The sequence below is a fragment of the Halobacillus sp. B23F22_1 genome (assembly GCF_043497005.1).
Classification (GTDB): domain Bacteria; phylum Bacillota; class Bacilli; order Bacillales; family Halobacillaceae; genus Halobacillus_A.
This window is the reverse complement of record NZ_JBIEKE010000001.1, coordinates 1,383,418-1,441,088: the sequence shown is the minus strand read 5'-3', so window position 1 is coordinate 1,441,088 and position 57,671 is coordinate 1,383,418. Positions and strand designations below refer to the sequence as shown.

Below are 57,671 nucleotides of genomic sequence, written 5' to 3'. Positions count from 1 at the left end.
CTGGGCTGTGACTCCATCCATTTTGTTTAATACTTTCTCAATTCGTGAGGAGCACGCTGAACATGTCATTCCCTCAATAGGTAGAGAAATTTGCTGTTCCACTTATATCACCCCTTATTTACTAAATTGTTTCATTACTTTAATTAATTCATCCATCGCTTCTTCCCCGTTTCCTGAGCGCACGGCATCACTGACGCAATGCTTAGCGTGTCTTTCCATGAGTGAATATCCTACTTTTTGCAAAGCTGAATCAATAGCTGAAATCTGCACAAGAATATCTACACAATAACGATCTTCCTCAACCATACTTTGTATCCCTCTAACCTGACCTTCTATTCGCTTTAACCGATTGATTACTTGATTCTTTTCATCTTCTGACCTCTTTTTTACTGGTTTCTTCCCACTGTTTTCAGGTAATTTCTCAGCCATTTCATTGCGCTCCTCGTAATCAGTTTTGATTATACTATACCCCAGTATGGTATAATGTGAAAGTCTTTTGCTTATGACAAAAAAGCGTCCCGAAGATCGAGACCCCTGAAAAAGTCCTTTCTAATCTAGAGAAGCTTTTAAAATTTGTTGTTAATTCTCATGAATCACTTATCGGTGAATGCTTGCCTCGGATTCAACAAAGGTAAAACGAAAAAGAGTGATTTTCTTTGATTGATAAAAGAAAGCCTTAGACATGCTGAGATGCGTCTTTTTATATCCAAAGAAAGCAGAGTCAGCTGATTTAAAGAAAGAGCGAAGGAAAGATATAAGATTGAAGCGAAGAATAGCGAATTGAAACATAGACCCAGGTATTAGGTCACCTCATCTTCAGTTCTCAAAGGCATGCGCATCCAAGGTGGGATGAGGATTTTCACGCCAAATGTAAAATGAGTCGCTAAGCTAATGAAGGGATAGATGAAAAGGGGTCTGTATGGAAACTAAATTCCACGCAGACCCCTTTTTTAGAAAACTACTTTTCAAAGACCTTCAGTATTTCAGTGGCCTCGGATAATCGAATAACTTTTATGAACAATATTTTGAAATAGCCTGCTGTAATGAATGAAGAAATTTGACTTCAAGAGGCACATTCAGCTCGTATAGCTGTTTTGCTTGCTTAGGTTTAACTCCAATAACAATAATCTCAATACCCATATAAAAGAGAGAGGTCATCATGTTTGCCAGTACATGGATACCCTCTCTGTTCATCTCGCCAACCGCTGTAAAGTCAAATAACAGTTGATCGATATCTTCTTTCTGCGAAGACTGGAGCAAGTAATCTTCTACAGTTTGCATTTTCTCAGAGGTTAAATCTCCAAATAAAGGAATCAGTGCTGTATCGTTCGTTAGTTCTATAAAAGGCGCAGAAAGCTTATTGTTCTGTTCGATAGCTTCTTCCAGCTTTTCTTTTTCTTCAAGTAATTCAAAGTTGGTTTCATTCAATCTTGATCTAAGTTGGTCTAACGTATTTGTTACTTTTGTTAACTTTTCATCTTTAACGATGAAAAGGACTTCCGCATACAAGTCGTTATTCCAAGTAACATACATATCAGCAGTTAATGGGCCTAGTTCCCCATTTAAAGGCTTCAAATGAACCTCTAACGCAGAGTTATGAAGTTCCGGCGCCACCCACTTTTTCACTTTATCTACACTTTCCTCATCCACAACATCAAGAAGGTTATCCGGGGTGCCACACAGTATATTGGCTTCTTTCGAAAAATATTGGACTGTAAAATTCTTATTAATTTTAAAATAAGGCAACGGGAAGGAACGATCAGCTTGTTTCATTCACGACGCCTACCCTTCTTTCTTTAAACCATTGATTCAAATGATTTAAGTCTTTCATAATTACCACTTGCTCAGACTCTAATTCTTCTAGTTCAAATTTCTTGGCCATTCTTCCACCTATCATAATTAAAGGTTTCCAATCTAACCTCCGAAAGTCGTTTACTAATTGCTTTAAAGCAGGTAACCTATAAGAAAGAGCAGCTGATAAACCTATTACATGGGGCTTATAGCGGTGAATCTGAGTCAGAGAATGTTCCATTCCTAAATTGGGACCTAAATACCGAACTCGCCACCCCTGCTCTTTAAAAGTATCAGCTACCATTTTCAAGCCTATATAATGCTGTTCCTCTTCTACACCGAAGAGCAAAGCTTTGAAACTTGTTTGTCGATCTCCACGAATATTTAATGATTCTGCTTCTACCTTAGATAATACAAAATCGCAAATAGCTGTAGCAAGATGTTCATCCGCCACAGAAATTTCATTTTTTTCCCATAGTTCCCCTACATGGTACATCGCTGGAGTAATAATGTCCTCATATAAATAAATTCTCGGGTGCTCATTTAAGAGCTTTTGTATAAATACCAGCGCCTGATCTTCGTCTCCATCCAGGAAATAGTGAGCTAATATTTCATGATGTTGTTTCAAAGCTTTCACCTCTTAATGCAATCACTCGCGCAAACTATTTAACGCAAGCTTCAAATGATTTATAAATGACTCTTTTTCTTGTTCAGGTTCCCAGTCCATCATTTTTATATGGCAAACTAATCTTTCGAAATTATCAATAATTAAATCCGTACCCACTCCACGGGAAGTTAGTACATTCTCCAACCAGGTTGTATAATCTAAGAAGTATTCAGCACTATTCATTTCATAAGCTGTATATAAATGGTCTATGTGATGATAATTATCTTCTTCCGTTCGATCACGCCCGTTTTGTCCAAAACGATCCCATAATGCAGGGTGAGCCTCATAGATTTCTTCTACCACTCGGTGGACTAGTTGATCTTTTTCACGATTATTCATAGAGCGACTACCTCATATTTTTTCACTTGAGGTATAATGCCCTGTAGTTCCTGATCTGGATAGTTCTTTTCAAGCTCATGGATTTTTTTAAATTGTTCGCTTCGTGCCCAATTTAAATAGGACTGTTTGTCTCTCCATTCCATGTGTACTGTTAACTCCCCGGGTTTTCGTTCGTTTTGCAGTAATTGAAACGTTAAGAAACCTTCAGCTTCGTCGACTAGACGGGAGCGATTTTGATAAATGGAAATTAATTCATCCGCTTTATGATCGGGAACAACGACGGTCGAATCGACAACGTACATACTGGAAAGCTCCTCTTCTCTTATTTTCATTAAATATTATTTTATCATATTGTTAACACTTATGTATAACTGTTACGCTTGGACCTTTGTCAAAATCAATCGATTTAACAGAAAAAGAGCTGAACTTAGGTTCAGCTCTTTTTAGTATTTCAATATAATTCCTTACTGAGGAATTACTTCATCTACGACTTTTATTTCTTCATGGTCTAATAGGTTTTTATTAACAAATTCTGTTACCGGCTTGTTCATATTATCGTCTAAATCTTTCAACTCTTCTTTATCGCCTACCATGTAAATACGTTCCCAATCGTATTGTTTGGCCAGCTTATCAAGTTTGGGGGCAACACTTTTGTACCAACGGTAGCGATTAGCTTCAAACCGTTCTTCAAATTGATCTTGTTTGGTATTCTTAGCTCCTCCACTCCCCATAGAAGCATTCGCTCGATGAGGACCTTGATGCTGGCGCCAATCTTCTGTATTTAAATCTAATTCAAATAATTGAGTATCATTTACCATACCCAGATTCGCATCAATACACTTTATTTGATTTTTTTGTGTCAGAATAATTCCCGTTTTAGGAAATTTTTCCCTCATTTGTTTTAATTGATCTAAGACTGGTTCTGATTCCCAATAAAACTCGCTCTCTACTGGCATCTGAAAACGTTCAGCAAACCAAACTGTATCATCGCCTGTAGCAATGACTACAGCACTTTTAGCAAACTGCTGCTCATTTTCTTCAATAAAGTTTTGCACTTTCTCTTTTACAGCCCAGAAATTTCTTTTTTCGTCTGAATCTCCGTCTTCTTTCAAATAAGATTCAAAGTTATTTAAACCGTTTTTTAAATGAATTTTCCATTCTCCGCCCTGCTGATCAGGATCAGACGGGTCAGTATTTAAATACATTGTAAAAACTTGCTGGGGCTTTTCTAAGTGTATGTTTTCTAGTTTCTTAATTTCTTTATTCAAATCCATAAACTAAATCGACTCCTTTTCCTTCTTTATCTGCCTTCTAATTAGTATGTTTCCTGTAAGAAGCTTTGTTAAACTTCATTATTTCTTAAATTTTCTTTGTATCCTACTTTTAATTAATTTAGTTAAAGCTTAACTAATCTTTTTTTAAATAGGAAACTTTTCATTTTATCCAAAACAAAACAAGCACCCTGCTGTAGGCAGCAGGGTGCTTGTTAACAAATTTTATTCCATCCACTCATCTATTACATCTTGGTTTTCGTCAATCCACGCTTGAGCGCCTTCTTCTTCAGAATCCGCTTCATTAATAGAAGCCATAAGTTCACCTAGCTGCTGATCATCTAACATAAAGTTATCGAACCACTCAACAAGTTCAGGGTTGTCCTCTTCTAAGTCTAGACGAGCAGCGTAAGAGATATCCTCGGAATCACCATATACGTTTTCAGGGTCTTCTAAGAACTTAAGATCCATTTCAGAAAACGCCCAGTGTGGAGTCCAATGAGTAACGACGATCGGCTCTTCACTTTCAATTGCATTCGTAAGTTCAGTCATCATAGAACCTTCAGAGGATGCAGCTAAAGAATAATCAAGGTCATATTCTGCAATAGCATCATCTGTTAAAGACATAATACTTGCTCCTGAATCAATTCCTACTATTTGTCCGTCAAGCTCTTCCGCGTGGTCATTTAAGTCTTCAATGGAATTAATGTCTTCCATATAGGATGGAACAACAAGACCAAGTTCTGTTCCTTCGTACCACGTTTCACGCCAGTCAATGTCTTCTTCATATTGCTCATAAAAAGAAGCGTCAGTATTTGGCAGCCAGATTTCCATACCAATATCTAAGTCACCTGCCGCAAGTGCTTCATATAATACTCCTTTTTCCACTTGCTCAAGTTCAACCTCGTACCCTTCTTCTTCAAGAATAATTTTCCACATGTTAGAAACAGCAATGTTTTCAGCCCAGTTATTCATACCGATACTCACTTCTTTATCTCCTGAAGACTCTCCACCTTCATCTCCTGATGAATCGGAATCTGAGTCGCCTCCACATGCTGCTAATATTAATGAAGATCCAAGTAATACAGCTGGAAGCCATTTACGTAAACTTTGCATAGTAATTCCTCCTCCTATTTTTCAAAAACATTTCATGAATTTTTCAATACAGTTACGAAGTATATCATAAAATGTCGAAAGTTAAAACAATATAAACTGTACAAAAAAATAAAACAGGATAATCTAAAAAAGCACTCAGCTTCGCAGCTTTAAAGCATGAAGTGAGTGCATGAAGCTAAATTAATGTTTTCTCTTTGTTTCATGGTTTGCACGTCGATCGGCTGCTTCACTTCTTTTCATAGCTTCCATATCTTCGTGATCGGCCATATCTTGAGAAAACTCTACATCTACTCCACCATGTTTTTCATGTTTAGGTGTTTGTGATAATTTCTGTTTCTTTCTAGCATTTGAATTTTTGTGCTCATCTCTTCCCATTGGTAATCCTCCTTTTACAGTTATTAATTTTAGGATTTGCCATTAGGATGGTCTTATTCTATACTGATACTAATTTCATACAAATGTTTTCTAGGGTTCCGCAATGTATAAAGCAATTGGACAGGTCCAAGAGAAAGCGCACAGCTGTACTGTGACACGGAGGGAAAAAAGCCCGGGAGATATCTTTTAAAAGATATCTCCCTTTTTTAATATGGAGGGATTACATAAAATGGTTGCTAGAGAGTGGAGAAAGTTAGTAATTGCTGCTGGATTTGAAATTGGCTGGGTAATTGGCTTAAAACACGCCTCTACTTTTATTGAATGGTTACTCACTTGTCTGGCAATTATCATTAGTTTTTATCTGCTTATTGCTGCTGGACGTATTCTTCCTGTAGGTACGGCTTATGCTGTATTTACAGGTCTGGGTGCTACAGGCACCGTATTAGCAGAAATTGTATTATTTCATGAAGAAATTAATGGTACTAAATTACTTTTTATTGCTTTATTAGTAAGTGGAATCATTGCTTTAAAAATAATTGATCCTCCTAAGAAAGCTGAGGAGTCTACTTTATGAGCTGGTTATTCTTGATTGCTGCGGGGTTATTTGAGATGAGCGGCGTACTAATGATTAATGTGTATCAACATCATAAAAATATTTATTCTTTACTAGGTTTAGCTGCATCATTTTTATTAAGTTTTATTTGCTTATCTATTGCCATGAAGAGTCTGCCTATGGGTACAGCCTACGCTGTATGGACAGGACTTGGGGCTGCAGGCGGGGCAATATTAGGAATAATTTTTTACAAGGAATCTAAAGATTGGCGCAGAATCGCTTGTATAATAGTTATTATCGCTGCAGTTGCAGGCATAAAACTCTCAGAATAGAAAAGCCTGGTGCGGACAAAGCGTGAGTCGAAAATGCCTAAAGAAGGTCTTTGCTTTTCGATATCAGCTTCGGATGTGGTCGTGCTTTTGGAAGCGAAGTGTTAGGAAGGGACGAAGGTAAAGCCCTTTTCTTGAACTTGAATAATCCGAACCATTCTATCAGTTCGGATTATTCTATGCTTCATTCAATTTTGTCCCCGTCTAACTTTTGATAAACAGCTCAAATACATGCCCAAAGTCTTTAACATGATATTGATTTTTAGTTTCTAAAAGCCAATTAAAGGTGGTTTCATTAATATCTCTAAATTCATGTGATAAGCGTGTTTCGTGGGTTCGACTATTTTGTAACGTAGCCGAAGCCGTGTTTAAGCTTTGATGGGCGTAGTCAGAAAAGGTTTTATTTTCTTCTGAAGTCTCAGAAATTTTTAACAAAGATTTGTACAAATCCTTCACTTCTTCAATAAATTTCTTGTGCACATCAATATCAAATTCTTCATTTCCCAAATTGAACTTGATTTCCACATCTAAATCTATCGTGCCTGCTGTCTCTAGTTCTATATTTGAAAACGTATGGGTGTAATATGGGTAACGTCTAAGTGTACGTTTTTTACTCGTGGCACTTGTTCCATCAACATGAATCAGCGCTTTATTCGTAAAGCAATATTCATCGGCCTTAGGTTTAATTAAAAAATATATTTTCTCTCCATCTTCATGCATGACATAATCATCGGCGTCTACTTTATCATAGTCCTCTGGAGAGATTACACTCCCTATATCACTTAAGCCTAAAGCATCTGTCGCCATTTTTTTGAACATATATCAGCCCTCCTAATGAATGTACCTTCCATACATTTTATCACAAAAGAGTGCTATTACTTATCCGCCGTAAAGGAAAGTCCTTTCATAAAGAACTTGTTAAAGAACATATATATAACGAGCACAGGAAGTGTAAATACCATAGAAGCTGCCATAATATAGTTCCAATAGGTAACATATTGACCTTTAAATGAATTAAGTCCGACGGTCAGCGTATACATCTCAGCATCCGTCATGATAATGAGAGGTCTCATGAAATCATTCCAAAAACCCATGAACACGAAAATCGCTTGGGCTGCCAAGGCAGGTTTTGCTAAAGGAAGTACGACTTTGAGGAACATACCGAACCTCCCTAATCCATCCAGTGAAGCCGCTTCTTCTAACTCTTTAGGGAAATTGATAAAGAACTGTCTCATCATAAAGATAAAGGTGGCATTAATCATTGCTGGTACGATCATACCTTGATAACTATTAAGCCAACCTAATTCTTTAAGAATTAAATAGTTAGGAATCATCGTTACTTGAACAGGAATCATAATCACAGCTAGAATAAGCATGAACCACATCCGTTTTCCAGGAAAACTAATTCTAGCTAAAGCATACCCAGCCATAGAATTAAATAACAAATTCAAGGCTGTTCCGCCGCCCGCAATAGCAACAGAGTTTAATAACCAGCGAAAAAATAAATCTTCTTCAATAAAAATCTGCTTATAGTTTTCGAACGTAAACTCTTTTGGAATAAAGTTCATAACTCCACTTGAAATCTCCGCAAAGGTCTTAAAAGACGACGATAATGCCCAAACGAAGGGAACTAAAGTAATTAATGCATAGGTGATCAAAACGAGATACAGCAGTTTCTTAGCCCACGACTTTTTCTTTTCCATTATTGATCCCCTCCATTAATTGAATTGTTCTTCCTTCGATAAAACTCTCTGTAAAATACTTGCTATCAAGATAATTAACGCCAGGATAAATGCAATTGCTGTAGCATACCCCATCGTTCCTAAAGATTTAAAGGCATATTGATAAATTAAAAGCACAACTGTCAGAGTCGAATTTGATGGACCACCAGAACCGCCCGAGAAAATATACGACTGGTCAAACAATTGAAAAGTACCAATTAAACCCATAATGACAACAAAAGAAGTAATTGGACGAAGCTGTGGTACTGTAATGTGCCAGAAACGTTGGAATACGTTTGCACCGTCAAGTTCAGCTGCTTCATACAAATTCTTCGGCACTCCTTGTAATGCCGCCAGATAAATGACCATAAACAGTGGAGCTGTAGCCCAAATATTCATAATCATAATTGAATACAAAGCGATATTCGGGTCCCCTATCCAGTTGTATGTAGGCAAATTCACTTTGGCTAGCAGGTTATTAATTAGCCCATTTTGGTTGTACATCCACATAAAAATAAGTGTAAGAACTGCAGAAGATGTTAGTGTGGGCAGAAAATAAATGATTCTAAAAATCTTCTCACCTTTTAAACCGGCATTTAGTGTAGCCGCTAGAAACAACGCTAAGAATGTCTGAGCTGGAACGACAATTCCCACATATAAAGCTGTATTGAGCAGAGCTCTTTTGGCTCGTGAATCATCCATAATTCTTAAGTAGTTATCAACTCCGGTATAATCGAGTACAGTACCGCCTAATAGAGTTACATCAAAGAATGAAAGGAAAACCGCATAAAGAACAGGTCCTAATATAAACACTAACAACACAAGGATCGTTGGCAGCATAAACCCGTAACCTTGAATGATACTCCTTAATAATCGAGTATAATTTCTTTTCTTTTTGCTCTTCACTTTTGAATAACTTCCTGCCTCCGCCCGTTCCATATGAGGCCCTCCCTTTTATTCAAATTTGTCAATAACGATCATGCATGGATGATGCATGATCGTTATTGATTTTTTTATTCACCTATTTCATTATTTGCCACGTCTTCCCCAGTTTCTAATGCTTCTTCAAGTGATTTTTCCCCGAGGAAAGCAGACAAGAACTCGTTATCAAAATTATTATAAATGGTTGGCAAATTCGGTCCGTCTGACCAAGCTGTAGCATACTCAGCTCCAGCTACTAAAGGACCTCGAATTTCATCGTCTTCATATCCTAGTTCTTCTGCAACTGATGCCCTGGCAGGTAGTTCGAGTCCAGTTTCCGTCCACGTTGTCATTCCTTCTTGACCAGTTAAATAAGAAATCAGTTTCCAGGAAGCTTCTTTTTTCTCAGAAGCTTGGTTCATTACGTATGACACCGTAAACGCCATCGTACCTTGTGAATCATTAAAGGTAGGGATTTCTGATACACCATAATCCATATCTGGGAAGGTTTCGTTTAAGTATGGTACATTCCAATTCCCTTCCATAACCATAGCAGCACGCCCTTGCCCAAACATTTCTCCCGTCGATTCAGCACCCATTTCTGATGGAGCAGCTGCTGCTTCATGGTCGTTTCGCAAATCAACAATTGGTTGCAATGCATCGACTACTTCCTCACTTCCAAATGCTGCTTTACCATCTACAACCATGTCTCCTTCCCCAGACTCACCTATAAATTGGTTACGTGCCATTTCAGGAGAAATTCCTAATCCAACTGTATCCTCTGTCGTCAATTCTTTCGCAGCTTCTTCAAGCTCCTCCCAATTGGTTGGAACATCTACACCTGCTTCATCCAGCATTTGTTTGTTATAGAACAAGCCTAAAGTAGAGTATCCTTTTGGGAAACCATACACTTCATCTTCTTTATCTTTAAAAGGCTCAATTAAGTTTTCTTCAAAATCTCCTGCATCAAATTCCTCATCTACGTAACTATTAAGAGGTTCGAGTACACCCGTTTCAATAAGAGCAGGTGCTTCTACAGCATCTAGATAGAATACGTCAGGGCCTTCCCCGCCTACTAAACGAGTTTTAAGTACATCCATATACTGGTCAGCAATCACTTCATGTTTTACGGTAATGTCAGGATTTTCTTCTTCAAAATCTTCGAGCTGCTGTTTTAAAAGTTTTTCTTCTTCAGGGGAAGAAGACCATCCTGCTAAAGAAATTTCTGTTTTGCCATTTTCTGTTTCACTTCCTCCGTCACTAGAAGTTCCATCATTTCCTGAACAACCCGCTGCGACAAGCAGTAATGTTAATAGGACACTTACAATGATCAACGAATTTTTTTTCATATCTTTCTCCTCCTTCATTTTATTTTGATTCTACAGGTTGTGAGGAAACCACTTTTAAACCTGTAGTATTTTCTAAAACCTTTACGCGAATTAAATTATCTTCCCTTTTCACTTTAAGACTCAAATATCCTCTTCCCACCGGCAGTTTCTCTACTTCTAAATAATTCATATTATCTAAAAGAGTTGGGTTAAGTTTAATTTCTTTTGTTAAAACATTTGGAAATAACCCTAAGAGTGACTGGATAAATGTTAAAGAAGTTCCAGCTGCCCATGCCTGAGGTGAGCAAGCTACAGGGTAACGAATAAGTCTTCCTTTTTCTCTCTCATAACCGCAAAACAATTCTGGAAGTCGATAGTAGTCAAATTCAGAAGCTGCTTGCAGCAATCCTTCAACTGTAGTTTTCATTTCTTTTGTATAACCCTGTTTACTCATGCCTAAGAGAGCAAGACTGTTATCATGTGGCCATACACTGCCATCGTGATAGCTCATTGGATTATAAGCTTTTTCAGAAGTTGCCATCGTCCGTATGCCGTAACCAGAGAACATAGATGGAGAAACTAACTTTTCAGCTACAGCACGACTTCTGCTTTCTGAAGCGATGCCTGAAATTAGTGTGTGACCAGGGTTTGAAGTAAGTGAACCTACTTGTTCCTTATCTTTATCTAAAGCTATTGCGTAAAATTTTTCTTCCACCATCCAGAAAGCGTTTTCATAAAGGTCGCTTAAGTTTTCTGCTTCTTGTCTGAGAAGGTGGGCTATTTCACCTTGTTGGAGCGCTTCATAAACATCTGCTAGTCCTGTTTTAGCATGATAGACGTACCCTTGCACTTCTGATAATGCGATCGGTGCTTCGGCATATTTACCAGAGCGATGGACTACGGAATCCGCTGAATCTTTCCATCCTTGGTTTGCGATTCCTTTCGCAGATTCTTGAAAATACTCTACAAATCCATCCTGATCACGGTCTCCGTATATGTTAATCCACTCGAGTGCGTGGTCTACGTTTCCTTGTAGCAACTCAAATGTTTTAAGATCTCCTGTCCATTTTACATACTCGCTTAATAAAACAAGAAACAACGGCGTCGCATCGATTGTTCCGTAGTAAGGAGTGAAAGGAACCTGATTTGTATTAGCCAGTTCTCCATAGCGAATTTCATGCATAATTTTACCTGGCTGTTCATCTCTCCACTCGTTTTCTTTTGTCCCTTGCAGAGAAGCCATTGTAAATAAAGTTCCTTTCGCTGCTTCTGGATAGAAAGGCAGCATTTGCCATGCAGCAATTAAGCTGTCCCTTCCAAACGGAACACCGAACCACGGCAAACCCGCAACTGGAAAAGGACCGTGTCCTAAGTTCGTCAGTAATACTCTTAAGTCATTTAATCCTTGCTTTACTGTACCATTAAGAACTTCGGAATCTGAAGATACCGATGGCAACTCAGCGTTCCACTGTTCATGTGAAGATTCAAGCTTTTCAAACGCCTTTTCATAATTTAAAGGAATACCAGTAAATTGATCTTTAATAGCTGCAGATACATTAATTTTAAGGGCTTTTTCTTCTTGAGGCTTAAGATTGAAAGAGAAGTGTATCAGGGTTTGATCATCTTTATCGGCTTTTCCTGGATGATTCCAGCTTAAGGTGGTGGAACGGAGCAGGTCATCGGCTCCTTTGTAGTGAAAGGATAGCTGATCATGATCAGAATGAGTTTCAGTAAGCTGTCCAATATTACCTGATTGAAATCCACGTATTAAAAACATATCTTTAAAATCTGCTTGTGCTTTTACACTGAACGTAAATTCGATGGATTGTGGACTATAATTCTTAAAAGAAATCTTTTCATAGAGAACGTTCTCCACAATAAATTGTTCTCTAGTCACCTCTAAGGATTCTCTCCAAAGCTTAATTCCCCCATTTTCTTCTTGATGAGGATTGGTTAACGTCATGCGAGAAACATAATTACTAGACCCATCAGAATCTAATAAAATCGGTGATTCTCCATTTATGAAAGTTTCAAAATGGCTTAAAAATCTTGTATCTTTTATGTAAAGGCCTAAACCATAAGCGTCCTCTGAAAATATGCTGCCACTTGGATTAGTTAATAAGAACATATTATTCTCTTTAATTGCTCGATAATTCATAAAAACTCTCCTTCATGTTTGAACCAAAACGTTTCGGAAGTAAGTTTAAAAATTCACCCGAAACGTTTCGGGTAGGTTTTAAAAAAATTTATAAACAAATGGAAGTTGACTGTCTGATCTTAAGTTCGGTTTCTAAAATGCACCTTTCAGGCGGTTGTTGATGATTAAGCATATGCGTTAGCATTCGAGCGGCATTATAGCCTAAATCGTATTTATTTTGTGACACTGTAGTTAATGCCGGTGAAATATAGCTTGATAATGGGATATCATCATAGCCAATAATGGATAAGTGTTCAGGAATCTTATAGTTCAATTCTTTAGCAGCTTTTATGGAGCCTATCGCCATTAAATCACTTGCACAGAATATACTTGTTGTATCCGGTTGTTCTTTTAACAAAGATAACGTTTGCTTATAAGCTTCTTCTTCTATAAACGAACCATTTTTTACGTATTTATCTATATATTGAATGTTATTTTGTTGCAAGGCTTGCTTATACCCTTCTAATCTTTCCTTACTTACAAAAGCTTGCTCATGTCCATTAATCATGGCTATTTTACGATGACCAAGGTCGATTAAATGATTTACCGCCACTCTTGCGCCTTCTTTATTATCAGTCGATACATAACCCACATGGTCTGAACTTACAGGAATATCTATAAAAACACACGGAATATCTGAAGCCATCACTTCCTCCAAATAAGGGTCGTCTGTTTTTATTCCTTGAAGTATAACCCCATCTACCCGTCTCTCTTTACAAAGCTGGGTATAGGTTTTCTTGCGCTGCTTAGAAGAATCTGTGTTAAATAAAACTAAATCATATTTCGTTTCAGCAACAAAATTATTAATGCCAGACATGACTTCTACTGTAAAACCATCTTTCACACTTTCTTTCGTAAAACCTGATACGAGTAGACCAATTGTTTCGGATTGATTCTTTACTAAGCTTCTAGCCAGAGAGTTCGGGCTGTAATTTAATTCTTTAGCTACATCTTCTATCTTTTTCCGTGTTTTTACATTTACGTCTGAATAACCATTTAAAGCGCGAGAGACTGTAGTAACTGATACTCCAGCCTGTTTAGCTATATGTTTGATTGTAGTCATAGCACGCCTCCAAAACGTTTCGGATCAACATGTAAACAACATTAAAGTAATTTTCTAAAAATTGCAACCCCTTTCATTAATTTTTCAAAAAAACACCCCTCCTGTAACTAAAGGTTGAGGTGTGGTCCTATACTTAAACCGAATTTTCTGAAGTTGTAATCGTGCGATTTCTCGTGATAGAGAAAAACGCGGTCATTAACGCAACTAACACAAACAACCCGCCTACGGAAGCATTGTGAATAACAGAGGCTTGTTCAATAACCACTCCCCCCACTGTAGAACCCATGGCAATGCCAAAATGTAATGCGGAATTATTTAGACTTTGTTGAATGTCAGAAGTTTCTGGTGCTGAGGTAATAAGATAACTTTGTTGAGCAGGAGTGATTGCCCAACTTAACATACTCCAAACAACCATAACGATTAAGAATAGTGAAAAGGAAAATGTTACAAATGGAATAAGAAATATCGCTACTGCAAAAGAGCAAATAATGGCTATGATACTGCGTTCCGTTCCCCATCTATCAGATATAAGACCTCCGATACCGCCCCCTAATACAGCAGCTGCCCCAAAGATGAAGTAAACAATACTTACCCAGGTACCATCTAAACCTAATATCGTTTTCAGAAACGGTGTTAAATACGCATAAAGTGTTAAGTGTCCTGTTAGAAATAGAAAAGAAGTGAGCTGTGCCGAAAATATTTTACTGTCTTTCAATGTACGAATCTGCTCTTTAATAGGCAATGCAGGTTTAGGCTTAATTTTTTCTAATGAGAAAGCTACTCCTATCATAGAAGCAAGAGTTAAAATAGCAATGAGTAAAAATGGTGATCTCCAGCCAAACGCATTACTTAACGTTAACCCGATGGGTACCCCTAATACTAGGGACCCGCTAATTCCCATGTAAATAATACCGATAGCTCGTGCTTGAAAATCTTTTCTTACAATTGAAGAAGCTATAGTGATCCCCAGCACAACTAATAAAGATCCACTGGCTGCAGAAATGATTCTTGCTAATAAAATCACCATATACGTTGGACTCCAAAAAGCTAATAAATTTCCTAAGAAAAACACAAACAAAGATACAAGTGTCAACTTTTTCCTTTCGAATTTAGCCGTAACGGTTAATAAAATAGGAGAGGCAATTGCAAACACAAGTGAGAAGATTGTAATAAGCAGACCTGCTTGCCCCAACGAGACATTTAAATCATCTGCTATTAAATCCAGTGTCCCTCCAATGATTAACTCGACTGTTCCTACTACGAACGACACAATCGCCAGAATATAAACTTTTTTATTCATTTATTACTCTCCTTCACCTAAGTTACCACTACAATGGTAACCTTAAAGAAAGAGAAAGACAACCATTTTACGTAAGGAAATTCTCATTGTATTCTAGAAGTAATCGGCTGATGGAAGGAAGAAAAAACATGTTGCAAAAATTTGGGTTCACCCAATATGAAAGTCAGGTTTTTGAGGCGTTGACAGGAAGTCAAGAACCTTTGGATGCCACTACCATTGTAAAGTATTCAGGCGTTCCAAAGTCAAAAGTGTATGAGGTATTAAACAGACTTGTAGAAAAAGGGCTGCTTCTCACTTCACATCAAGAAAAGAAGAAATTCTATAGTGCGCTTCCTTTAGATATGACGATTGAAAAATTGACCTTAGAGTTTGAAACTCACATTGACGAATTAAAAGATAGAAAATACAGTCTTCCGCCTGTGGATGAACAAGTGTGGTCGTTGCAAAATAAACAAAGTATCCACTCTTTGCTGCATAAGAAAGTTGAACAAGCTACACGCTCTATCTTTATATCGGGTTGGAATAAAGATTTAGAGTCTGTTCTATCTATATTAGAACTAAAAAGTAAAGAAGGGATTAAGGTAGAACTGTTATCCGTAGGTTCCATCCATACAGACTTAAAACATTTACATGTTTTATACCCAGACGAAGGTCATGAAGCATTAGAACAATACCAGTTAGTCATTATCGATGAGGAGGAAATCATTTTTGCAGGTGTGGAGCAAGAACTTTGGCAAGGCATTACGACAAAGTCCCGCCCGCTAGTTAAATTTTTCACTGAATTCTTCCAGCACGATGTAGCTTTAACTGAAATCACCAAAAAATATGAAAAGACGTTAATGGAAGACGAAGAGATTAAGGAGATTTTGATGAAATTAAGGTATTAAAACTAAATAACTCTCAGTGTTAATCGGAGGGTGAAGGGGATCGTTTGGGGAATTACTATTCCCTTTCACTCGATTAATTCACATACTTTTAGGTGCCAAGTGTTCAAACAAGATGGACTGTGGTAAAAGAGTAAACACATCTTTCACTTGTAGAAGTCCGAGATAAAAGAAAAAGACTGCCGAGAACCTTCTCGACAGTCTAACTCTTAAACCTATGGGATTTTTTATTAAACTTTTTCAACAATGAATGCTTTCTTCTCACGAAAGTATTTCTCTCCATTGTCAGAAGAATGCTCAAAGAATCCTTCAAATACATTGGTTACTTTATATTCACGCTCAGGATCTGTAAAAAGTTGAGATTCATTATTAGCGAGCAGTACGACATCCGTAGTGCTCACAAAACTGTCGAGTTCCTTTGCCGTATAATTTTTTCCTACTTCCACATTGCTTAGACGATATTGAGACATTTATTTTCCCACCTTTCCTTTTCTTACCGATTCCCAGGATGAGAAAAGGTAAAACGTAGGAAGATGTCTATATCGGTAATAAACGTTTTCTATATAACCTTATAATTAATTCAATAAATAAAGGAGCAAAGCGTTTAGGAAAGAAACGTTTCAAATAATAACTATAATACGCCTTCTTCAAGTCCGACCAATGAGGGCATTCTTCAGACTGGGTAAACCTTACAACATCAATCACTTTTATTTTATGATCGTTGGTTAGAATAATATTTTTCAAATGAGTATCAGAAGGATTTAACCCGCACTCTCTTGCATAATTTAAAGCCTCATCTACCATCGCCACCATACTTGGGGTAATCGCTACTCCGTTCACAAGACAGTCGTAAAAGGTAATTCCATTTAAGTACTCGAGAACTAAATATCCTTCCCCCACTTCTACTAGCTCAGGATAATACAAATGATTTTTAAGCTTGGCGTATATATCAGCTTCTTTATACGCAAGTTCTTTGTACGCTGGATAAAACACTTTTACTGCTAATGGCCTTGGACCCTCCAGTTTAAAGACTGCTGCACTTCTGCCCTGCCCGATTAATGAAAACTCTTCAGGAAACTTTTTCACTTTTTGATTCACAAGCCAAACATCCTGAGTCAATTCAGCAATGCTCTTTGTTTTCATGGCCATCCCCTCTATAGAGTTCGTGTTTATTTTCATTATATCAAAATCTTCCTATTATTAACTAATTCTAAAGTAAAAAAAAGACTGCACATTGGCAGCCTTTTTTAATCGTCATCTTTCTCAAATTCAATAATTTCTCCCGTTTCTCCATGAACTTTTACCTCATATTCAACATTTCCATCTTCAAATTCAAGTTCGTAATGACTATCGTCCCATTCCAAATCAACCAATTTACCCTTAGCTTCTTCTTCAGCTATAGAAATAGCCTGATCACGGTCAATACTTACTTTTTTTTGATCTTCTTTGTGCGACTTATTATTCTCTATTGCCTCAACATCCCTCTCTATCTCAGTGACTTCCCCTGTCTCAGCGTGTACTTCGAGGTCTGTCACGTAGCCTTTTTCATTTCTTATATCGATTTCGTAATAAATTACACCATCATCTTCATCTTTCTCCACCTTAACCACTTCCCCAGGAACCTCAGTTTTTGCAATTTCCTCAGCATCAGATGTACTTAAAGTCGTATTCATTTCATTTGTTGCAGCTTCTGCATCTGACAAAGCACCCACTCCGATTGCTCCCCCCATTACCACAAATGCTACAATTCCAAAGATAAACAACTTACGCTTCATATTATTGCCTCCTTATTTGTTTAGTTACTTACATCATAGCCAATGTAAATGAAGAATCCCGAAGATTATTATGAGAAGTTGATGAGAAATATAAAACCGCCGACATATCATGTCGGCGGTTTTATATTTCTATAAGTCATGCGAAGAATGTTGATTTTGACGGCTATGATTACTTTGCTTCACTTGGTGTGATCCTTCTAATTTATCTCCATAATCCTGTTTAGGACTCTGAGGTAAATTGGGTTGATCTTTTTGTTTTGGACCTTTTCTTCTTTTAGTCATTCACTCTTCCTCCTTTTTCTTCATTATCATTTGAAGAAGAGGTGAATACTATCCTCAAAGTTACGGCAAAGGGAGAATAACAAGCCTTCCTTACCATAGTTATTTCGAAAAGAGATTTTATTAATGGCGTCAAATGGATTTAAGAACCGCTTCAATTATTATGGATAAAGCGAACGTTATCTAAAAAAGCCCATCAGCTAATTAATCTTCCCAGCTGATTGATAATACATCCCCGGATATGGCATGGATTTGAATCTCAGCCTCCATGCCATCGCCCCGTTCTATCTCCACTATAAAATGAGGTGGTTCCCCCTCTTCTCCTTCTTCATATTCCACATCATCTACCTTTCCTGATATTTCTGCTCTTGTAATTTCTACTGCATGTTCTGCCGATACTCTCGTTTGGTGAGGTTTTTTATGGTGCCTTTCTTCTTCCTCGATTTCTAGGATTTCTCCGTGTGCACTAACGCTGTATTTATAGCGTGTAAGGTCATCTTCAAGAACCACTTTAAACTTCTTATCATCTTTTTTCCCCTCTGAAGTAATGGAAGTAACTTTACCGTCTTGTTCTTTTAATACTATATCTTTAATCTCTTCATCAGTTAAATCTTCTTTATCTTTAATGGAAGCTACCTGTTCTAAGTGGATGACTTCGGCTGTTTGACGATTGAGGTAAATAAGATGTGTTCCTAATTCAGAGGTTAAAGTAAACTTGTACTTATCCCCATCCAATTGCACTTCAGTCACCTCACCGTTATACTGACCCTCTACTTGTTCGACTGCTTCTTTTTCATTCATGGGATCGGCTGAAGAAACGCTGTGGATAATCTGCCATATGAAAACAATAAACAAAGCGAAAGCAATTATAGCTAAAATTAATTTCCTGGCAGATGATCGAATCATATATTTTACCTCCCTCTATTCTTTTATTCTAAATAAAAAAAATGAGAATTTAATGAGAAAGGGGAATTTTTATAGTTGCTTGCGTGCCTATACCTGGTTCGCTCTTTAATACCAACTTTATGTTCATTGCTCCAGCTATTTCTTTCGCTAAAGAAAGACCTAATCCAAATCCACCAATCTTCCGCTCACGTGAGCGATCTACCCGGTAAAAGCGGTCAAACACATTATCTAATTCTTCTTCAGCAATGCCTATACCACGATCCACGATATCTACACGTCCATAATTATCCCCACTACCTACACGTACATCAATCCTTCCGTCACTATACTTTCGAGCATTATCCATAAAAATGTATAACAACTGCTTAAGCTTCTGCTCATCAGCATTTACTATAACTTCATTCTCTAAGTAAATAATAACTCTATGTCCATAGGCATTATTAAACGACTGCACGCTTTCCTCAACAACTTCATTAAGCTCAAGTTTCTCAGGCATTACGTTCCACTGCTCCTCTTTTTTAGCCAGGGTCAGCAACTGTACAGTTAACTCTTTCATTCGAATAGCTTCAGAATGAATGGCTTCAACTGCTTCGTCAAAAAGCTTTTCATTGTTTTTCCCTCTTCTTTTTAACAAACTTGAATAAGATTCAATCACGGTAAGAGGGGTTTTTAATTCATGTGAAGCGTTTGACACAAAACGTTCTTGCTTTTCGTAGTTTGATTCTAATAAATCCATCATTTCGTTAAAAGTCAAAACCATTGTATGCAGTTCGTCTCTCGACCTTTTAGATAAGTCGATCCGTTTAAAGTGACCGCCTTCTCTAATTTCTTTCATAGTCTTTGTCATTGAGGCGATAGGTCGTATAATCACATTGCTCAACAGCCTTGCAGAAATAAATAAAGGAAGAATTCCAATAACTGTAGCAACAAGCAGTACATACCGAAGAGTGGTCAGATTTTGTTCGGTAGTCGTCATTCGTTCTGTCACTTGCAGTGCTGCAACTTCACCTTCTTGCCAAATAATAGGAATTGAAACAAAAGAAAGGTGTTCATTATTGAATTCTATAATCTCAGATTTTTCTTCTCTGTAAAATTCATATCGACGATCTTGAAGATCCTGCCCTTCAGTTGCAGCAATTCCTGCATCTACTTGGCCGGCCTCATCAATAATTTGCACCATTCCATTTACTGGTACATAAGCTCTTAAAAATTCTGTAATTGGAATATCGTTCGTGCCATAATTTAACTCTTCAATAATGTGCTCGGCTTCTTTTGAAGTTGATTCAATTTCACTTGAAAAAAGTATTCGACTAAAGGAGAAATAGATAGCAACGTTAATAAGAATTAATAAAATTACGAACAAAACACTTGTAAATAAGTGAATTCTATTTTGGATTTTCATCTTGGGTCCCTTAAAACATACCCCACACCCCTTACCGTTTGTATAAGCAACGGTTCAAAAGGCTTGTCCATTTTGTTACGTAAGTATCGAATATACACATCAACTACATTCGTATCTCCATAGTAATCATATCCCCAGACGGCATCTAAGATCTGTTCTCGATTAATGACTTGCCGCTGGTTTTTTAGTAAGTAAGCTAATAAACTGAACTCCTTCGGCGTCAGATCTATCAAAGTACCATCCCGAAAGACTTCATAAGTCCTTTCATTTAATTTAAGATTGGCTGCTTGAATCCATTCCTCATTGTTTAGGTCTTCCTTTAATTGCCGGCGCAGCGCAGCCCGAACTCTCGCCAGTAATTCCTCTATTTGAAAAGGCTTAGTTATATAATCATTAGCTCCTAAATCTAATCCAGAAACTTTATCCTCAACAGAATCTTTAGCGGTTAATAACAATACAGGAGTGTTATTATCGTTTACTCTTATTCTCCGTAATACTTCTATACCGCTTACTCCCGGAATCATGACATCTAATAATATAAGATCCCAGCTTTGTTCCCGAATCAAATTTAGAGCTTCTAATCCATCGAAGACCTTCGTTATATTGTAACCTTCAAATTCCAGCTCAAGCTGTAATACCCGTGCAATTTTTTCTTCATCTTCTACAATTAAAACTTCAGGTTTTGACAATAGAAAATCTCCCTTCCGCCGCTGCTTATGCATAGTTTAGCATATTTCTTTATAGCGACTCGTTCTCAAAACTCTTGACACTGATAATCATTATCAATTAAAATGAGGTAAATCATTCTTAAGAGGTGAAAAATTTATGACTCATCCCCTCATCGTTACTCAGACATTTGATCATACACAGCATGCAGCTTACTCTGAATTAAGACAAACACTTACATTTAATAAATATGACACAATTATGTTAAATGGTACCCCTCATTATTTAGAACCCATTGGTTGGTACATTCCGTTGATCAGCAGTACAAATACGTTCCATATGGCTTCAGAAAAGTTAGAAGAATATTATCAGTCCGGCTATGTCACCACATACGACGACTTAATTTTACAAAAAAATTATATTGAGTATAAGGTTAACCGATCATTAGACTTGCACGCTAAAGAGGATTTCACTCATTTTACAGAACGATTAAAAGATGTAGATCAACTTCTTACTCATTGCAAAGAAAGCAGAAACCCCGTTGCTCAATAAGCAGCGGGGCTTTCATTATTTACGTTTATTTAATTCTTTCCCTTTATGACTTACTAAGTGACCATCCTTGTCCACTTGATCAACTTCAGCGTCATAAGTGCCTTCCGTTAAAGTGTCTGATACTTGTTCATGGGTCGTAGCCAAACCTTTAGATGTTTCATCCTCGCGCTGATAGTCAGCCGCTTCATACTTACGATCACCAATTGATTTTCTCTCTTCCTTTTCCATAAATTTAACCTCCTCTTTATATTATTTATTAGCAATTTACGCTTGAATAAACATGGTGCGGAAAGCAAAAGATACGTATATTGTGTTGTATAAGGAGGATCATTTATGAAGGCAGTGACCTACCAAGGCATTAAAGACATTAAAGTTAAAGAAGTACCTAATGCTGTGTTAAAAGAAAAAGATGATATTCTAGTAAGAATTACAAGTACAGCGATTTGTGGATCAGATCTTCATTTAGTGCATGGCATGATACCTAATTTACATGAAGACTATATAATCGGACATGAACCGATGGGAATTGTGGAAGAAACAGGGCCTGATGTAACAAGAGTGAAAAAAGGTGACAGAGTAATTGTTCCATTTAATATCGCTTGCGGGGAGTGTATGTATTGTAAAATGGACTTGGAAAGTCAATGTGATCATGCAAATGCTAATGGACAAGCCGGAGCGTACTTCGGATATTCAGATACCTTTGGCGGGTATCCAGGAGGACAAGCTGAACTTCTTCGTGTTCCCTATGGTAATTTCACCCCATTTGTTGTACCCGAAAATTGTGAGTTGGAAGACGAAAAAATTTTGTTTTTATCCGATATTATCCCTACCGCCTACTGGGGTATTGAACAGGCTGAGGTAAAACATGGAGATACAGTAGTGATATTAGGTTGCGGGCCGGTTGGCTTGTTAGCTCAGAAATTCGCATGGATGAAAGGGGCCAAAAGAGTCATTGCTGTTGACTACGTTCAATACCGTTTAAAACACGCTAAAAAATCAAATCATGTTGAAATATTTGATTTCACAAAATTCGAAGACCTCGGCACCCATATAAAAGAAATTACTCAAGGAGGGGCCGATGCTGTGATCGACTGTGTGGGAATGGATGGTAAAAAGAACATCATTGAACAAATCGAGTCTGTTATGAAACTTCAGGGAGGTACGTTAAGTGCCATCCAATTAGCCAGCCAATCTGTAAGAAAAGGTGGCATTGTAAGCCTTGTTGGTGTTTACGGCACACGATACAATGCATTTCCACTCGGAGATTTTTTCTCTAGAAATATAACTCTTAAAATGGGGCAGGCGCCTGTCATTCACTTTATTCCAGAATTATTTAATAAAATTAACAACAAGGAGTTTGATCCCACTGATATTATCTCTCACCGCCTGCCGCTTGATCAGGCAGAGCATGGATACGACATATTTGATGAAAAAGACGACGATTGTATTAAAGTAGTCCTGAAACCATGATTAAAAAGAACGGAGTGGCATGCATATTTTCCACTACTAATTCGTCATACTACGATTAGGAGGTGTAGGTATGAGTAAGAAAAGCAATGCCAATAAAAGCAAAAACCCTAAAACAGTAAATCGTCAAGGACTCTCAGAGGATGTGGCAAACCAACAGCCTGATTCGCAGTTAGAGCAACATGCAAAACATTACAATAAAAAAATATAAATAAGGACAGAGCATAAGTAAAATAGTAATGTCAAAATACGAAGATTCGTATGGAAACTGGATCAGGCGAAGAGCCCGCAGAAAGCGGAGTATTTTAACGGAGCCCTGTACATTCAATTTAGGATAAATAATCCGAACTAATAGAATTGTTCGGATTATTTTATGATTTTATTCACTTTTCTCACAGTCTGTTTTATTTAGTAACTCTTCTACAAAAGAAATAGATGGATCCATGTTATATGTTTGATAAATCATTTGCGAAAGCCGGACAGGGTCGCCGAAGAAAAAGCGTTCATATAATGTTTGTCTAGAGCCGAAGCTGCTCATGCAGAGGTCAAATGCCAGTTGAAAAAGCTTTACTCTTTCTTTTCCTTTCACATCAAATCCCTGTAAATAATGGTCCAAATCGGCGCCTATAGGGGAGTTGAATTGTTTTTCATCGGGCAGGTTAATCATCCCGCTCGCTCCTAACAGCTGGACAATTTCTATAAACCTGGGGTAGGTTTCTTGAAATTGATTCACTGCAACATATAATGCTGTGCGATCTGGAATCATGATCCCCCGGTCATCTTTTTCTGCTTGAAGCTCTGAAGCTAATAGTAATGCTTTACCGCTTTCCAGACCTTTTATGATTTCTGAGACTTTGCTTTGGACGTGCTGGTATTCGTTAATATTAATAGTGTCTACGATCGATTTTGCTACACCCAATATAAACTCTGTCTTAATGACCTGTCTCGATACAATCTGATGAAGCGCAAATGGTATAAAATTTCCATTCTTGTAAAACTCGTTGGCCGTTTTAATGTTGTCATAAAAAAACACTCGTTCCCACGGTACCAGGACATTATCAAAAATAACAACTGCATCCATTTCTTCAAACCGGGAACTAAGTGGAGAATTATAATGTGAGTGATCGTCAATTAATGACTTCCGACAAACAAATTTAACTCCCTCTGTATTACTTGGAATCGAAAAAGCAAATGCGTGCGATTGATCTTGAATACCTGGTGCAGAAAACACAATGATTTCATCTGTAATGCCGCCTTGAGTTGCTAATAGTTTTGCTCCTTTTATAACAAGCCCCTCTTCCATTCGCTTTACTACCCGGGCATTCGTCGTGTCTTCATCTGCAAAACTCAAAAGTGATCGATTGTTTTGAGGGTTAATAAATGTATGGGTAAAAGAAAGATCTTTGGAAATTGCGTACTTGTAAAACTTAGTAAGGTTTTCGGGAAAACAATTCGGCTGCCCCTTTAAAAGATGTACTGAACTGGCAAATGCGGCAAGTGCCGTGTTCATATAATCTGGACTCCTCCCCATCAAACCTGCTGTGCGGCGGGCCCAAGTTTGAATCATTCTACGCCTTTTTTCTAGATCAGCTCTTGTTTTTGGGATTAAATATGAGGTCCCTACTTTCTGTTTATTATCATCCATAAAGGTCAGGTGTTCGCTAAAACTACTTTTCTGCTGCATATCATATAACTCAGCTTGACTTGTCATTACTCCTTTAAAAGCAGGGTGTTCAGAAATGTCTCCTGTCACTTTTTCTCCTGCTATCCAAACTTCCGCCCCCAGCCCGTTAATCCTTTCTAAGTACTCCGAACCTGTCATAATGGTCATAACTACACCCCAGCTCCGCTTTAAATAATAGTATAGTTTATGGTTCAATAATGGAAAGGTGTCAATACCAAAAATGAGATCGGATATAAGTAAGGCTGAGAGGAGAAAAACGAACATTCATATGATTGCAGAGCGTGATCATAGTAAAAATGTGGGAGCAGCGCGAGCCGAAGATCCCGATGGAAAGTGCTCTTTACTTTGAAAAATCTTATGCGTGTTTGGAAAGGGAGTATTTTAATGAAGCAGTTTCTTTAACATAAATAATCCGAACTGATTTCAATAAAATCGTTCGGATTATTTTGTGCTTATTCAGTTTTGTCCTGGTCTGATTCCTTTTATGATTTTATAGTTCGACTGTTAAATTGATCTGTTTCAGTTGACCCTTTTAGAGCCGTGGTGGAGGATGTTCCCCCCGATACAACTTGAGCCACCTCATCAAAGTATCCTGTACCTACTTCACGTTGGTGCCTTGTGGCAGTGTAACCGTGCTGCTCACTGGCAAATTCATCTTGCTGCAACTCAGAGTAAGCTTCCATTCCACGGTCTTTATACTGCCTTGCCAGTTCAAACATGCCATGATTCAGGGAATGGAATCCTGCAAGTGTCACAAACTGGAATTTATATCCCATTTGGGATAGTCGCTGCTGGAACTGTGCAATTGTTTGATCATCAAGCTTACTCTTCCAATTGAATGAAGGTGAACAATTGTACGCCAACAACTTCCCTGGATATTCTGCATGAATCGCTTCAGCAAACTTTTGTGCCTCTTCAATATTGGGCTCAGAGGTTTCACACCAAATAAGGTCGGCATATGGTGCATAGGCTAAACCTCGTGCAATGGCTTGATCTATGCCGGCATTTGTTTTATAAAACCCTTCATCTGTTCTCTCACCAGTTATAAACTCATGATCAACTGGGTCTATGTCACTTGTAATTAAGTTAGCGGCATTTGCGTCAGTACGAGCAATAATGATTGTAGGGACGCCCATTGTATCAGCTGCAAAGCGAGCTGAAATTAAATTGCGTACGGCAGTTTGAGTCGGAAGAAGGACTTTCCCTCCTAAGTGACCACATTTTTTTTCCGAAGCTAACTGATCTTCAAAGTGCACAGCCGCAGCCCCGGCTTCGATCATCCCTTTCATTAATTCAAAAACATTCAGCTGTCCCCCAAATCCAGCTTCTGCATCTGCAACAATTGGGGCAAACCAATCGATTTCTTCATTTCCTTCCATATGATGAATTTGATCAGCTCTCTGTAATGCTTGATTGATTCGTTTTACCACTTGGGGAACACTATTTGCAGGGTATAAGCTTTGATCAGGGTACATATGACCGGAAAGGTTGGCATCAGCAGCTACTTGCCACCCACTTAAATAGATTGCTTTCAGTCCGGCCTTTACTTGCTGCATTGCCTGGTTACCTGTCAGGGCACCTAACGCATGTACATAATCCTCCTTATGTAAAAGATTCCATAGTTTCTCTGCCCCATGCTCAGCAAGAGTATGCTGAATATCAATCGATCCTCTTAGTCGTATTACATCTTCCGGCTCATATGGCCGCGTAATTCCTTCCCATCTTTCATTGTTTTTCCAATCTTGCCGCAACGCTTCAATTCTCTCTTTTCTCATTATTATTCCTCCTTAAATTATATAGGTAAGCTTTAATTATGAAGATGCTCTGATACGCTTAGAGCATCTTCAGTTAAAGTCTCACTTAATGGTACCTTCCTTTCTACTAGCTCTGTTATCCTACTAATGCTCACCTTCTAACTGTTATATGTTAATCCAATTAATTAGTTTATGTTATATAACAGTAGAGGTAAAAAATTATTCATCCTTTTTAGAAAGACAGTGGTTACATTCCATCAAATACGTATAATTCCCACCTTCTACTTCAGTACCACATTGGGGGCAAGGCACTCCTACATTTCTTCTAGTTTGAGTTGTTTTCATTAATAACTCCTCCTTTTTATATAACAGATTTAATAATTTATTAACTGTTATAAAACAGTGTACGCTGAGAATTTTATTTTTGCAACCCTTATTTTTAAATTTTTAGAATTTTTTATCTGGAATCCTTTAGTGAAAGTCATTTGAGCCCCAATTTTTTATAAGGAGGAGAGTAATATAAAAAATGAACATCCGTTAAACTAATTTGCACAAAAAAACTCGCCTCATGCTGGCGAGCTATTTCAACCTTATGTAAATAGAGATTTATTTGTTAAATTAAACGTAAGTACAAAATGTAGTCTTTCTCGCTGAAATCTGCAGCTATATTAGCTAAAACAAGTGTGCGGCAATTTCTCATGTTTGAATACCTGCCTGAACCAACTTGCATATTAACTATGTAGATGACTTAAATCGTTTAAAACTTTCCATTCCCACCGTTCATCTATAAGTTCCAGAATAGATAGTGACGTATTGTCTAAAGACTGCTCCATTTGTTTACCCAGCAGTTCACCCATTAAGTGTTTTAATAAAGAACCATGACTGACAATAAGTATACTTTCATTTTCATGTTTATTGGTTACATCTGTTAGAAAATCCAAGCCACGCTTGAGCGCGGTTTCTTTTGTTTCAATACCTAGTGCTAACTTCCACCATTCTTCACCCCATTTAGCGATGCGTTCTTCTTCCGTCGTTCCTTCTATTCGCCCTCCTCCAACCTCTCGTAAACGCTTGTCGGTAATTAACTCAGCCCTTAATCCTCCCTCAATGATTCTTTTTGAAGTTTCATGAGCTCTCATCAAATCACTACTGTATATACAAGCCCATTCATTTTTGTTTAACTTTTTCCCTAATGCCAGGGCGTCAGCATGGCCTTGCATATCCAGGGGGATGTCTGAATGCCCTTGTGCCCTCCCAGCCTTATTCCATGCAGTGCTTCCGTGCCTGATCAATCCAATTTTCATACGAGCGCCTCCCTTACCCCAGTATTTTATCACATAAAAAAGTGAAAAAGCCCTTGCCGGAGCAAGGACTTCATCTTTTCCACAGGGCAAGAGCATTGTTTACTTTACCAAATTCAGAAGCATGAGGACGATCATCTCCATCCCCATATCCATAATCTACCATGCGGTTTCGATTCAGACATAGCTTTGTAAACTTCTCTTTGAAAAAGTCGAAAATCTCGAATCGATCATTCAAGTGAGGGAATTTACTTTGATAATTGTGGATGGATGCAGCCAGAGATTTCCATAGATCGCCCTCCCCCATTAATTGATGATCATCTAAAATACTGGCTAAATAGCGCAAGTGGCAAATAAACAAACCAGTAAAGATAAACTGTGTTAATCCTTCAGGCGGCTCACTACGAAGGACTTCTTTTATTCCATCCGGTAAATCTTTTAATTCATCAAAAGGCTGGTCGCTTATGTTTACATCATCAACGAAGTCCTTTACAGCGAGTCGGTGGGGCTGATGGTTTTTTAAGACAATAATTGTATTCTGCCCATGAGGCGAAAATACAGTTCCATATTGATAGATAAAATGCAGCAGCGGTTCCATTAGAACTTCGAATAATTTTTCCACCCATTTTTCAGGAGATAAGCCGGATGCTTCCATTAAACTCTGCACATAAGGCTTGCCTTCTTGATCTTCATGCAGCAATGCCGCTAATGTAATGGCTTGTTCCCCATCCTCAAGATAGCTGTAAATACTCTCTCTCCATATTACACCTAGCATCTCGAGATATTGATAAGGAGCATTCTTCAGTTGTTCATAATATTTATGCGAGACATTTATACTGGCAACTTCTCCCGGTAAAATAACCCGGCACTTCTCTTTTAAAAATAAATCTTTTTCATAAATTCCTTTAATAAATTCGGTGATCTGAGGTGCAATTAAAGTACGCTCAGCCGGCAACCCTCTATACACAAGTGTATTTAAAATCCCCATTGGTACTTTCACATGTTTCTTAAAGGGGTGGTCTGTGTTAACAAATGTCCTAATTGATTGCTGAGGAAGATAATGGTCCTCTCCCTTATCTAGAGGAATAATCAATTGATGAGCCAGATCCTCAGAGAACTGTTGTATAATAACATTTTTCCACTGCCACTCATGAATCGGCATAATATAATAGTTCTCTTTTGATGCTTTGTAATCTTCTAATTGAGCGTAAAGTCTTTCTCGTTCATTCTTACTTAGTTCATTCTCTATTAAATGGTTGTAAGAAAGACCCTGCACAGATTGAAAGGATGCCCGCTCTTTATGAACTGCAATCCAAAGTAGTTGAACCTCCTTCTGCCGTTCTGGAGCATAGTTCAAATAGTCATCGTATCCAAATCCAATCCGCCCCTTATTGTAAGTAATCCAAGGGTGACCTGACATCTCCCCTTCAAGATTTGAATAATCCTCTTTAATTAACTGGTCAGAAGGAGTAGAGGCTCCTTGTAATAAATGTGAATCAGCAAGCAGCGTATGATTTAGTTCTTTTACTAAATGACCTGCAGTTTCTGATGACATCCCGATAAGAGGCTGAATATCTAATAGAAATTCTATTGCACTTGTTGCTTTTCGATATTCTTCTCCTTCTACAACCTCGATGGAACTTTCCACCACCTGATAGCTATTAAAATATCTAGTCTTCGCTTGAAAGGTATAATATTTTTCTTCATGAATGGTTAATTGATAATCTGCCCATTCTCCTTCTTTTATTAATTGAGGCTTAATCATATCCTCATACATGTATTCTGCTATCATTTTAGCCAGCAGCTTCTGATTAACTTTCATCCAATCATTATGATGAAGGACGGAATTAATTTGTTCAGCGTATAACATGAGTCCCCTTCTTTCTATTCATTTTTTCTACTCCAAAAGTTTGAAAAACATAGTCTTCCTGCATAGGGTAAATCTCTTTGCCTGCTATGCTGTTTATAATTACACTATTTCGGTAAGCCCCTAGCCCAAGATCAGGAGCACCTACTCCGTGAGTGTGCATTTCTCCATTCTGCACATAAATAGAAGGAGTTAAATCGCTCTTCAATGCATAGTTTTCATCTACTTCATATCTTCCTTTTTCATCCCAGTAAAGCTCATGGCTGAGCGGTGACAGAAAGTGTGGAACAGCCGGTTCATACCCAGTGCCCAGAATGACAATTTCACTTTGCCGCTCAAATTCCTCTTCACTAACGAGTTGTTGTCCGCTAATTATCCATGATTCTCCTGCTGATTCAATCGCCTTAATTTCGGACATCGCTTGAAGATGGACATTCATCTCTGGGTCTCCAACAGTACCTTCGTACAATGCATCATAAATATCTCCAATAGTTTCAGCACTAATCCCTTTATAAAGCAAATCTTGTTTCCTTAGCAGCTTATCCTTCTTTTCTTGAGTAAGTTTGTAAAAAAAGTTCGTATAGTCTGGTGAAAAATGCTCTAACCCTAGCTTGGAGTATTCCATTGGAAAAAATCCATGGGATCGTGTGTACCAATGAATGTCCGCTGACGTACCTCGCTGATTGATTAAATCAAGAATGATTTCTGCCGAACTTTGACCAGAACCGACGACTGTAATTGACTGTGCCTGCTCTACTATATCTTTTTTATACATATACTCCGAAGAATGAAAGACTGTATCACCAAGCCCTTTTAAGTGATGGGGGATTGATGCCACTGACCCAATTCCCATTGCAATATTTTCTGTATAATAAACCTCTTCTCTCCGGGAAAAATGACTCACGATGACTTCGTAAATTTGCTTCCCGCAGCTTACTATGGGGCGTACACTAGTAACTTCCATCCCGAATTGACAAGTGCTTAGCTGTTCAGAAACCCAGCGGCAGTAATCATTGTATTCCTTTCTTGAAATATGAAATTTCTCTAAGAAATAAAAGTGGTACAGCCGTCCGTTCTGTTGCAAATAGTTGAGAAAGCTGTAATCACTTTTCACATCGGCCAGGCTGACGAGATCAGCAAAGAAAGGGACCTGCAGAGTAGTGCCATGGATCATCATACCTGGGTGCCAATTAAACTCCTCCTGTTTTTCGAAAAAGACAGCGTCAATTTCATCAGTTTCTTCCGTTAATGCTGCCAGCCCCAGGTTAAATGGTCCTAAACCTACCCCGATAACATCATAGATATGTTGTGTCATACTTCCACCTCTTTTCAAAATCTTCTCGATCACAGAACATGAGTAATCCCGTCTTATCGGGCAGTTCTATTTTTTTTATTTTCTTAAAGCCGCATTTTTCAAATACATGAATCATTTTTTCATTTTTATGGTCAGGTTCTGCGATTACTTTTTGCGTTGTCTTCCATTTAAATTGAAAATCAACCATCTCACGAAGCAGCGGCAAAGACCATCCTTTCCCTAAATACTCTTTTTCTCCTATTAACAAATGGATTCCTTGATCATAAGGCTCTGCTTCATAATATTTTTCCACGACATCGCCCTGCACCCAATAAGCTTCCCAATAACTCATGGGTTGACCATCAATTGAACCAATATAAAGAGACTGATGAGTATCCTCTATGGCCGCCCTCATATGGTTCCGCAATTTTTCCTTTGGTAAGTTTAACTGCCAAAATGGAATAACATAAGGCTGGTGCATCCATTTATAGATTCGAGAAAAATCATTTTCCATGTCAAAATCTCTAAAAGCAATTTCAATATTCAATGCTCTATCTATAACACTATGCTTCATAGGTACCAACCCTGCTGACTAATGGATTACTTACCTGTGTATAGACAGACTGCGTTTCTAATGACCCTTGTAATTCATCCATATCATGAAACCGGGTTAATAAGTTAGCTTTACATGGAAGATTCTTCTCATATAAGAGGCTGTGAATGAGAGGATTCGCTTTATTGTGCTTCTGCAGTTCCTCTCTTAGTAAGTCAAATAACACTTCTTCACGTACTAAACCGTTGCTGCCAAAACTATTAATCAATCCAAAAATATGGTTAAAGAAAAAGTAATATCTCAGTCTTTCTACCGCTACCTCATCTTTGCAAATCGTGTCACTGGAGTTATTAAGATCCGGCAAATATTCCTTAAGCTTATAAGCTTGATCTTCACTAAAATAATAACCCTGGTTGTCACGATAATAAAAAGCTTCCGGATAACCTTCTGAAAGTCTGATTAAGGAGTTTTGCTGATGCGCTTCAAGAGCTACACCATAATTTTCAAATAACCAGAGTACTGGTTTTAAAGATAGGGATAAGTAATTCTTAAACCAATCTTTACTTACTTGTTCCGTACTGCGTCCTTCGCGTTCACTAAGATGATTAATGATAGAAAATAATCTTGAGTTTTGTTCATACCCCTGCTCCTGACAAAGTCCCGCTGCCAATGAAACTGAGGTCGAGTTCTTATCTTTAAAAGGATTTTCCCGCAGTACAGCATCATACGCTACTATTGAATTTTTTACGTTTAATTTGATGTAAGCAGGGTCTTCAATGATGTGAAAGCCGGGAAAATTACTGCTCAATGCTGTTCCAAGTTCTGTATTGAACAAACGTGAAATTTCTACGCCTCTGTCGAGTTCTTTTTGAAGATTTCCCCTTAGAGAATTAGTGATCTTGATCGGCAGCGAAAATTTAAACATGTAATCTGAGTGCTTGTTATATACCGTTCGAAATGATGAAGTTGGTTGATAAGGAGAACCTATGGCTCCCAAGTAAAACAAACTCTCATTTTCCATTAGTTCATTAACTTCCTTATTGTCCAGCATATCTTTTGCCTGAAGCGGATGAACAGGAAGAAGAGAAAATCCATCTTCTATATTTTTCTGAAGCCATTCGTTATCGACTGCAGGATCTTTCATTAATTGATGAATGACTTCTTTCGATGCTTTCCGTCCTAAGGACGAATCTTGTATAATAACTTCTTCCTTTGCTTTAAAGTAATGAAGCTGGAATTTGCCTTTATATTCTGGAGAATACAATTGGTCTTCCTTTTCCGTAAGCCCTTGCCTGCTTTTCGGTGTAGGATGCATGAGGTGACCAAGCAGCAAAGACTGTTCTGCATCGATAAAATCAAATTCCAGATCTAAAAGCTGTTCCGTATCAAATTCGCGCCTCTCTAAGTACTCATTGATTTTCTGACAGCTTAATATCACACGAAGCATGAGTTCGTCTTCTGCACCTTCTCTACCATTCTCCAGTGATAATTCCTTCAGGATAATAGAAACTAAAGTTAGGTAATCAAGCTTTACTGAAGATTGATTATTTTTTAATATAAGTGGAAAGTTAAACGTATGACGACCTGTTAGAGACCAATACTTTACAGGTGCTGAAATCGTTACTTCTTGACCTGGCAGTTCTGTTTCAAGAGTTAAATCTTCTTTATTCTGAGAAGCATTATTCATCAACTGAAAATTATTTGTCTCTCTTAAATAACAATTTAAAAAACTCTGCATCGTCGCCTCTTCAGCAAGTAATTTGTAATTTTTCATATAGTTACCCTCCTGTTCTCAATCTCTTTCATCCCTAATTGCCACACTTCACTTAAAATAGATTTTACATCTGACAAATCCGTTCTTGGATTAAGTATCGTAAATTTTAAATAGACTTCCTTATTCACCTTCGTTTTAGCAACGAATGCAGTTCCCTTATATAAAAGGTGCTGCTGAATCTGTTTATTAATTTCATCTAAATCAGCAGCCGGTCCTTCTTTAGAGTTAAATCGAAAAAGAACAGTATTCAGCTCTGGATATCGGTTGCCTGCCTCTATATCATCCATTTCATCAATAACATCAGCAGTTTGCTGGGCAATGGCAAACGTGTGATCAATCATTTCCCGAAACTTGTTTGTTCCTACGACCCTCAAAGAAGTCCAGAGCTTTAACGCATCGAAGCGTCTTGAAGTCGAAATTGTTTTATTCACCAGATTAGGAATCCCTTCTTCATCATCTTCTTTAGGGTTTAAGTAGTCAGCATGATGATTGAGATACTTGAAGTTTTTTTCATCCTTTAGCAAAAATGCGCCGCAGCTTATAGGCTGATAGAATAATTTATGAAAATCTACTGCAATGGAGTCAGCTCTTTCAATTCCGTTTAGTTTCTCGTAATGTGAGCCGCTTAAAATAAGAGCTCCTCCAAATGCAGCATCGACGTGATACCAAAGGTCGTTTTCTTTTGTAAAAGCAGCTAGATCTTCTAACGGATCGATGCTCCCAAAATCTGTGGTGCCGCAAGTAGCCACTAAGGCAAAAGGAAACTCCCCGTTTTTTCTCAGCTGGTTATATTTTTCCTCTATATCCTGAAGGCATAACTTATGGTCTTGATCTGTCTTAACTTTAACAACAGCCTCTTCTCCGAGCCCTAATTGGGAAGCTGACTTTATAACAGTGAAATGAGCCTCTTCTGAGCATAAGATCTTAAGCTTATTCAATTGCGGCGGCAGTCCTTTTTTCTGAACATTATGGCCGAATTTCTTATCACAATAATAGTCTCTGGCTAATAAGAGCCCCATATAATTCGATTGGGTGCCTCCACTTGAAAAAGTGCCGCTCGATTCTTTTTTTAAATTAAATTGTTGAATGAGCCACTGAATCATTTTTTCTTCTACAAAACTAGCCGACGGACTTTGATCCCACGAGTCCATTGATTGGTTAAAAGCTGCAATAATAAGCTCTGCAGCTAAAGTCGGGAGAAGAGGCGGACAGTGTAAATGTCCAATTGCTTTATGGTGAGTTACGTGGAGACTGTTCTTTAAAACAGTCTCCTCTAACTCTTTTAAATAACAAGAAAACGATTCTCCCTGTTCACTTGCCGGCTTTAACCTAATCATTTCTCTTTCTATTTCAGCAGGTGACTTTCCACTGTATGGTTGAGTTTGCTGCATATGAAAATCTATTAACTCGTTAGTAAGGTTCTCCATCATTTCTTCAAATGCTTTAATGCCTTCTTGTCCGCTATGAAGGAATAAATGATCAAATGACTGCTTGTACGCTTCTGCGTCATCTTTTACCTCAAATCGTTTCATTCACTCACCCCCGCTAGTTTTGCTTCTTTAATAGCATTCTTTAGAATACTAGCAACTTCATCAACTTGTTCTTTAGTTATGATTAATGGGGGAAGTATTCTTATGACACACCCGTGTCTGCCGCCGACTTCAACAATTAGTCCGCGCTTTAGACTTTCTGATTGAATTTTACTAGCCAAATTCGGGTTAGCTGGGTGGCTCCCATTTTTTGCGCGGTTAAACTCAGGCTGCACCATTTCCATTCCTATCATTAACCCGCGTCCTCTAACTTCGCCTATTTCCGGTGTATAATCTTGTAATTGTAATAGGGACCCCATTAAGCGCTCTCCCATTTCGGCTGCGTGACGCATCAGATTATGGTCCTTTATATATTTCATTGTCGCTGTTCCTGCTGCCATAGCCATTTGATTCCCTCTGAATGTTCCAATATGCGCTCCTGGCTCCCACTGATCAAGAGACTCATCGTAAACCACAACTGATAATGGAAGACTCCCTCCTATTGCTTTAGATAAAACAATCACATCAGGAACAATATCTGCGTGCTCAAACGCAAAGAATTTACCGGTTCTTCCTATGCCTGTTTGAATTTCATCAATAATGAGAGGAATCCCCCGCTCTTTCGTAATTCTTCTCATCTCTTTCACCCATTCGATATCAGCAGGGATGGACCCTCCTTCTCCTTGAACCACCTCGAATATCATTGCTGCTGGAGGAAGAATTCCACTTTCAGGATCATCGAGCATATTTTCAATATATTGAATGCTAACTTGATGCGTTTGCTTTCCTCCTAGCCCGAATGGACAGCGGTATTTATACGGATAAGGCATAAAATTTGCATCTGGCATAAGACCGTTAACTTTTTCTTTTGGACCGCGTGTCCCACTTATAGACATCGTGGCGTGAGTAGATCCGTGATAGCCTCCGTGGAACGTAATTATACTTCTATGGCCTGTGGCCGTCTTTACTAATTTCAAAGCTGCTTCTATCGCGTCTCCACCTGTGGGGCCGCAAAATTGTATCTTTGCTTTTGAAGCAAGAGGTTCCGGTAAGTTTGAATATAATTCACTAACAAAATTTTCTTTGACAGGTGTCGTGATATCCAACGTATGCAAAGGATTTTGAGCATCTAATACTGTTTTCATTGCTTCAATGACTACTGGATGATTATGACCAAGAGCCAGCGTTCCTGCTCCAGCCAAACAATCGTAGTATGTTTTTCCATTCATATCAGTAATATGAATACCTTCTGCTTTATTAATGGCTATCGGAATTCTACGAGGATATGACCTTGCGTTAGATTCCCGGTTAGACTGCGTGTTCAGTAATGCATCATTGGTTGCTGCTGTATCTATAGACATAAAAATCCTCCTAAATGAAAATCATTATCAATCGCATTGCTCTTACAGCTTAATTGATAATGATTTTCATTGTCAATGATACTTATGCATTACTCTCTTATTTTTATAAGGGGAGGATTATATAATAATTAGGAATATTAAACTACTTACATTTACACTTGTTTACTATTGTGTTTTTTATGCAGAAAAAAGAGACGCCCATAAGAGCGCCTCTTTATAAAAATGAATTTTCTTGAATAATGCTTGCCGGTCATTCGGGGTCTTTATCACTATCTTTTAAACATAAAGCTTATTTTGTTTTATTCTAGATCCAAGTCAGTGACTGCGCCTTTAGCAGAGGAGGAAACGAGACGCGCGTACTTCGCCAGCATCCCCGTTTTATACTTCAATTCAGGACGAAGCCACTCATTACGTCTTTGTGCTAGTTCTTCCTCAGATACATCAAAATTAATCTGCTGTGTCTCACTGTCAATCGTAATAGTATCTCCTTCTTTCAGCAATCCAATAGGACCTCCCACGACTGCTTCAGGCGCTACGTGTCCAATAACGAAGCCATGCGAACCTCCGGAAAAACGACCGTCAGTTAGAAGCGCTACTTTTCCACCAAGGCCTTTACCTACGATCATCGCTGTTATAGACAGCATTTCCGGCATTCCTGGTCCGCCTTTTGGTCCTACATTACGAATGACAACTACGTCACCTTCTTTTACTTTATTATCAACTATAGCTGTTGTAGCCTCTGCTTCACTATCAAATACACGAGCCGGCCCTTCAAAACGGCTCGCTTTTTGTCCTGACATTTTAGCAACCGCTCCCTCAGGGGCAAGATTCCCTTTTAGCAGAACAAGTGGTCCATTTGGTTTAATAGGCTCATCGAATGGTACGATCACTTGTTGGCCTTCTTTTAATGGATCGGCTTCCGTCAAATTCTCCGCCAATGTTTTACCAGTTACTGTAAGGCAGTCCCCATGTAAAAGGCCTTCTTCAAGCAATACCTTCATAACCGCTGGAACACCGCCTACTTCATAAAGGTCCTGCATTACGTATTTTCCACTCGGCTTCATATCAGCCAAATGCGGTACGTTTTGGCGCACACGCTCAAAATCATCAAGGGATAGATCTACACCTGCTGAATGAGCCATGGCTGTTAAATGTAGGAAGGCATTCGTAGATCCACCCAGTGCCATAACTACAGTAATAGCATTTTCAAATGCTTTCTTCGTCATAATGTCCCTAGGATATATTCCTTTTTCGAGAAGATCGATTACCATTTCTCCTGCCTGCTTACATTCTTGTTCTTTATAATCATTTACTGCAGGAGTTGAAGATGATCCTGGAATACTCATCCCTAATGCTTCCACAGCAGCAGCCATCGTGTTGGCTGTATACATGCCTCCACATGCTCCTGCACCTGGACAAGCATGACACTCGACTTGATGGAGTTCTTCCTCATTGATATTTCCTTCATGATACTGACCAACTGCTTCAAAAGAAGAAACGATATCGATGTCTTTTCCTTTCAATTTCCCTGGCTGAATAGTTCCACCATAAACATATACTGATGGAATGTTCATACGTCCAATAGCCATTAGACATCCAGGTGTTGTCTTATCGCACCCCCCAATCGCTACTACACCATCAAGACGTTCAGCATTTGTTACGGTCTCTATAGAATCTGCAATAATTTCCCGGCTTGGTAAAGAGTAATGCATGCCTTCGTGTCCCATTGCTATACCATCAGAAACTGTAATGGTATTAAAGATCATTGGAGCACCACCGCTGTTTGAAGCACCTGATTTGGCTTCCTTCGCTAAATCGTCAATATGTACGTTACACGGTGTAACTTCGCTCCAAGTACTTGCAATTCCGATCATAGGCTTTTTGAAATCTTCATCTTTGAAGCCTACCGCGCGAAGCATGGAGCGGTTTGGAACACGGTTCACTCCTTCGCTGATAACTTTACTTCTGATTCGCAAATCTTTTTTCTCATCCATTTTGTTCATCCTTCCTTATATAAATGCATGTAGAGTTAAATTAAAGCTACTTACAATGATGATACAGATTTAGGCTGCAGTTCGCAATCAATTTTCTGAATATAAGAAACTTTCTTTGAAGTGAAGCGTATTCATGCTTGAAAGATGTGTAACTTTTTACATTATACCCATATACTATATGAAAGTTGAGGAAATCGTCTCTATATTTTACTGAAGCATTCGATTTGCCGTTTACTATAATACATTTTTGTTAAAACGCTTTGAATTAAGCTGATTTTGTTATAAACTTCATAAGGGAGAATAACTATTTAATAGGACTGATATGTATGGATAAACAGGAGCAAATTTATAATAAACTATTAGAACTTGTAAAGAAAGAAAACGTGAAGGTCGATGAGGTACTTAAAAAACACTTGTATACGAAGCTGGGAGGAAAAGCGGATTTTTTCATCACTCCTACTAACTATCAAGAGATTCAAAATGTCGTAAAGTTTTCAAATGAAGAAAATATCCCTTTCATGCTCTTAGGTAACGGCTCCAACTTAATAATTAAAGATGGAGGCATTCGCGGTATTGTTATTAGTCTTAAACATCTTGATGACATCTCAACCGAAGGTAATACGATTGTTGCTCAATGTGGCGCTCGTATTATTGACGCTTCTCGTCATGCGCTTAAAGAACATTTATCAGGACTAGAGTTCGCATGCGGAATACCAGGTACGGTCGGCGGTGCACTCTATATGAACGCAGGAGCCTACGGTGGCGAGATTAAAGATGTCCTTGATTACGCTTATGTTATCGATCGAGATGGAAATCTGGTTAAACGCTTGGCCTCAGATCTTGAATTGGACTATCGGACGAGTAACATCGAGAAAAACAAAGACATTGTAATAGAAGCAACATTTAGCCTTAAACCTGGGAAATATGAGGATATCAAGGAAGTTATGGACGATCTGACATATAAAAGAGAATCAAAACAGCCTTTAGAGTACCCTTCATGCGGCAGTGTATTTAAAAGGCCGCCTGGATATTTCGCAGGCAAACTAATTCAAGACAGTCAATTACAAGGAAAAAATATCGGCGGAGCCGAAGTCTCTACAAAACACGCTGGGTTTATAGTCAATAAAAATAATGCAACGACGACAGATTACATTTCCCTTATAGAACATGTGCAAAAGACGGTAAAAGAGAAATTCGGAGTAGATCTAGAAAGAGAAGTTCGAATTATAGGAGAAGATTAAACAAAGGGACCATTCACTATTGAATGGTCCCTTTGTTGTTCAAATAAATTTTAAGATATATACCCTCTCATTAAACAAGCCTTCTTCATAAGATAGATAAAAAGGAAAAGGGGGGGTTCTTCCATGTCTGCTTATGCAACGTACCAGCGTATCTACGAATTAGAGGCACAAGTAAAAGAATTAGAAGAGAAATTAAGAAATAATGGCCCATCAAATGATGTTGAAGGAGATAACTTTTTATTATTTTTGGTAGCTATCCTTGTATTAATGAATGTAGAAATCAGTGATGTAAATGAAATTATTAGCAATTCAAATTTTCTGTCCGATGGAATGGAGCTATTGGATATATTGAATAACTTAAAAATGTAAACATAAGAAAAAGGGGAGCCAAAGAAGGCTCCCCTTTTTCTTATTTAAACTCACGTGTAGCGGCTACCGCTTTCTTCCAGCCATTATAAAGTTTTTCCTGCTCTTCTTCTCCCATCTCGTCTGTAAATGTTTTTTCATTATTCCACTGCTTTGCAATTTCGTTTTTATCTTTCCAGTAACCTACAGCTAGCCCAGCTAAGTAAGCTGCTCCTAAAGCTGTTGTTTCTTGTACTACCGGACGCTCAACAGGCACCCTTAAAATATCGCTTTGGAATTGCATAAGAAAATCGTTTTTCACAGCTCCTCCGTCTACACGCAATGTTTTTAAATCAATTTTAGAATCTGCAATCATCGCATCTAGTACATCTTTCGTTTGGTAAGCTAAAGACTCTAATGTAGCACGAATAACATGATTCTTCGAAGTCCCTCGAGTTAAACCAAACATAGCTCCTCTTGCATCACTATCCCAATAAGGCGTTCCTAATCCCACAAAAGCAGGGACTAAATATACACCATCCGTAGACTCGACTTTAAGAGCATGTTGTTCACTATCAGGAGCACTTTCAATCAATTGTAATCCGTCACGAAGCCATTGAATGGCAGATCCCGCCACAAAAATACTTCCTTCCAAAGCATATTCAACTTTTCCATCTACACCCCATGCAAGAGTCGTTAACAATCCATGTTCAGATTTAACGCCCTCTTCCCCAGTGTTCATTAACATAAAGCAACCCGTTCCATACGTATTTTTCGCCATGCCTTTCTCAAAACAGGCTTGTCCAAACAATGCGGCCTGTTGATCGCCTGCAATACCAGCAATCGGAACTTCATGGCCGAAGAAGTGATAGTCGACGGTATTCGCATAAACTTCAGAAGACTGCTTCACTTCCGGAAGCATGCTCTTAGGCACCGTTAAGATATCAAGTAACTCTTCATCCCATTTAAGGTCATAGATGTTAAACATAAGAGTTCGGGAGGCGTTGGAATAATCCGTAATATGAGCTTTGCCTCCTGATAACTTATATACAATCCATGTATCGATAGTTCCAAATAACAATTCTCCGTTATCTGCTTTCTCTCGCGCACCATCTACATGATCTAAAATCCATTTTACCTTTGTACCTGAAAAATAAGGATCAAGGAGTAATCCAGTTTTCTCATTAAATAAATCATTATGTCCTTGAGCTCGTAAATCTTTACATATATCTTCTGTCTGGCGTGACTGCCAAACAATCGCTTTATAGACTGGCTTTCCGGTATTTTTGTCCCATACAACTGCCGTTTCGCGCTGATTTGTAATGCCAATACCTGCAATTTGTTGAGGATCTACATCTGCTTTTCTTAGTACGTCTGCTATACAAGCAAGTACAGACGTCCAAATTTCATTAGCATCATGTTCCACCCAGCCTGGTTTCGGGAAAAATTGTTCAAACTCTTTTTGGCCTGTTTCTACAATTTCTCCCGCTTCATTAAATAATATGGCTCTTGAACTTGTCGTCCCCTGATCTAAAGATAGAATAAATTTTTCACTCATATTTAATCGCCTCCATTATAATATTTACACTACTTTTTCTTCAATTTGGTCTGCTTTAGTTTCCCCTTTTTTCAATTCAGATGAAGCTGCTCCAACCAAAATAACTGCCACAATTACACTTAACACCCAAAATAGCACCGTATATTCACCGATAAAAAATGCCCGATAAAAAACAGCTCCGTATATCCCACCAAGAATAGGACCTACGATCGGAATCCAAGCATAACCCCAATCAGACCCTCCTTTTCCTGGTATAGGCAGCAAAGCGTGAGCAATACGAGGTCCTAAGTCACGAGCAGGGTTAATAGCATAACCTGTTGCACCACCCAGTGACATACCAATTGCTACGATGAGCGCTCCCACAATTAAAGGGTTTAATCCATCAGTAAATTCATTTGCGCCAATAAACAACAATCCCATCAGTAATACAAACGTGCCTACCATCTCACTAACTAAATTTGAAAAAGGGCTTCGAACAGCTGGATCCGTTGAAAAAACCGCCAGTTTTAATCCTGGATCCGTCGTTTTATCCCAGTGAGCTAAGTAATTAAAAAATACGATAACGCCGCCGATAAAAGCCCCTATCATTTGAGCGGTAATATAAAGAGGGACTTTAGCCCACTCAAATTCACCCACAGCAGCAAATCCTAATGTTACAGCAGGGTTAATATGAGCCCCTGAGAAATTACCGACTGCGTATACCCCCATCGCTACGGCAAGCCCCCATCCGATTGTGACCACAACCCAGCCCGCACCTTCAGCTTTTGAATCCTTTAGCACAACACCTCCAACTACTCCTCCTCCAAATATAATGAGAATCATGGTACCAATTACTTCTGCAGCAAACTCCGACATGTTTTTCTCCTCCTTTTTACCCGTTAACCACGTGTATGAATAGAAAAAAGACCCACACAAAATTAAAGTACGCTGCAGACGTGCAGTACTAAATCTCGTGTGAGTCTCCTAATCTCCATCACATAGTTAACTTGTTGACACTAATTTAACTCATTGTGTAAGCGCTGTCAACTAAAAGCCTGGATTTTCGATAGATTACGAGTAAAATAATTTAATATTATGGACTAAAAGAAGCATAAATAGACACATTTTTATTTTTCATAGCCAGGACTATTTTTTAAAAAAAGCTTAGTAACTTTCGTATATTGAGCTTGAGCTTCACTCAATTTTGCCTCCGCGCTTTTAGTATTGCAGACCTGTTGTCTATAATAAAGATTGAACAGCTAATTTTTTATACAAAAAAAGAACGTCTCTTAGGCTGGACGTTCCTTTCATTTATAATTAAATTAATGTAAAACCAGCATTTTTAACAGCTTGTTCTATATCTACACGCGAAGCGGCCTCTTCATTATACGAGATGGTAACTTCCCCTAATGGAGCGTTCACTTTAGTGCTTCGTACTCCCCAAACAGCTGCTAAGTTATCAGTTATTATATCTTTATCAGAGGGGCCAGTGATTTCTTTTACTTTTAAGGTCATCTCCTTCACTTTTTTCACCTCTTTTACTACTTTGTTTTCAATCCTTTACCCATTCCTTCTAAAAAGTGGATAAATGTAGTTAGGGATCGATTCACTTCTGGGTCTTTGGTAGCTTTCATCATGCCCCATATTCCCAGTGTTTTGTCATTCTCCAGTTGCTCCGAGGAGTGCTTGAGACCTTCACTCATACCATTTAATATTCTGCTAAATTGTTCAGGGTCCACTTTAGTTAAAAAATTGAATGCTCCTATGCCGCTTTTTACTAAATCATGAACAACCGGTTTATCTAGTTCTTCCATGGCTAGCAAACCTAACTTGTGTCTTGTCTTCAACACGCCTTGAAGCATATCAAGAAGACCTACTTTATGAAATTCTTCTATTATTTCTAATAGAAGCAAAAGGGTTTCTTTATGCTCTGTAATAGATGATATCAGCTCATTCACTTCCGCTGCCTGTTTTTCTTCTGCCGTAGGGATTGATCGATCAATTTGCTTGATTGCTTTCGCCATGGTCAAACCCCTTTCTCTTAATAAATTCTGATATGCTGGTAAAATCAGGACGTTCCCATTTCTTTTCAACTCTGACGCCGACCTGCGGCTGAGGATTTCCAAAGCGGTGATTTATTTCAGGAATAGGACTAGGACCTTTCGGCTCGATAACCTCCATCTTCACATGCATCTCTTTGTAGTTTGGCGTATGCGTCACTTTGTCGTGATAACTGCTCGTTAACTGGTTAACGGCACTATGTTCGACCATCGTATGCATAGGAAAATACAATTCATTTCCTTTAACTTGATCAGTCACCCAGACACGTACTTCCGCTTCTCCATATGGAGATTTCAGCCGTACTAGAGCTCCTGTCTTTATTCCACGCTTTCCAGCAAGCTGTGGAGAAACCTCAAGCCAAGGTTCCGGAACTTTATGAGTAATCCCTTCGGACCGATATGTCATGTTTCCTTCATGAAAATGCTCTAGAATACGTCCGTTATTTAAATGAAGATCATACTCTTCTCCTGGGTGGTAAGGAGGTGACCATTCAACCGGTACCAATTTTGCTTTTCCATCCTCAAAAGCAAATTCTTTTTCATAAAGAAGCGGAGAATCGGTCCCGTCTTTTTGTACTGGCCATAACTGGCTTCCCCATCCTTTTAACAGGTCATAATCAACCCCTGCGAAAACAGGTGCCAGTGTGGCTGCTTCAGCCATTATTTCTCCAGGGTGTTTGTAACTCCAATTTGCTCCAAGTTTATTTGCAAGATCCTGAAAAATTTCCCAATCTGGTTTAGAATGCCCGAGCGGCTCGAAGACTTTATAAAATCGTTGAATTCTTCTTTCTGTATTGGTAAACGTTCCATCCTTCTCAAGGCTTGGAGAGGCCGGCAGGACAACATCAGCAAACTGTGCTGTTTTTGAGAAGAAGACATCCTGAACGACAAAAAAGTCTAACTTTTCAAAAGCCGTTTGAACGTAATTAATATTTGAATCAACAAGACCCATTTCTTCTCCAAATAAATACATTGCTTTTACTTTTCCTTCTTGGATAGCTTCTACGACTTCATGGTTATTGTAACCTGGCTCTTTTGGAAGTTTTGTTCCCCATGCTTTTTCATATTTCGAACGAATCTTATCATCTTCAATTGACTCGTAGCCGGGCAGCCACTCAGGCATCGTTCCAAAATCACTTGCCCCCTGGACATTGTTATGTCCACGTAATGGATATCCACCTGTCCCCGGCTTCCCATAGTTTCCTGTCACGAGAAGTAAATTTGATATTGCCGTACTCGTATCCGTTCCGCCTATGTGTTGGGTAACGCCCATCGCCCATAATGCACACATGCTTTTTGCCTCATGAATCATGGATGCCACTTTAACTAAAAGCTCTTTACTTAAACCTGTTTTCTCTTCTGCATAGTCCAATGTATACTTAGCTAGTGAATCTACAAACTCTGAAAAATGGTTCACTCGCTGCTCTATAAACTTGGCATCATGCCAATTTTGATCAATGATATATTTGGCAATCGCATTTAACCAAACTAGATCGGTTCCAGGTTTAGGACTCACAAATAAGTCAGCTCTCTGTGCCAATTCATTTTCTCTTAGATCGAATACGAGTAATTTCTGATTATACAATTTATTAGCCCGTTTAACTCGAGTCGCTAAAACGGGATGAGATTCTGCCGGGTTCGCACCGACGACTAAAATTAATTCAGCATTCTCAATGTCTTCAATCGTGCCCGAGTCTCCACCAATGCCTACTGTTCTCATTAATCCAGTAGAGGCTGGTGTCTGACAATAGCGGGAGCAGTTATCAATGTTGTTCGTGCCAAATACACTTCTTGCTAATTTTTGAAACAAGTAGTTTTCTTCATTGGAGCATTTAGAGGAAGCAATAAATCCGATAGAATCGTTACCATGATTCCATTTGATCTCAGTCATTTTCGAAGCCATTAAAGATAAAGCTTCATCCCACGTCGCTTCGACGAATTTTTCACCTTTACGTATTAACGGAGTTGTTAAACGGTCCTCACTATTTACAAAATCCCAGCCAAATTTTCCTTTTACGCAAGTGGAAATACCATTTACTGGAGCTTTTTCGTCTGGCTGCACCTTTAAAATGTGTCTGCCTTTCGTCCATACTTCAAAGCTGCACCCTACCCCACAGTAAGTACAAACCGTTTTCGTTCGTTTAATTCGATCTTCCCGCATCGTTGCCTCTATATTTGAAATAGTTAAAATCTCTCGGTAGCCAGGTTCTACCTCTTTCGTCAGATTAATCATAGGCTCGAGTACATCATTAGGGATGCCTGTCATATAACCCGCTTCACCAATCATTGATTTTTCCATTAATGCGTTACAAGGGCATACTGATACACAATGCCCGCAAGACACACAAGATGATTCATCGATCGGCACATCATTATCCCAAATGACTCTAGGGATATTACGCTCCCAATCTATAGTTAAAACTTCACTTACTTGCAAGTCTTGACATGCCTCTACACACAAACCGCAAAGAATGCATTGATCGGGTTCATAACGATAGAATGGATGAGAATTATCCTGAGGGTAAGGCTTTGGCCGGAAATCATATTCTTGATGCTCAATCTCTAGATACTCTGCTGCATTATGCACTTCGCAATTACCGTTATTGTTATCGCAGACCGTACAGTACAATTCATGATTTTCCAATATTCTGGACATGGCTTCATGTTGAGCTTCTTTCACTTTTTCCGATTGTGTGACTACCTTCATTCCGGGCTCGGCTTTTGTTGTACATGCACGTTTCATTTCTCCGTTCACTTCTACGTAACATGTATCACAAGTCTTAACTACTCCAACCCCAAGATCTGGCTGGGTTGAACAAATTCCAGGTACATAAACTTCTAAATTCCTAACAGTTTCTAATACTGTATCTCCATCTTTAAATGCATACGAATGTCCGTTAATTATTATCTTATTCTCTGCCATTTCGCTCACCTGCCTAAAAAATTCTTTACCATAAGTGTGGCCTTATTTGGTAGATCTATACAATTACCTAAGCAGGACTTAATTCCGGCTCCGCTTGTTTTTTACGGTACCGTACAATCAGAACTTTCATAGCAATCGCCGTTAGAAGAGCTGTAGCAATTAATACTCCAAAAATTACAAACGTTGCTTCATAACTATTTGTAGTTTCTCGAATATAAGAAACGACCATAGGACCGACCACTCCAGCAGCTGCCCACGAGGTAAGCAGGTACCCATGTATTGCACTCAGCTGTTTTGTACCAAATAAATCGCCTATAAAAGCAGGAAGATTTGAAAATCCTCCTCCATATATGGAGACAATGATGTACATGAACACTTGAAAAACAATGTCACTTGTAACAAATTGCAGTGAGAAAAATAAAACAACCTGAACGGTAAAGAAAATAATATACGTATAGGCACGTGAAATATAATCTGATAATGCGGCCCAAATTAAACGGCCCCCGCCATTGAATAAACCCATAATACCAACCATTGTAGCTGCCGCCGCTTCTGACATACCTGCTTTTTCCTGACCCATAGGGGAGGCAACGGAAATAAGCATAATTCCTGCTGAAATGTTTATAAACATCATCCACCACAGCATCCAAAAACGAGCTGTCTTGACCGCTTCATTTCGCGTCATTTGATCAAGATCACCTTTGTTCAAATTCTTTTCCTTACGTTCTTCATATCCTTTCGGCTTCCACCCTTCAGGTGGAGTGGCAATATAAGAAGAACCAAGCAGCATGAGCACAAGGTAACAGGCTCCCAAAATATAAAACGACCAATGAATTCCAAGGTTTGTATTTAAAAATTCAGCCGTAGGTCCTGCAATTAGTGCTCCGGCTCCAAAGCCGAAAACAGCCATACCCGTAGCAAGTCCCCGACGATCCGGGAACCACTTCACCAGCGTTGAGACAGGGGCGATATATCCAATACCTAATCCTATCCCGCCAATCACTCCATACGTAATATAAAAACCATACAGCCAGCCGAGTTGTACCATTAAACCAGTGAGCAGCATGCCTCCGCTAAATAAACCAGCTGCAATAAACCCTGATTTTCTCGGACCTTGATTTTCTACAAATTTCCCCATGAATGCTGCAGTCAGACCAAGAAAAAAGATAGCAATTGTAAACGAAAGGGCTACATCTGTCCCGCTCCAGCCCAGCTCTTCAGACATAGGATTTTTATACACACTGTAAGCATAAATCGATCCAATAGATAAATGCATGGCTACTGCAGATAGTGCTATTAACCACCTGTTTTTATTAGTATTCATTATAGATTTTAAGCCTCCTTTCTTTGTTGTAGTTTTTATTCTATCCACCGACTATAAAAAAATCCGCACGCTTTATTTTAGCGGCGGATTATAAGTTAACAGATGATATATGTAGTTTTACGGTAGAAAGTGATGGATAGCTACAAGGATTAGTACTCCCTGGAATTTTCAAGAAATAAATAGTTTAATCTTTTTTTATTAGTTAAATGGAGATTTTTAGTAATGAAGCTGAACTTTATGCTTTCAAGCATAAAAAAACCACCAATTATGTATTGGTGGAGACGGTGGGAGTCGAACCCACGTCCGGAGATATCGGCACTCGGGCTTCTACAAGCTTAGTTGATATATTATATTTCACTCACTCTTCAGCCTATCAACAGGCTTCCGAGGAGCTAACCTGATTAGTCTCTTCGTCCTTCCTCAGGTGGTGGAAGAACGCGTAGCCCGCTTCAGTTTGAGACCCTTCGATCTGGCACACGAGCGATGCCAGGAAGGATCAGCTATAGACTACTTACGCAGCTACAGCTAGGTTATCGTTAGATTCGCCAGTTATTTTAGGCAAATGACGTTGTACGAGTCGTCACCTCGACCTGCAACCCGAGCTCGACCTATCCCCGTCGAATCCGTAACGTCCCCGTTAGGATTAAAAAGGGAGCATCAAGCCCACTTTGATATCGCTTTTGCGACATAAATTATTATATCACAAATACAAATAAATTCAACCTTATATTACTTAAGACTCTCTTTAATTGCTCGGTCGATTTCACGTTTCACTTGCTTCTGCTTTAAGTCTTCTCGCTTGTCATATTTTTTCTTCCCTCGACCTAATCCAATTAAAAGCTTGGCCACACCATTTTTAATGTACAGTTTTAACGGCACCAGTGCATAGCCTTTTTGCTGGGTCGCCCCAATCAGCTGATTGATTTGTTTGCGGTGCAGGAGAAGTTTACGGCTTCGAGTAGGTTCATGATTATAAATATTCCCTTGTTCGTAATGAGAGATATGCATGTTATGAATGTAGACTTCGCCTTTATTGATACGTGCAAAACTTTCTTTCAAGTTAACTCTTCCTGCACGTATGGCTTTAATTTCAGTCCCTTGTAAAACTAGTCCAGCCTCAAAAGTTTCTTCAACAAAATAATCATGATTCGCTTTTTTATTTTGTGCAATGGTTTTTCCTTGACCTCTTGGCATAACGATTTCCTCCTAATTTAACTGCATTAATTGTACCAAAAATGCGTGTGTAATCCAATTTTGAAGAAAATCAAATGATTAGAATTATATCAAGTATTGTGAGAATATAATTTTGAGAATACATAGTAAAGGAGTTTGATCAATTGGATCAGCAGCTTCTTCAAGCTCGACAATTAACCATGAATGATCTAGCCGCTTTTAAAATGATGGAAACAGGCATTGATGATGATTATGTTATTCGTATTTTTGATCGGTTAGTTGAGTCACCGACACAGGAATTGTTCGGTTTATTTCTTAACGAACAATTAATTTCATTAGCTGGCTATAGTTTATTTGGTCAGGACCGCTTTGCTATGATCGGACGACTGAGAAGTGATTTACGCTACCGCGGTCAAGGTTATGCAACCGAGCTTCTAAAACCAGTAATCAACCACATAAAAGACGAAAAAAAGGTGAAGTGGATTGGTGCTAATACTCATGTAAGCAATTATTCTGCCAGGAGGCTGCTTGAAAAATCTGGCCTGAAGCCCGGTACGATTACTTATTATTTAACGTTATTACACCCTTCTGTTTTAACCCATTATCAATCTGGCGCGCGATGGAACGAAATTCCCTGCATTGATGAAAAGCGGACAGTTCTTTTACATTTGCAAAATAATCAATTAGGATTGTTCCCTTATGAATGCTACTATCCTTTCCCATACGATGCTGACTTCTTTACTGATGAATATTTATCCGATGCTAAATTATATATAAACCCAGCAGGATCTCGGTTCGTATTAATTAAAAATGATCAAAAGAAATATGATTACTCTCATGTTAAATATTTTTGGAATGATCATTATGAACAGCCCGGCTTCTTTGAAACCATTATTCACCATTGGAAAGATAACCCGAGAAATGTAGGATGCTGGATTGATTTCTCTGAGCAAGGATTTCATAAAATTCCAGACTTGACTCCTTATGAGGTGCAGAAGCCGTGGATTTTGTACGGCGACTGGGTATAAAGTAAGAGTCAAGGACATACGTAAAGCTGAAATATTAATAAACAAACATTCGTATAAATGTGTATAGTTAGAAAGCGGGGTATTTTGAACGAGAGGCGTACATTCGAGGTAACATAAATAATCCGAACTGATTTCAATAAAATCGTTCGGATTATTTTATGCTTTATTCAGTTTTGTCCCGCACTGCTATTATTACTTTTTCTTCTTTCTGCCTTTCTTAGGAACGCCTTTATTGCGATAAAAAGGCTTATTCCCTTTTTGCTTCTTCTTTTTCTTCTTTTTATCGTCTGGACCTTTAGCATCAATTTGTTTCGGTCGAGCTGGACGTTCTCGTTGTTTACGGGGTTTCATCCCTACAATTTCAAAATCGACGACTCGTTCATCTAGATTTACATTGGCTACACGTATTGTAATTTCATCACCAATTCGATACATATTACCGGTACGTTCACCAATCATAGCAAATTGTTTTTCCTGGAAATTGTAATAGTCGTCAGTTAAGGTGCTTACATGAACTAACCCTTCGACCGTATTCGGCAATTCAACAAACAATCCAAAGCTGGTTACCGAACTGATCACTCCATCGTACTCTTCACCAATCTTATCTTGCATATATTCTGCTTTTTTCAGATCATCTGTTTCTCGTTCAGCATCTACCGCAGCCCGCTCCATTTCTGAGGAATGCTTTGCGATATCTGGAAGTTGATCTTTCCAGTGCTTACGAGTTTTATAATCGACATCTTTATTTACTAAATACGTACGAATTAAACGGTGAACGATCAAATCAGGATAACGTCTGATCGGTGAAGTAAAATGTGTGTAAAATTCAGTTGACAAACCGAAGTGTCCAAGGCTTTGAGGATCGTATTTAGCTTGCTGCATGGATCGCAGCATAAGCTTAGATATAATCATTTCTTCTTGAGTATCTTTTACAGATTCTAATACTTTTTGAAGAGCCTGTGGATGAACATTTTCGGCTGACCCTTTAACGCTGTAACCAAGATTTGCTACAAATTCAAAGAAATTTTGAAGTTTTGATTCATCTGGGTCTTCATGAATTCGATGAATAAATGGAACATCCATCCAATGGAAGTGTTCAGCAACCGTTTCATTAGCCGCCAGCATAAATTCTTCAATGAGACGTTCTGCAACGGAGCGTTCTCTTAATTTTACATCAACCGCTTTTCCTTCCTCATCAACAATTACGCCTGCTTCCTTGAAGTCAAAATCAATAGCTCCTCGGCCAAAACGTTTCTTTCGAAGCGTAGCAGCTAAGTCTTCCATTTCTTTAAACATCGGAACAAGGTCTTTATATTTCTCGCTTAATTCCTCATCATTATCTTCTAGTATACTATTCACATCTTTATAGGTCATACGTTCATTTGTCTTTATCACACTTTGGAAAATCTCATGCCCGACGACCTCACCACTTGCATTAATTTCCATTTCGCAGGAGAGGGTTAAACGATCAACTTGCGGATTCAAGGAACAAATACCATTTGATAGGCGGTGAGGAATCATAGGGATCACTCGATCGACTAAATAAACACTCGTTGCCCGCTCCCTGGCTTCTTTATCAATTGGAGATCCTTCCTCTACGTAATACGTCACATCGGCAATATGAACACCAAGCTTGTAGTTGCCGTTATCTAACTGTTTCACCATGACCGCATCATCTAAATCTTTTGCGTCTGCACCGTCAATCGTTACGATCGTTTCATCCCTTAAGTCGCGGCGATTTTTAATTTCATCCTCCGAAATTTGTTCAGGAGTCTGACCAGCTTGCTCTAAAACCTCTTCCGGAAATTCTGTTTTAATTCCATGTTTGTGAATAATAGAAATAATATCAATACCCGGATCATTTTTATGTCCTAATATCTCTACAATTTCCCCTTCAGCACTCATGCGCTCTTCTGGAAACTTCGTAATTTCCACAATTACTTTATGACCGTCCACTGCACCGTTCGCCTGGGCTTTAGGAATAAAAATATCATGGGGAATCCGCTTATCATCCGCAACCACAAAACCAAAATTACGACTTGATTCATAAGTTCCGACTACTCGGGACGTGGCTCTCTCTAAAATACGGATGACAGATCCTTCAGGGCGATTACCTTCTTCATCTCTTTTTTCAATGCGCACTAAAACTTTGTCGTTGTTCATTGCAGAATGAAGGTCAGAATGATGCAAGTAAACATCGTCTTTGGCATCATCATCAGGAATAAGAAAAGCAAATCCTTTCGCATGCATTTGTATTTTCCCTCGAACTAGATTCATTTTTTCAGGCAGCCCAAACCTGTTCTTTCTAGTACGTACAAGCTCGCCCTCTTCTTCTAATTCATTTAATGCTTTCATTAATACTGTAAATTCTTGAGAGTCTTTAAGTTCCAATACCTCTTCTAATTCTTGTACAGAAAGAGGCTTTGAGGCTGTTCCATTAAAATACTGCAATATTTTCTGTTTTAATTCTGTGTTCATTACCTTTCCTCCTTATCCAAAGGAACAAGACTCTAACCGCTAAGACCAGTCCAAAGACTCGAGAAATTCGAGTACATCTTCATGAAGCTGTTCTTTTTCTTTATCCATTGTGATCACGTGGCCAGAGTTTTTGTACCATTTAATATCTTTTTGATCAGTTTCTACATTTTCATAAATGTAGTTTGCGCTTTCTTTGTTAATCATTTCATCTTTTTCAGCTTGGATAACAAAAGTGGGAGTATATATTTGATCAACTTCATCCTGTACACTCGTTATAAAATCTCCCAGCTGTTTGAACATATCTTTTGAGTTATCCATTAGTTCTTTTACTTCTTGATTAATCTTGTCTTCATCTTTTCCTTCTAGCTGCTTATATTGTTTTGCCTTATAACGAAAACCCTGTGTGAGCTGTTCCTCGTTATCAAAAAACATAGGACTACACATCGTCACAATACCCTTAATTTGCTCAGAGTATGCAAGTTTTAACCCAAGAACTCCACCCAAAGATAATCCTGCAACGGCAATTTCTTCATGACCTTGGTCACGCAAATAGTGAAGAGCATCCTTCACATCACTCCACCACTGTTCAGGAGTAGCATCAACCAGGGCTTCCGGCTCTTTCCCATGCCCTCTATAGATAGGGGCATGGGATGTATAACCTTTCTTTTGCAGAAAACGGCCCAGCATGCGTACATCAGCTGAATGGCCAGTAAAACCGTGCAATAATAATACAGCTCGTTCTCCGCCTTCAAAAGTAAATGGTTCAGGTTGTTTAATTTTCATGTCAATCATTCTCCTTATTGCTCTATCTTTAGTATCAGCAGTAGTTATAATTATACTCACTATAATTGTGGTACCATGTACCCGCACAACTTCAAATAATAACAGTTCTAACACGAATAATAAAAAGCCGTGCTTAAATGAGCACGGCTTAAACACACATATAAGGTTACCCTAAAATATAAGCAGATAAAAATGCAAGAACGAAAAACAATACCCCAGTCACGATTGTCGCTTTGTGTAATACGGCATCTATTCCTCGAGCTTTTTGTTTTCCAAACAATTGTTCAGCACCACCAGAAATGGCACCAGATAAACCTGCACTCTTACCCGATTGCAGCAGTACAAGAACAATTAAGACGATCGTATCAATAGCTAATAAACTAATTGCTAGTGTTTCCATGATGATCCAACACCTCCCAAAGACGCACAATAAACTATCTTAAATGTAGCACAAATCTAAACCTCGGGCAACAACATTATGAATAGTCACAAACCTGAACGTTTTGGTCCGTATTAACGAATGTTTATGAATGATTTTGGTTGTTTTTGATTGATTTTTGAAAGGGCTTACTTTATAATAGAACTATCGAACCAATAGAAAGGGGGCAATTGGTTGCTGACACCTGAACGGCATCAATTCATTTTGGAGCTGCTCCATCAACAACATACTGTGAAATTAAAAGAATTGGTTGAGCATACAGGAGCCTCCGAATCTACAATTCGAAGAGATTTGGACCAATTAGAACATCTTGGCGAACTGCGTAGAGTTCATGGAGGAGCTTCCCTTCGCAGACCTGCCAGTGAAGAACCAAGCATGGGTGAAAAAATATCTAAACACCAGCCTGAGAAAACGTTGATTGCTAAAGCTGCGGCTCAGCTCGTTCAAGATGGTGAATCCATTTTTTTAGATGCAGGAACAACGACTTACGAGATGATCCCTTTTCTTTCAGAAAAAAAAATCACAGTAGTCACCAATGGTTTTCATCATTTAGATGCGCTCACTAATCATCGTATTTCCACTTATGTGCTTGGCGGTTTTGTAAAAGAAAGAACTCGAGCTGTAGTGGGAGCCAGTGCTCTACAAAATTTAAGTCAATACCGTTTCGATCAATGTTTTATGGGTGCTAATGGAGTAAGTTTAGAAGATGGATATACTACTCCTGATCCTGAAGAAGCAGCTATAAAAAAGGCTACACTTTCTCTTTCACAGAAGCGGCATATGCTCGTCGATGACTCTAAATTTAACGAAGTCACTTTTTCTCATATTGCTTCTATCACAGAAGCTAACATTATTACGAATTATGAAGGTCCATTACTCAACGAAATAAAAGATAAAACAAATATAAAGGTTGTGTCATCATGATTTACACTTGTACACTTAATCCTTCAATAGACTACATTATGCATGTTGAAGAATTTCATCTTGGAGAATTAAATCGGGCGCATAAAACGATGTACTATCCCGGAGGAAAAGGCATCAATGTTTCCCGAGTAATGGAGAGGCTTGGTGTTTCTACAACAGCACTAGGGTTTATTGGTCAATTTACCGGCAAGTTTATTACAGATTTTTTAGATCGTGAAAATATCCAACACAGTTTTGTGGAGACGGATGACTATACAAGAATTAATGTAAAGCTAAAAAGTAATCAAGAATCAGAAATTAACGGCCCTGGCCCAGTAATTACAAAGGAACAGAAAGATCAACTGTTTAATCAAATCCGTTCTCTGGATCCTGAGGATTTATTAATCTTAGCTGGCAGTGTACCTTCTTCCTTACCGAAGGACTTCTATTCTCAAGTCGCTGACATTTGTGCTTCTCAGCAGGTTTCTTTTGTTGCCGATACTTCTGGTGATGCCTTACGCCAGTTAATAGGTAAGTCGATTTTCTTATTAAAACCTAACGATCACGAATTAGGTGAATTATTCGATACAGTAATTGAAACAAAAGAACAGGCAGCACACTATGCGAGGAAATTAGTTGATCAAGGAACGAAACATGTTGTCGTATCAATGGGAGGAAAAGGAGCCGTTTATGTAAGTAAAGAAGAAAAATGGTTTGCTAATGTACCTAAAGGCGAAGTGAAAAATTCAGTGGGGGCGGGCGACTCTGTAGTTTCTGGTTTTATAGCTGCTATCAGCAGCGGTTCCTCCATCGAAGAGGCATTTAGAAGCGGAGTAGCCACCGGAAGTGCTACAGCATTTCAGGATGATTTATGTCAAAAAGAAGACGCTGACAGCTTAAAGGCTCAAATTGAGATATCCCCTATTAGAATAAAGGAGGGTCAATAATGAAAATTACAGATTTGTTAACGAAAGATACCATTTTGTTAAATATGAAAGCTTCATCAAAGCCGGAAGCTATTGATGAATTAATCGGGCAGCTTGATCAAGCAGGTAAACTAAATGACCGCGATGGTTATAAAGAGGCCATTGAAGAACGTGAACAACAAAGCACAACCGGTATTGGGGAAGGAATTGCTATTCCTCACGCAAAAACGGCTGCAGTTAAAGAGCCGGCAATTGCTTTCGGTCGTTCGCAAGAAGGTTTAGATTATGAATCACTGGATGGCCTGCCGACAAATTTATTTTTTATGATTGCAGCGTCAGAAGGTGCTAATCAAGCACACTTAGAAACGCTTTCGAGCCTTTCTTCATTTCTAATGGATAAGGAATTCCGTGAGAAGCTGGAAACAGCTAAAACGGAAGATGACGTTATTGAAGCAATTAATGCTAAGGAAGCTGAAGAAAACGACGAGGAAGTGGAAGAATCAACGAACTCAGCTGGAAAAGTCCTTGCAGTAACCGCATGTCCAACTGGGATTGCACATACGTACATGGCCGCTGACAAATTAAAAGAAACAGCAAAAGAAATGGGCGTAGACATCAAAGTGCAAACGAATGGTTCAAGCGGTGTCAAAAATAAATTGAAGCCTGAAGATATTAAGGAAGCAAGTGCTATTATTGTGGCTGCTGATACTCACGTTGATATGAGCGATTTTGATGGGAAACCTGTTATTGAAGTTCCTGTGGCAAAAGCCATTCATGAACCAAAAGAATTAATTACAAAAGCTATGAATCAGGATGCCCCTGTTTACCATCACGAAGGTGGTCGCTCTGAATCGTCTGGAGAAGGGAAACAGCGAACTGGTATTTACAAACACTTAATGAATGGTGTATCCAACATGCTTCCATTCGTTGTAGGTGGAGGTATATTAATTGCTATTTCATTCTTCTTCGGGATAAACGCCGCTGATCCTGATAGTGACCAGTATAATCGCTTTGCGGAAATGTTAAGTATTATTGGCGGAGATAACGCCTTCTTCCTGCTTGTGCCCGTGTTAGCTGGTTTCATTGCTTCAAGTATCGCTGATCGTCCTGGATTTGCACCTGGTATGGTAGGTGGATTGATAGCAATCACTTCGGGCGTTGAAGGCGCTGATGGTGGCTCAGGCTTTCTAGGAGGTTTAATTGCAGGTTTCTTAGCAGGTTATCTGACGTTAGCAATTAAGAAAGCATTAGAAGGATTACCTGCTGTTTTGGACGGGTTAAAAACCGTATTGTTTTATCCAGTACTAGCTATTTTCAGTACCGGAATGATTATGCTGCTCATTAACCCGCCATTGACGAGTATTTACACTGGACTATTGAGCTGGTTGGAAGGTTTAAGTGGAGCTAACATTGCTCTTCTCGGTATTATAATAGGTGGAATGATGGCTGTAGATATGGGTGGGCCTATTAATAAAGCTGCTTATACATTCGGTCTGGCCACACTTGATGCAGGAAACTACTCGATTATTGCAGCAGCTATGGCCGGCGGAATGGTGCCTCCTTTAGCTATGGCTTTTGCATCTACAATTTTTAAAAACAAGTTCACAAAACAAGAGCGCGAATCAGGTAAAACTGCCTATGCTCTTGGGGCATTCTTCATTACTGAAGGGGCTATCCCTTTCGCTGCCGCTGACCCTGCGAGAGTTATTCCTTCAATGGTCATTGGATCAGCATTAACAGGGGCACTGACCATGGTATTCAACATTGGTTTAACGGCACCTCATGGTGGGATTGTCGTCATTGGACTGGTGGAAGGTGGATTTGTTAAAGCCGCTCTATATATTCTAGCCATTTTAATTGGTTCGATCGTTGCAGCAATTATTGTAGGAACCTTGAAAAAAGACCTAAGAAAAGCTTAAAATAATAGAGTTAGGGTAATCTTTTTAAGAGACTTATTTTGAGGAGGAATTAAAATGGTAGAAAAAACATTCAATATTACTTCATCAGACGGCGTACACGCTCGTCCAGCAACTGTGCTTGTACAAAACGCAGGAAAGTATGAGTCGGATATTAACCTTCATTACAAAGAGAAGGCTGTAAACTTAAAATCCATTATGGGGATTATGAGTCTTGGCATTCCTTCAGGAGCTGAAGTTAAAATCTCAGCTGAAGGCAGTGACGAACAAGAAGCTCTAGATCACCTGGCAACAACTTTAAAGAACGAAGGGTTGGGGGAATAACAGCATGACACAACTTCAAGGGATTGCAGCTTCCAGCGGTATTGCGATTGCAAAAGTCTACCGTCTGGAAGCGCCAGACCTTTCTTACAGCAAGACAGACGTAGATCAACCGGAACAAGAAGTTAAACGACTGCATGAGGCTCTTGAAATCTCGAAACAAGAATTAGAAAAAATTAAAGAGCACACAAAGTCCTCTTTGGGTGATGAACATGCAGAAATCTTTTCAGCTCACTTACTCGTATTAAGTGATCCAGAGCT

Annotated in this window: 59 protein-coding genes, 1 other RNA gene, 1 pseudogene and 1 riboswitch (2 of these 62 only partly in view); of the genes and pseudogenes, 15 read left to right on the top strand and 46 right to left on the bottom strand. The window is 38.7% G+C overall.

Annotated elements, in window-relative coordinates:
- Together ACGTNH_RS07270 and ACGTNH_RS07265 are read right to left on the bottom strand one after the other, a co-directional pair.
- A protein-coding gene (locus ACGTNH_RS07270; protein ID WP_394586004.1) for a heavy metal translocating P-type ATPase crosses the window boundary here: on the bottom strand, positions 1-102 show its beginning. The gene continues 2,277 nt to the left of window position 1, outside the view; only the first 102 of its 2,379 coding nucleotides appear in the window; the start codon lies at positions 100-102; its stop codon lies beyond the left edge, outside the window.
- 12 nt (positions 103-114) lie between these two features.
- Entirely contained in the window at positions 115-429 is a 315-nt protein-coding gene (locus tag ACGTNH_RS07265) for a metal-sensing transcriptional repressor (protein WP_394586002.1), read from the bottom strand.
- 300 nt (positions 430-729) lie between these two features.
- On the opposite strand from ACGTNH_RS07265, the pseudogene ACGTNH_RS07260 reads away from it, so the two are divergent.
- Positions 730-879: pseudogene (locus tag ACGTNH_RS07260) on the top strand (IS5/IS1182 family transposase); the annotation flags it as partial.
- Between the two features lie 132 nt (positions 880-1,011).
- Here ACGTNH_RS07260 and ACGTNH_RS07255 read toward each other — a convergent pair.
- The 7 genes from ACGTNH_RS07255 to ACGTNH_RS07225 form a co-directional block, all read right to left on the bottom strand.
- Complete coding sequence (locus tag ACGTNH_RS07255; protein ID WP_394586000.1) at positions 1,012-1,773, bottom strand: STAS domain-containing protein; 762 nt, start codon at positions 1,771-1,773, stop codon at positions 1,012-1,014.
- On the bottom strand, positions 1,760-2,428 hold the full coding sequence (locus tag ACGTNH_RS07250; RefSeq protein ID WP_394585999.1) for a cobalamin B12-binding domain-containing protein: 669 nt from the start codon (positions 2,426-2,428) through the stop codon (positions 1,760-1,762). Before ACGTNH_RS07250 ends, ACGTNH_RS07255 begins: the two co-directional genes overlap by 14 nt.
- Before the next feature lie 12 nt (positions 2,429-2,440).
- Positions 2,441-2,797 carry a hypothetical protein gene (locus ACGTNH_RS07245; RefSeq protein ID WP_394585998.1) on the bottom strand — a complete coding sequence of 119 codons (357 nt, stop codon included), beginning with the start codon at positions 2,795-2,797 and terminating at the stop codon, positions 2,441-2,443.
- Positions 2,794-3,099, bottom strand: a complete 306-nt coding sequence (locus ACGTNH_RS07240; protein ID WP_394585996.1) for an antibiotic biosynthesis monooxygenase family protein — start codon at positions 3,097-3,099, stop codon at positions 2,794-2,796. Before ACGTNH_RS07240 ends, ACGTNH_RS07245 begins: the two co-directional genes overlap by 4 nt.
- Positions 3,100-3,261: 162 nt before the next feature.
- Positions 3,262-4,071, bottom strand: a complete 810-nt coding sequence (locus ACGTNH_RS07235; RefSeq protein WP_394585995.1) for a VLRF1 family aeRF1-type release factor — start codon at positions 4,069-4,071, stop codon at positions 3,262-3,264.
- Between the two features lie 222 nt (positions 4,072-4,293).
- A complete protein-coding gene (locus ACGTNH_RS07230; protein WP_394585994.1) occupies positions 4,294-5,184 on the bottom strand; it encodes a glycine betaine ABC transporter substrate-binding protein in 891 nt (296 codons plus the stop codon).
- Positions 5,185-5,364: 180 nt separating this feature from the next.
- Complete coding sequence (locus tag ACGTNH_RS07225; RefSeq protein ID WP_394585993.1) at positions 5,365-5,559, bottom strand: YfhD family protein; 195 nt, start codon at positions 5,557-5,559, stop codon at positions 5,365-5,367.
- A gap of 79 nt (positions 5,560-5,638) precedes the next feature.
- Positions 5,639-5,740: riboswitch (guanidine-I (ykkC/yxkD leader) on the top strand.
- 48 nt (positions 5,741-5,788) lie between these two features.
- Between ACGTNH_RS07225 and ACGTNH_RS07220 the strand changes: the two genes are divergently transcribed.
- Positions 5,789-6,133 carry a DMT family transporter gene (locus ACGTNH_RS07220; RefSeq protein WP_394585992.1) on the top strand — a complete coding sequence of 115 codons (345 nt, stop codon included), beginning with the start codon at positions 5,789-5,791 and terminating at the stop codon, positions 6,131-6,133.
- A complete protein-coding gene (locus tag ACGTNH_RS07215) occupies positions 6,130-6,444 on the top strand; it encodes a DMT family transporter (protein WP_394585991.1) in 315 nt (104 codons plus the stop codon). Before ACGTNH_RS07220 ends, ACGTNH_RS07215 begins: the two co-directional genes overlap by 4 nt.
- Positions 6,445-6,645: 201 nt before the next feature.
- Here the strand turns inward: ACGTNH_RS07215 and ACGTNH_RS07210 are convergent, their stop codons facing one another.
- The 7 genes from ACGTNH_RS07210 to ACGTNH_RS07180 form a co-directional block, all read right to left on the bottom strand.
- On the bottom strand, positions 6,646-7,260 hold the full coding sequence (locus tag ACGTNH_RS07210; protein ID WP_394585989.1) for a PH domain-containing protein: 615 nt from the start codon (positions 7,258-7,260) through the stop codon (positions 6,646-6,648).
- A 56-nt stretch (positions 7,261-7,316) separates the two neighbouring features.
- Positions 7,317-8,144 (bottom strand): carbohydrate ABC transporter permease, encoded by an 828-nt coding sequence (locus ACGTNH_RS07205; protein WP_394585988.1) that lies wholly within the window; start codon positions 8,142-8,144, stop codon positions 7,317-7,319.
- Between the two features lie 15 nt (positions 8,145-8,159).
- On the bottom strand, positions 8,160-9,002 hold the full coding sequence (locus tag ACGTNH_RS07200) for a carbohydrate ABC transporter permease (protein ID WP_394586151.1): 843 nt from the start codon (positions 9,000-9,002) through the stop codon (positions 8,160-8,162).
- A 173-nt stretch (positions 9,003-9,175) separates the two neighbouring features.
- A complete protein-coding gene (locus ACGTNH_RS07195) occupies positions 9,176-10,432 on the bottom strand; it encodes an ABC transporter substrate-binding protein (protein ID WP_394585987.1) in 1,257 nt (418 codons plus the stop codon).
- A gap of 19 nt (positions 10,433-10,451) precedes the next feature.
- Entirely contained in the window at positions 10,452-12,569 is a 2,118-nt protein-coding gene (locus ACGTNH_RS07190) for an amylo-alpha-1,6-glucosidase (RefSeq protein WP_394585986.1), read from the bottom strand.
- An 88-nt stretch (positions 12,570-12,657) separates the two neighbouring features.
- The gene (locus ACGTNH_RS07185) at positions 12,658-13,671 is read right to left on the bottom strand and encodes a LacI family DNA-binding transcriptional regulator (RefSeq protein WP_394585985.1); all 1,014 of its coding nucleotides are present in this window, start codon (positions 13,669-13,671) and stop codon (positions 12,658-12,660) included.
- Positions 13,672-13,804: 133 nt separating this feature from the next.
- Positions 13,805-14,971, bottom strand: coding sequence for an MFS transporter (locus ACGTNH_RS07180; protein ID WP_394585984.1), 1,167 nt, complete (start codon positions 14,969-14,971; stop codon positions 13,805-13,807).
- Between the two features lie 128 nt (positions 14,972-15,099).
- Here ACGTNH_RS07180 and ACGTNH_RS07175 point away from each other — a divergent pair, with 128 nt between their 5' ends.
- Positions 15,100-15,858, top strand: a complete 759-nt coding sequence (locus ACGTNH_RS07175; protein ID WP_394585983.1) for a TrmB family transcriptional regulator — start codon at positions 15,100-15,102, stop codon at positions 15,856-15,858.
- 227 nt (positions 15,859-16,085) lie between these two features.
- Here ACGTNH_RS07175 and ACGTNH_RS07170 read toward each other — a convergent pair whose 3' ends face one another.
- The 7 genes from ACGTNH_RS07170 to ACGTNH_RS07140 all read right to left on the bottom strand — a co-directional run bounded on the left by ACGTNH_RS07170 (position 16,086) and on the right by ACGTNH_RS07140 (position 20,939).
- Entirely contained in the window at positions 16,086-16,325 is a 240-nt protein-coding gene (locus ACGTNH_RS07170) for a hypothetical protein (RefSeq protein ID WP_394585982.1), read from the bottom strand.
- Positions 16,326-16,392: 67 nt separating this feature from the next.
- Positions 16,393-16,998 carry a serine/threonine protein kinase gene (locus ACGTNH_RS07165; protein ID WP_394585981.1) on the bottom strand — a complete coding sequence of 202 codons (606 nt, stop codon included), beginning with the start codon at positions 16,996-16,998 and terminating at the stop codon, positions 16,393-16,395.
- A gap of 104 nt (positions 16,999-17,102) precedes the next feature.
- On the bottom strand, positions 17,103-17,630 hold the full coding sequence (locus ACGTNH_RS07160) for a PepSY domain-containing protein (RefSeq protein ID WP_394585980.1): 528 nt from the start codon (positions 17,628-17,630) through the stop codon (positions 17,103-17,105).
- 129 nt (positions 17,631-17,759) lie between these two features.
- A complete protein-coding gene (locus ACGTNH_RS07155; RefSeq protein WP_394585978.1) occupies positions 17,760-17,912 on the bottom strand; it encodes a small acid-soluble spore protein P in 153 nt (50 codons plus the stop codon).
- Between the two features lie 201 nt (positions 17,913-18,113).
- On the bottom strand, positions 18,114-18,815 hold the full coding sequence (locus tag ACGTNH_RS07150; protein ID WP_394585977.1) for a PepSY domain-containing protein: 702 nt from the start codon (positions 18,813-18,815) through the stop codon (positions 18,114-18,116).
- Positions 18,816-18,864: 49 nt separating this feature from the next.
- Positions 18,865-20,217, bottom strand: coding sequence for a sensor histidine kinase (locus tag ACGTNH_RS07145; protein ID WP_394585976.1), 1,353 nt, complete (start codon positions 20,215-20,217; stop codon positions 18,865-18,867).
- The gene (locus ACGTNH_RS07140; RefSeq protein WP_444875029.1) at positions 20,214-20,939 is read right to left on the bottom strand and encodes a response regulator transcription factor; all 726 of its coding nucleotides are present in this window, start codon (positions 20,937-20,939) and stop codon (positions 20,214-20,216) included. The genes ACGTNH_RS07145 and ACGTNH_RS07140 overlap by 4 nt, the downstream gene beginning before the upstream one ends.
- Positions 20,940-21,042: 103 nt before the next feature.
- Between ACGTNH_RS07140 and ACGTNH_RS07135 the strand changes: the two genes are divergently transcribed.
- Entirely contained in the window at positions 21,043-21,435 is a 393-nt protein-coding gene (locus ACGTNH_RS07135) for a hypothetical protein (RefSeq protein ID WP_394585973.1), read from the top strand.
- Positions 21,436-21,450: 15 nt separating this feature from the next.
- Here ACGTNH_RS07135 and ACGTNH_RS07130 read toward each other — a convergent pair whose 3' ends face one another.
- On the bottom strand, positions 21,451-21,663 hold the full coding sequence (locus ACGTNH_RS07130; protein WP_394585972.1) for a YozQ family protein: 213 nt from the start codon (positions 21,661-21,663) through the stop codon (positions 21,451-21,453).
- 105 nt (positions 21,664-21,768) lie between these two features.
- On the opposite strand from ACGTNH_RS07130, the gene ACGTNH_RS07125 reads away from it, so the two are divergent.
- Positions 21,769-22,905, top strand: coding sequence for a zinc-dependent alcohol dehydrogenase (locus ACGTNH_RS07125; protein ID WP_394585971.1), 1,137 nt, complete (start codon positions 21,769-21,771; stop codon positions 22,903-22,905).
- 70 nt (positions 22,906-22,975) lie between these two features.
- The gene (locus ACGTNH_RS07120) at positions 22,976-23,113 is read left to right on the top strand and encodes a hypothetical protein (RefSeq protein WP_394585970.1); all 138 of its coding nucleotides are present in this window, start codon (positions 22,976-22,978) and stop codon (positions 23,111-23,113) included.
- Between the two features lie 168 nt (positions 23,114-23,281).
- On the opposite strand, the gene hpaB is transcribed toward ACGTNH_RS07120, so the two are convergent.
- From hpaB to ilvD, 11 genes are all read right to left on the bottom strand, one after another.
- Complete coding sequence (hpaB, locus tag ACGTNH_RS07115) at positions 23,282-24,733, bottom strand: 4-hydroxyphenylacetate 3-monooxygenase, oxygenase component (RefSeq protein ID WP_394585969.1); 1,452 nt, start codon at positions 24,731-24,733, stop codon at positions 23,282-23,284.
- A 335-nt stretch (positions 24,734-25,068) separates the two neighbouring features.
- The gene (gene aceA / locus ACGTNH_RS07110; protein ID WP_394585968.1) at positions 25,069-26,361 is read right to left on the bottom strand and encodes an isocitrate lyase; all 1,293 of its coding nucleotides are present in this window, start codon (positions 26,359-26,361) and stop codon (positions 25,069-25,071) included.
- Positions 26,362-26,559: 198 nt separating this feature from the next.
- Positions 26,560-26,685 (bottom strand): hypothetical protein, encoded by a 126-nt coding sequence (locus ACGTNH_RS07105; RefSeq protein ID WP_394585967.1) that lies wholly within the window; start codon positions 26,683-26,685, stop codon positions 26,560-26,562.
- Positions 26,686-27,071: 386 nt separating this feature from the next.
- A complete protein-coding gene (locus ACGTNH_RS07100) occupies positions 27,072-27,644 on the bottom strand; it encodes a histidine phosphatase family protein (protein WP_394585966.1) in 573 nt (190 codons plus the stop codon).
- Between the two features lie 70 nt (positions 27,645-27,714).
- The gene (locus ACGTNH_RS07095; protein ID WP_394585965.1) at positions 27,715-29,511 is read right to left on the bottom strand and encodes an IucA/IucC family protein; all 1,797 of its coding nucleotides are present in this window, start codon (positions 29,509-29,511) and stop codon (positions 27,715-27,717) included.
- Positions 29,498-30,823 carry a lysine N(6)-hydroxylase/L-ornithine N(5)-oxygenase family protein gene (locus ACGTNH_RS07090; protein WP_394585963.1) on the bottom strand — a complete coding sequence of 442 codons (1,326 nt, stop codon included), beginning with the start codon at positions 30,821-30,823 and terminating at the stop codon, positions 29,498-29,500. Before ACGTNH_RS07090 ends, ACGTNH_RS07095 begins: the two co-directional genes overlap by 14 nt.
- Complete coding sequence (locus tag ACGTNH_RS07085) at positions 30,804-31,349, bottom strand: GNAT family N-acetyltransferase (protein ID WP_394586150.1); 546 nt, start codon at positions 31,347-31,349, stop codon at positions 30,804-30,806. The genes ACGTNH_RS07090 and ACGTNH_RS07085 overlap by 20 nt, the downstream gene beginning before the upstream one ends.
- Positions 31,350-31,365: 16 nt before the next feature.
- Positions 31,366-33,129, bottom strand: coding sequence for an IucA/IucC family protein (locus ACGTNH_RS07080; protein ID WP_394585962.1), 1,764 nt, complete (start codon positions 33,127-33,129; stop codon positions 31,366-31,368).
- Positions 33,126-34,661: a pyridoxal phosphate-dependent decarboxylase family protein gene (locus ACGTNH_RS07075; RefSeq protein WP_394585961.1), complete on the bottom strand. Its 1,536-nt coding sequence runs from the start codon at positions 34,659-34,661 to the stop codon at positions 33,126-33,128. Before ACGTNH_RS07075 ends, ACGTNH_RS07080 begins: the two co-directional genes overlap by 4 nt.
- Positions 34,658-36,019 carry an aspartate aminotransferase family protein gene (locus ACGTNH_RS07070; protein ID WP_394585960.1) on the bottom strand — a complete coding sequence of 454 codons (1,362 nt, stop codon included), beginning with the start codon at positions 36,017-36,019 and terminating at the stop codon, positions 34,658-34,660. Before ACGTNH_RS07070 ends, ACGTNH_RS07075 begins: the two co-directional genes overlap by 4 nt.
- Positions 36,020-36,318: 299 nt before the next feature.
- A complete protein-coding gene (gene ilvD / locus ACGTNH_RS07065) occupies positions 36,319-38,013 on the bottom strand; it encodes a dihydroxy-acid dehydratase (RefSeq protein ID WP_394585959.1) in 1,695 nt (564 codons plus the stop codon).
- A 326-nt stretch (positions 38,014-38,339) separates the two neighbouring features.
- Between ilvD and murB the strand changes: the two genes are divergently transcribed.
- Positions 38,340-39,254 (top strand): UDP-N-acetylmuramate dehydrogenase, encoded by a 915-nt coding sequence (murB, locus tag ACGTNH_RS07060; protein ID WP_394585958.1) that lies wholly within the window; start codon positions 38,340-38,342, stop codon positions 39,252-39,254.
- A 123-nt stretch (positions 39,255-39,377) separates the two neighbouring features.
- A complete protein-coding gene (locus ACGTNH_RS07055; protein WP_394585956.1) occupies positions 39,378-39,623 on the top strand; it encodes a hypothetical protein in 246 nt (81 codons plus the stop codon).
- Positions 39,624-39,663: 40 nt separating this feature from the next.
- Here ACGTNH_RS07055 and glpK read toward each other — a convergent pair whose 3' ends face one another.
- The 8 genes from glpK to smpB form a co-directional block, all read right to left on the bottom strand.
- Complete coding sequence (gene glpK, locus ACGTNH_RS07050; protein ID WP_394585955.1) at positions 39,664-41,157, bottom strand: glycerol kinase GlpK; 1,494 nt, start codon at positions 41,155-41,157, stop codon at positions 39,664-39,666.
- 24 nt (positions 41,158-41,181) lie between these two features.
- On the bottom strand, positions 41,182-42,012 hold the full coding sequence (locus ACGTNH_RS07045) for an MIP/aquaporin family protein (protein WP_394585954.1): 831 nt from the start codon (positions 42,010-42,012) through the stop codon (positions 41,182-41,184).
- Positions 42,013-42,453: 441 nt separating this feature from the next.
- A complete protein-coding gene (locus tag ACGTNH_RS07040; RefSeq protein WP_394585953.1) occupies positions 42,454-42,660 on the bottom strand; it encodes a heavy-metal-associated domain-containing protein in 207 nt (68 codons plus the stop codon).
- 17 nt (positions 42,661-42,677) lie between these two features.
- Complete coding sequence (locus tag ACGTNH_RS07035) at positions 42,678-43,160, bottom strand: helical membrane plugin domain-containing protein (RefSeq protein WP_394585951.1); 483 nt, start codon at positions 43,158-43,160, stop codon at positions 42,678-42,680.
- Complete coding sequence (fdhF, locus tag ACGTNH_RS07030) at positions 43,135-46,119, bottom strand: formate dehydrogenase subunit alpha (RefSeq protein WP_394585950.1); 2,985 nt, start codon at positions 46,117-46,119, stop codon at positions 43,135-43,137. Before fdhF ends, ACGTNH_RS07035 begins: the two co-directional genes overlap by 26 nt.
- Positions 46,120-46,186: 67 nt before the next feature.
- The gene (locus ACGTNH_RS07025; RefSeq protein WP_394585949.1) at positions 46,187-47,443 is read right to left on the bottom strand and encodes an L-lactate MFS transporter; all 1,257 of its coding nucleotides are present in this window, start codon (positions 47,441-47,443) and stop codon (positions 46,187-46,189) included.
- Between the two features lie 273 nt (positions 47,444-47,716).
- Positions 47,717-48,079: a transfer-messenger RNA gene (gene ssrA / locus ACGTNH_RS07020) on the bottom strand.
- Positions 48,080-48,172: 93 nt separating this feature from the next.
- Entirely contained in the window at positions 48,173-48,637 is a 465-nt protein-coding gene (gene smpB, locus ACGTNH_RS07015) for an SsrA-binding protein SmpB (RefSeq protein WP_394585948.1), read from the bottom strand.
- 143 nt (positions 48,638-48,780) lie between these two features.
- Between smpB and ACGTNH_RS07010 the strand changes: the two genes are divergently transcribed.
- Positions 48,781-49,644, top strand: a complete 864-nt coding sequence (locus tag ACGTNH_RS07010) for a GNAT family N-acetyltransferase (protein WP_394585947.1) — start codon at positions 48,781-48,783, stop codon at positions 49,642-49,644.
- 192 nt (positions 49,645-49,836) lie between these two features.
- Here the strand turns inward: ACGTNH_RS07010 and rnr are convergent, their stop codons facing one another.
- From rnr to secG, 3 genes are all read right to left on the bottom strand, one after another.
- Entirely contained in the window at positions 49,837-52,122 is a 2,286-nt protein-coding gene (rnr, locus tag ACGTNH_RS07005; protein ID WP_394585946.1) for a ribonuclease R, read from the bottom strand.
- Positions 52,123-52,161: 39 nt separating this feature from the next.
- The gene (locus tag ACGTNH_RS07000) at positions 52,162-52,905 is read right to left on the bottom strand and encodes an alpha/beta hydrolase (RefSeq protein WP_394585945.1); all 744 of its coding nucleotides are present in this window, start codon (positions 52,903-52,905) and stop codon (positions 52,162-52,164) included.
- 166 nt (positions 52,906-53,071) lie between these two features.
- A complete protein-coding gene (gene secG, locus ACGTNH_RS06995; RefSeq protein ID WP_188378689.1) occupies positions 53,072-53,305 on the bottom strand; it encodes a preprotein translocase subunit SecG in 234 nt (77 codons plus the stop codon).
- 213 nt (positions 53,306-53,518) lie between these two features.
- Here secG and ACGTNH_RS06990 point away from each other — a divergent pair, with 213 nt between their 5' ends.
- The 5 genes in view from ACGTNH_RS06990 to ptsP are tightly spaced (at most 54 nt apart) and all read left to right on the top strand, a layout consistent with a single transcriptional unit that may run on beyond the window.
- A complete protein-coding gene (locus ACGTNH_RS06990; protein WP_394585944.1) occupies positions 53,519-54,268 on the top strand; it encodes a DeoR/GlpR family DNA-binding transcription regulator in 750 nt (249 codons plus the stop codon).
- Positions 54,265-55,194 (top strand): 1-phosphofructokinase, encoded by a 930-nt coding sequence (pfkB, locus tag ACGTNH_RS06985; RefSeq protein WP_394585943.1) that lies wholly within the window; start codon positions 54,265-54,267, stop codon positions 55,192-55,194. The genes ACGTNH_RS06990 and pfkB overlap by 4 nt, the downstream gene beginning before the upstream one ends.
- Positions 55,194-57,092 (top strand): PTS fructose transporter subunit IIABC, encoded by a 1,899-nt coding sequence (locus ACGTNH_RS06980; protein WP_394585942.1) that lies wholly within the window; start codon positions 55,194-55,196, stop codon positions 57,090-57,092. Before pfkB ends, ACGTNH_RS06980 begins: the two co-directional genes overlap by 1 nt.
- Before the next feature lie 54 nt (positions 57,093-57,146).
- On the top strand, positions 57,147-57,413 hold the full coding sequence (locus tag ACGTNH_RS06975) for a phosphocarrier protein HPr (protein WP_394585941.1): 267 nt from the start codon (positions 57,147-57,149) through the stop codon (positions 57,411-57,413).
- A gap of 4 nt (positions 57,414-57,417) precedes the next feature.
- Positions 57,418-57,671 carry the 5' portion of a phosphoenolpyruvate--protein phosphotransferase gene (gene ptsP / locus ACGTNH_RS06970; protein ID WP_394585939.1) on the top strand. Its footprint extends 1,465 nt past the window's final position, so the window shows 254 of its 1,719 coding nt (coding positions 1-254); its start codon is at positions 57,418-57,420; its stop codon lies beyond the right edge, outside the window.

Excerpts from the sequence above, each read along its gene's own strand:
- ACGTNH_RS07265 (WP_394586002.1), bottom strand. The coding sequence starts at position 429 with ATGGCTGAGAAATTACCTGAAAACAGTGGGAAGAAACCAGTAAAAAAG.
- ACGTNH_RS07255 (WP_394586000.1), bottom strand. The coding sequence starts at position 1,773 with ATGAAACAAGCTGATCGTTCCTTCCCGTTGCCTTATTTTAAAATTAAT.
- ACGTNH_RS07245 (WP_394585998.1), bottom strand. The coding sequence starts at position 2,797 with ATGAATAATCGTGAAAAAGATCAACTAGTCCACCGAGTGGTAGAAGAA.
- ACGTNH_RS07240 (WP_394585996.1), bottom strand. The coding sequence starts at position 3,099 with ATGTACGTTGTCGATTCGACCGTCGTTGTTCCCGATCATAAAGCGGAT.
- ACGTNH_RS07235 (WP_394585995.1), bottom strand. The coding sequence starts at position 4,071 with ATGGATTTGAATAAAGAAATTAAGAAACTAGAAAACATACACTTAGAA.
- ACGTNH_RS07230 (WP_394585994.1), bottom strand. The coding sequence starts at position 5,184 with ATGCAAAGTTTACGTAAATGGCTTCCAGCTGTATTACTTGGATCTTCA.
- ACGTNH_RS07225 (WP_394585993.1), bottom strand. The coding sequence starts at position 5,559 with ATGGGAAGAGATGAGCACAAAAATTCAAATGCTAGAAAGAAACAGAAA.
- ACGTNH_RS07220 (WP_394585992.1), top strand. The coding sequence starts at position 5,789 with ATGGTTGCTAGAGAGTGGAGAAAGTTAGTAATTGCTGCTGGATTTGAA.
- ACGTNH_RS07215 (WP_394585991.1), top strand. The coding sequence starts at position 6,130 with ATGAGCTGGTTATTCTTGATTGCTGCGGGGTTATTTGAGATGAGCGGC.
- ACGTNH_RS07210 (WP_394585989.1), bottom strand. The coding sequence starts at position 7,260 with ATGTTCAAAAAAATGGCGACAGATGCTTTAGGCTTAAGTGATATAGGG.
- ACGTNH_RS07205 (WP_394585988.1), bottom strand. The coding sequence starts at position 8,144 with ATGGAAAAGAAAAAGTCGTGGGCTAAGAAACTGCTGTATCTCGTTTTG.
- ACGTNH_RS07200 (WP_394586151.1), bottom strand. The coding sequence starts at position 9,002 with ATGCTGCCAACGATCCTTGTGTTGTTAGTGTTTATATTAGGACCTGTT.
- ACGTNH_RS07195 (WP_394585987.1), bottom strand. The coding sequence starts at position 10,432 with ATGAAAAAAAATTCGTTGATCATTGTAAGTGTCCTATTAACATTACTG.
- ACGTNH_RS07190 (WP_394585986.1), bottom strand. The coding sequence starts at position 12,569 with ATGAATTATCGAGCAATTAAAGAGAATAATATGTTCTTATTAACTAAT.
- ACGTNH_RS07185 (WP_394585985.1), bottom strand. The coding sequence starts at position 13,671 with ATGACTACAATCAAACATATAGCTAAACAGGCTGGAGTATCAGTTACT.
- ACGTNH_RS07180 (WP_394585984.1), bottom strand. The coding sequence starts at position 14,971 with ATGAATAAAAAAGTTTATATTCTGGCGATTGTGTCGTTCGTAGTAGGA.
- ACGTNH_RS07175 (WP_394585983.1), top strand. The coding sequence starts at position 15,100 with ATGTTGCAAAAATTTGGGTTCACCCAATATGAAAGTCAGGTTTTTGAG.
- ACGTNH_RS07170 (WP_394585982.1), bottom strand. The coding sequence starts at position 16,325 with ATGTCTCAATATCGTCTAAGCAATGTGGAAGTAGGAAAAAATTATACG.
- ACGTNH_RS07165 (WP_394585981.1), bottom strand. The coding sequence starts at position 16,998 with ATGAAAACAAAGAGCATTGCTGAATTGACTCAGGATGTTTGGCTTGTG.
- ACGTNH_RS07160 (WP_394585980.1), bottom strand. The coding sequence starts at position 17,630 with ATGAAGCGTAAGTTGTTTATCTTTGGAATTGTAGCATTTGTGGTAATG.
- ACGTNH_RS07155 (WP_394585978.1), bottom strand. The coding sequence starts at position 17,912 with ATGACTAAAAGAAGAAAAGGTCCAAAACAAAAAGATCAACCCAATTTA.
- ACGTNH_RS07150 (WP_394585977.1), bottom strand. The coding sequence starts at position 18,815 with ATGATTCGATCATCTGCCAGGAAATTAATTTTAGCTATAATTGCTTTC.
- ACGTNH_RS07145 (WP_394585976.1), bottom strand. The coding sequence starts at position 20,217 with ATGAAAATCCAAAATAGAATTCACTTATTTACAAGTGTTTTGTTCGTA.
- ACGTNH_RS07140 (WP_444875029.1), bottom strand. The coding sequence starts at position 20,939 with ATGCATAAGCAGCGGCGGAAGGGAGATTTTCTATTGTCAAAACCTGAA.
- ACGTNH_RS07135 (WP_394585973.1), top strand. The coding sequence starts at position 21,043 with ATGACTCATCCCCTCATCGTTACTCAGACATTTGATCATACACAGCAT.
- ACGTNH_RS07130 (WP_394585972.1), bottom strand. The coding sequence starts at position 21,663 with ATGGAAAAGGAAGAGAGAAAATCAATTGGTGATCGTAAGTATGAAGCG.
- ACGTNH_RS07125 (WP_394585971.1), top strand. The coding sequence starts at position 21,769 with ATGAAGGCAGTGACCTACCAAGGCATTAAAGACATTAAAGTTAAAGAA.
- ACGTNH_RS07120 (WP_394585970.1), top strand. The coding sequence starts at position 22,976 with ATGAGTAAGAAAAGCAATGCCAATAAAAGCAAAAACCCTAAAACAGTA.
- hpaB (WP_394585969.1), bottom strand. The coding sequence starts at position 24,733 with ATGACCATTATGACAGGTTCGGAGTACTTAGAAAGGATTAACGGGCTG.
- aceA (WP_394585968.1), bottom strand. The coding sequence starts at position 26,361 with ATGAGAAAAGAGAGAATTGAAGCGTTGCGGCAAGATTGGAAAAACAAT.
- ACGTNH_RS07105 (WP_394585967.1), bottom strand. The coding sequence starts at position 26,685 with ATGAAAACAACTCAAACTAGAAGAAATGTAGGAGTGCCTTGCCCCCAA.
- ACGTNH_RS07100 (WP_394585966.1), bottom strand. The coding sequence starts at position 27,644 with ATGAAAATTGGATTGATCAGGCACGGAAGCACTGCATGGAATAAGGCT.
- ACGTNH_RS07095 (WP_394585965.1), bottom strand. The coding sequence starts at position 29,511 with ATGTTATACGCTGAACAAATTAATTCCGTCCTTCATCATAATGATTGG.
- ACGTNH_RS07090 (WP_394585963.1), bottom strand. The coding sequence starts at position 30,823 with ATGACACAACATATCTATGATGTTATCGGGGTAGGTTTAGGACCATTT.
- ACGTNH_RS07080 (WP_394585962.1), bottom strand. The coding sequence starts at position 33,129 with ATGAAAAATTACAAATTACTTGCTGAAGAGGCGACGATGCAGAGTTTT.
- ACGTNH_RS07075 (WP_394585961.1), bottom strand. The coding sequence starts at position 34,661 with ATGAAACGATTTGAGGTAAAAGATGACGCAGAAGCGTACAAGCAGTCA.
- ACGTNH_RS07070 (WP_394585960.1), bottom strand. The coding sequence starts at position 36,019 with ATGTCTATAGATACAGCAGCAACCAATGATGCATTACTGAACACGCAG.
- ilvD (WP_394585959.1), bottom strand. The coding sequence starts at position 38,013 with ATGGATGAGAAAAAAGATTTGCGAATCAGAAGTAAAGTTATCAGCGAA.
- murB (WP_394585958.1), top strand. The coding sequence starts at position 38,340 with ATGGATAAACAGGAGCAAATTTATAATAAACTATTAGAACTTGTAAAG.
- ACGTNH_RS07055 (WP_394585956.1), top strand. The coding sequence starts at position 39,378 with ATGTCTGCTTATGCAACGTACCAGCGTATCTACGAATTAGAGGCACAA.
- glpK (WP_394585955.1), bottom strand. The coding sequence starts at position 41,157 with ATGAGTGAAAAATTTATTCTATCTTTAGATCAGGGGACGACAAGTTCA.
- ACGTNH_RS07045 (WP_394585954.1), bottom strand. The coding sequence starts at position 42,012 with ATGTCGGAGTTTGCTGCAGAAGTAATTGGTACCATGATTCTCATTATA.
- ACGTNH_RS07035 (WP_394585951.1), bottom strand. The coding sequence starts at position 43,160 with ATGGCGAAAGCAATCAAGCAAATTGATCGATCAATCCCTACGGCAGAA.
- fdhF (WP_394585950.1), bottom strand. The coding sequence starts at position 46,119 with ATGGCAGAGAATAAGATAATAATTAACGGACATTCGTATGCATTTAAA.
- ACGTNH_RS07025 (WP_394585949.1), bottom strand. The coding sequence starts at position 47,443 with ATGAATACTAATAAAAACAGGTGGTTAATAGCACTATCTGCAGTAGCC.
- smpB (WP_394585948.1), bottom strand. The coding sequence starts at position 48,637 with ATGCCAAGAGGTCAAGGAAAAACCATTGCACAAAATAAAAAAGCGAAT.
- rnr (WP_394585946.1), bottom strand. The coding sequence starts at position 52,122 with ATGAACACAGAATTAAAACAGAAAATATTGCAGTATTTTAATGGAACA.
- ACGTNH_RS07000 (WP_394585945.1), bottom strand. The coding sequence starts at position 52,905 with ATGAAAATTAAACAACCTGAACCATTTACTTTTGAAGGCGGAGAACGA.
- secG (WP_188378689.1), bottom strand. The coding sequence starts at position 53,305 with ATGGAAACACTAGCAATTAGTTTATTAGCTATTGATACGATCGTCTTA.
- pfkB (WP_394585943.1), top strand. The coding sequence starts at position 54,265 with ATGATTTACACTTGTACACTTAATCCTTCAATAGACTACATTATGCAT.
- ACGTNH_RS06980 (WP_394585942.1), top strand. The coding sequence starts at position 55,194 with ATGAAAATTACAGATTTGTTAACGAAAGATACCATTTTGTTAAATATG.
- ACGTNH_RS06975 (WP_394585941.1), top strand. The coding sequence starts at position 57,147 with ATGGTAGAAAAAACATTCAATATTACTTCATCAGACGGCGTACACGCT.